Raw genomic sequence first — 54,001 nt, 5'->3', positions numbered from 1 at the left:
TGACGAAGCGCACGTTCAATCCGGGCTTCCGTATCGAACTGCATCAAAAGGACCTGAACCTCGCGCTCGATGGCGCGCGCAAGATGGGCCTTGCCCTGCCTCATACCGCGAGCGCGCAACAGTTGTTCAGCGTGTGCGCGGCGAACGGCGGCAAAGCGTGGGATCACTCGGCGCTCGTGCGTGCGCTCGAGATCATGTCGAACTGGCAGGTGGCGGAAGAGCCGCAGCAAGCGAAGGCTGCGTGATGTCTCCCGCCTGAACCGTGGGGCGTCCCGCGTATGGGCACGCGGGACAAATGCCGCTCTGGGCTGAGGGCGGCAAGTGGGGTCCGAGAGCGGCATCCGGCGGTTGCCGGGTAAGCCTTGGTCGGTCAGACGGTTTGCCGTCGGGTGTCCGCGTCGGATTGCTGTATGAGACGTTTCATCGATGCCGCGTGCAACGTGCGGCGTAATCCCCTGTTGAACTTCAGAACTATTCGATGCCGGGCGCGACTAACGTGCCTCTACTTCGCAAGCGGCGCCAACTTGGTTCTTTAAGGAGTTGAACAATGGGAATCCTCAGTTTCATCAAGGAAGCAGGCGAAAAGCTGTTCGGTGCAACGACGCCGTCCGCGCAGGCTGCGCCGGCGAGTGCGCCCGTCGATGTTGCCACGCTCAATCAGAAGGCCGGCGAAGCCATTGCGACGTATATCCGCTCGCAAGGACTGAATGCAGACAACCTGCAGGTCAAGTATGACGGCGCGTCCCATACGGTCACGGTCTCGGGCCAGGCGGCCGATCAGGCCACGAAGGAAAAGATTGTGGTCGCGGCGGGGAACGTGCAGCACGTCGACAAGGTGGATGATCAGTTGACCGTGACTAACGCTGCGCCTGAGTCGCAGTATCACACGGTCGCATCGGGTGACAACCTGTGGAAGATCGCGGAGAAGTACTACGGCAGCGGTGCGAAGAACGACATCATCTTCGAAGCCAACAAGCCGATGCTCAAGAGCCCGGACAAGATCTATCCCGGTCAGGTGCTGCGCATTCCGCCGGCTAACTGATTGCTTTTGCCGCTTGTGAATGAAAGAGAAACGCGAACTCCGGTTCGCGTTTTTTGCTTATTGGCGAGGGGCGGTCGCACGCAAGTGGAATGATGTGCCGTTGAACGCGTAGTAGTAAGTACCGTGTTCGTTGCTCTCGTTGCGGCTTCCCTTGACAATCACCACGCAGCTATTCGCACGGTATTCGATCGGTTCGCTCACATCGAGCGGCCAGTCCGAAACGGTGAAAGGCAGCGGCACAATGCGCCCCGACTTTTTGTCGATCGCCGCCGCCATGACACACCCTGCGCCGCAGCCCCACCCCGCCAGTACGTAATGGCCGGCGAAGTCGACGGGGCCGTTCGCCGCATCGCGCAGAACGCTGCGATATTTGCGGGTTTGCGCATCAGGGAATCTAAGGCGGGGTGCTTGCTCGATAGACTGTACGGCGCGAGGGCAGTCCTCGAAGACAGGAAGCCGTTGTGCGAGCGCAGTACTCGAAATGGCGATGATGCCGCAGAGGAGGCGTAAGGTTGGCTTCAGGCGCATGCTTGATACCAGTGTCGATCAGTACCGCTCGAACACCCTCTGCAACGCCCCCGCCTCCTCCACTCCCGCCGCGAGCGCTAGCATCAGCAACACGCGCGCCTTATACGGATTGAGCGTGCCCGCGCTGACGCTGCCGAGCGCATCATCCGATGCAGCGCCGTTTCGCATGACATGTCCCGAGCCCACGCGCGAGGCCCGCACGACCGCGACGCCTGCCTTCACTGCATCGACGAGCCCTTGCGTCATGCTTGCGTGGATCGAGCCATTCCCCGTCCCCGCCACGACGATGCCCTTCACGCCGGCCGCAACGAGCGCATCCACCGCCATTCGCGATACGCCCGCATAGCTCGTCACGATCTCGACCATCGGCCATTGCGCGCCGACCGCGAATTCGCTCGCGAGCGTATGCGCCTTCGTCACCGCGCGCTGAAACTCCACGCGTCCGTCCTGTACGAAGCCGAGCACGCCGACTTCCGGCGAGCGAAACGCATCGACGGCGTAGGTGCTCGTCTTGGTGACATCGCGTGCGCTGTGAATCTGGTTATTGAACGCGACGAGCACGCCTTGCCCCTTCGCCTGCGCGCAAGCCGCGACCGTCACCGCATTGAGCAGGTTCAACGGACCATCGGCGGAAAGCGCGCTCGACGGACGCATCGCGGCGGTCAGCACGACAGGCTTCGCGGTCTTCACCGTCAGATGCAGCAGATACGCGGTTTCTTCGAGCGTATCGGTGCCGTGCGTGACGACGATGCCCGCGATATCGTCCTGCGCGGCGAGTGCGTCGATGCGCTGCGCAAGCGTCGTCCAGAGCGCATGGCTCATGTCCTTGCTGTCGACGCTCGCGATCTGCTCCGCGTGAATGCGGGCGACGTTGCCGAGCGCAGGCACGGCGTCGAGCAGGTCGTTCACGCCGACGACGCCCGCCTTATAGCCCGCTGTCATGGAAGCGTCGCCGGCGCGTCCGGCGATCGTGCCGCCCGTTGCGAGGACGGCGATACGAGGAAGAATGTCGGTTGTCATGCCGGCGATTGTAAATCAGCCGGCAGGCTTTACGCGGTCTCGCGCAGTTGGGCTGCGATCTGCGTTTCGTCGAGTTGCGGCGCGAACATCTCGATCAGCCGATACGCATAAGCGCGCAAAAACGCGCCACGGCGCAAGCCGACGCGCGTCGTGCTCGCTTCGAACAGATGTTGCGTGTCGAGCGCGACGAGTTCCGTATCGCGCTTCGCGTCGTAAGCCATCGCCGCCACGATGCCGATACCCATGCCCAGTTCGACATACGTCTTGATGACGTCGGCATCGATTGCAGTCAGCACGATATCGGGCATCGCGCCGGCGCTTGCGAAAGCCTGATCGACGTGAGAGCGGCCCGTGAAATCGTTGTCGTAGGTAACGATCGGATACTCCGCGATCTGCTCGAGCGTGATGTTCTCCCGCCCGACCAGCGGATGATCCTTCGGCACCACCACCGTGTGATGCCATGAATAGCACGGGAACGTGACGATGTCCGGATAGCGGTCAAGCGCCTCGGTCGAGATGCCGATGTCCGCCTCGCCGTTGATGATCATCTGCGCGATCTGCTGCGGGCTGCCCTGCCGCAGCGCGAGATGCACCTTCGGAAATACTTCGGTGAACTGTCTAATGACTTTGGGCAACGCATAACGAGCCTGCGTGTGCGTCGTCGCGACGACGAGATGGCCGTTGTCCTGATCGGCGAACTGGCGGGCGACGCGCCGCAGGTTCTCCGCATCGAGCAGCATGCGCTCGATCAGCTGATGCACCTGCTTGCCCGGCTCGGTCAGGCCCGTTAGACGCTTGCCCCGGCGAATGAAGATATCGACGCCGAGCTCGTCTTCGAGGTCCTTGATCTGTTTTGACACGCCCGATTGCGACGTATAGAGCACGTTGGCGACTTCCGTCAGATTCATGTTCTGGCGCACCGCCTCGCGCACGAAGCGCAGTTGCTGGAAGTTCATTCTCTGCCTCTCTTGTCTGCTGTCTTTGTTCTATCTAACGCGTCATTGCGCCGGAAACACGCGCAGCGCACGAGGCACCGCGCGCACGCCATCGCCGATGTCGAGCCGCAGCGCGCGCCATGCTTCGCGGTCCAGTTCGGCTTCGAGCACGCCGCCCGTATCGCCCGCAAGCTCCACGCGCACCGAGCCGCCCAGTGTCACCACGCGCCGCACGCCGACCACGATGCCATCGGGGTGCGCCACGCCTTCCGCATCGTCGGCGCGATACAGCGCGAGATCGTGCGGACGCACATAAGCGAGCGCGCGGCCGCTGAAATGCGCCTGCGTGGTGATCGCTTTCGCGGCGCCATCGGCGATGAAGCCGCTTGCATCGACGTTGCCTTGCAGACGGTTGGCCGCGCCGAGAAACTCATACACGAACGACGTCTGCGGATGATCGTACACATCCTGCGGGCTGCCGACCTGCTCCACGCGTCCATGATTCATCACGACGATGCGATCCGCCACTTCGAGCGCTTCTTCCTGATCGTGCGTAACGAAGAGCGTCGAAATGTGCAGGTCGTCGTGCAGCCGGCGCAACCAGCTGCGCAGTTCCTTGCGAACCTTGGCGTCGAGCGCGCCGAACGGCTCGTCGAGCAGCAGCACTTTCGGTTCGACGGCGAGCGCACGCGCCAGCGCAATACGCTGCCGCTGACCGCCCGACAGTTCCGACGGAAAACGCTGCGCAAGCCAGTCGAGCTGCACGAGCTTCAGCAGTTCATGCACTTTCTCGCGGATGGCCGCCTCGGTCGGCCGCTCGCGGCGCGGCTTCACGCGCAAGCCGAACGCGACGTTCTCGAACACCGTCATGTGTCTGAAGAGCGCGTAGTGCTGGAACACGAAGCCCACCTGGCGATCGCGCGCGCCGACATGCGCGACGTCCTCGCCGTTCAGCAAGACCTGGCCCGCGTCGGCTTGTTCGAGGCCGGCGATCACGCGCAAAAGCGTGGTCTTGCCGCATCCCGACGGCCCCAGCAGCGCGACGAGTTCGCCCGCTGGAAAATCGAGCGTGACGTTGTCGAGCGCGGTGAAATCGCCGAAACGCTTCTGCAGATTACGAACGATGATACTCATGATGATCCTTAGTTCTGTGCGCTTTTTCTGGCTTCGACGAGCGACTGCGACATGCGCCGCTCCGCGATGAGCTTCAGCCCGAGCGTGACGAGCGCGAGCAAGGCCAGCAGCGACGCCACCGCGAACGCGGCCGAGAAGTTGTATTCGTTGTAGAGAATCTCGACGTGCAGCGGCATCGTGTCCGTCTGTCCGCGAATATGCCCCGACACCACCGACACCGCGCCGAACTCGCCCATCGCACGCGCGTTGCAGAGAATCACGCCATACAGCAGGCCCCACTTCACGTTCGGCAGCGTCACGCGCCGGAAGATCTGCCAGCCCGATGCGCCCAGCACGTGCGCGGCTTCCTCTTCGTCGTTGCCTTGCGCCTGCATCAGCGGAATGAGTTCACGGGCGACGAACGGGAACGTGACGAAGATCGTCGCGAGCACGATGCCCGGCACCGCGAAGATGATCTGCACGTCATGCGATGCGAGCCACGGCCCGAACCAGCCTTGCGCGCCGAACATCAGCACGTAGATGAGACCGGAGATGACCGGCGACACCGAAAACGGCAGGTCGATGAGCGTCGTCAGAAGCGCCTTGCCGCGAAACTCGAACTTCGCGATGGCCCACGACGCTGCCAGGCCGAACACCAGATTCAACGGCACGGCGATCGCGGCGGTCATCAGCGTGAGCTTGATCGCGGACCACGCGTCGGGGTCTTTCAGCGACTCGAAGTAATAGTCGATGCCCTTCGCGAACGCCTGCGCGAACACCGCGACGAGCGGCACGACGAGAAACAGCGCGAGAAACACGAGCGCGATGGCGATGAGCAGCCAGCGTATCGCGCGTGGCTCCGTCACCGGATTGAGCGTATGGACTTCGCGTTGCGGCGCGGTGTTCATCGCGATGGCCTTGCTGTCGGGCGTGCTCATGCGCGGCCTCCCTCTACGTGCAGCGTCGGGGCCGGCGGCGCGACCGTCCTGCTCGTGCGCCTTTGCAGGAACCATTGCAGCGTATTGATGAACAGCAGCATCAGGAACGATACGCACAGCATCACGACTGCGAGCGCCGTCGCGCCGGCATAGTCGTACTGTTCGAGCTTCGTGATGATGAGCAGCGACGTGATCTCCGACTTCATCGGCACGTTGCCGGCGATGAAAATAACCGAACCGTATTCGCCGAGCGCACGCGCGAACGCCAGCGCAAAGCCCGTCAGCAACGCGGGGAAAACCGATGGCAGCACGACGCGGCGAAACGTCAGCCAGCGCGTCGCGCCGAGACACGCGGCTGCCTCTTCCTGCTCGCGCTCGAACTCTTCGAGCACCGGCTGCACCGTGCGCACGACGAACGGCAAGCCGATGAACGTCAGCGCGACCAGCACGCCGAGCGGCGTGAACGCGACCTTGATGCCGAGCGGCGCGAGAAATTGCCCGATCCAGCCGTTGCCCGCATACACGGCCGCGAGCGAGATGCCCGCGACGGAAGTCGGCAGCGCGAACGGCAGATCGACGATGGCATCGACGATACGCTTGAACGGGAACGTATAGCGCACCAGCACCCACGCGACGAGAAAGCCGAACACCGCATTGATCAGTGCTCCGCCGAGCGCGGCGAAGAACGTCAGCCGGTACGACGCCAGCACGCGCGGCGACGTCACCGCGCGCACGAATTGCGCCCAGTCGAGCGTCGCCGTCTTGGCAAAGGTGGCTGCAAGCGGTATGAGCACGACAAGGCTCAGATACGCGAGCGTAATGCCGAGCGTCAGGCCGAAGCCCGGCAGCGCGCTTGGCTTGCGCAGGTTGAAAGTGGTCATGCGTGAATCATCCTGTTCCAGTGCGCCGGGGCGGGCGCTCGTTGCTGCATGTGCGTACAGCGGCGTCATGGCGCGCCGCTTGTCGTCGCTTCAATCGGCTCGATGCTCCATCATCGGGCCGCCCTGCTCGTTGCCGTTACTGCGGCTGATAGATCGAATCGAACACGCCGCCATCCGCGAAGTGCGTCTTTTGCGCCTTCGTCCAGCCGCCGAAGGTATCGTCGATGGTGTAGAGCTTCAGCTTCGGAAACTGCTTGATGAGATCGGCCGGGACCGTTTTCGAGCGCGGACGATAAAAGTTGCGCGCCGCGATCTGCTGGCCTTCGTCGCTATACAGATACTTCAGATACGCCTCGGCGAGCTTGCGCGTGCCGTGCTTGTCGACGACCTTGTCGACCACCGCGACCGGCGGCTCCGCCAGAATGCTCACCGACGGCACGACGATCTCGAACTTGTCCGGGCCGAACTCCTTGAGCGACAGGAACGCCTCGTTCTCCCACGCGATCAGCACGTCGCCCTGCCCGCGCTGCACGAAGCTCGTCGTCGCGCCGCGTGCGCCCGAATCGAGCACGCCTGCGTTCTTGTAGAGCTTGGAGACGAAGTCCTTGGCGCTCTGCTCGTTGCCGCCCGGCTTGTGCTGCGCATACGCCCACGCGGCCAGATAGTTCCAGCGTGCGCCGCCCGAGGTTTTGGGGTTCGGCGTGACGATGGAGACGCCCGGCTTCGCCAGATCGTCCCAGTCCTTGATGTGCTTCGGATTACCCTTGCGCACGAGAAACACGATCGTCGATGTGTACGGCGACGCATTGTCCGGCAGGCGCTTTTGCCAGTCGCCGTTGACGAGTCCCTTGCCGGCGAGCGCGTCGATGTCGTAGGCCAGTGCGAGCGTGACGACATCGGCCTGAAGGCCATCGAGGACCGCGCGTGCCTGGCCGCCGGAGCCGCCATGCGACTGCTTGAACGTGACGGTCTCGCCCGTCTCCGCCTTCCACTTCTTCGCAAACGCCTGATTGAAATCCTGATACAGCTCGCGCGTCGGATCGTACGACACGTTCAGAAACGCGGTTTGAGCATGCGCGTGGACGCTGATGGCCGCCGTCGCCGCTGTCACCGCGAACGCCGCGAAGAGCTTTCTTGCCTTGGTCCCCAATCCCGCTTTCGTGCTTTGCATTCCCCGTTCTCCGTCTTATCCATTGACGGAATCAGTCTATCGGCGCGGCTATATGATTAGAAATAATCGTTTTTCATCTTTTTATATGGAATCGTGCTAACGGCGCCGCCTTGGCTGCGTTCCGGCTGCGAAGGCCAATTCCGGGCTCTTCCACGACGAAGTTAAAGTAATGCTTGAAAAGCGCGAAATACTGTATAAAAATACAGTCATCTGTTCATCCATACAGCGCAGCAGGGGCCAGCCAGTGACTAGAACTTCAAAACTTACCGCTCGCCAGCAGGAAGTCTTCGAACTCTTGCAGCGCGCCATCGAGCGCACCGGCTTCCCGCCCACCCGCGCGGAGATTGCCGCGGAGCTTGGCTTCAGTTCGGCCAATTCCGCCGAGGAGCATCTTCGGGCGCTGGCGCGCAAGGGCGTGATCGAACTGGCGGCGGGCTCGTCGCGCGGCATCCGGCTGATCGGCGAAGCCGTGCAGCCGGACGAGCTGCCGCATCAGCTCACGTTGCCGCATCCGAGCATCATGCAGTTGTCGCTGCCGCTCGTCGGCCGGGTCGCAGCCGGCAGTCCGATCCTCGCGCAAGAGCACATCTCGCAGCATTACGCGTGCGACCCGGCGCTCTTTTCCAGCAAGCCGGACTATCTGTTGAAGGTGCGCGGGCTGTCCATGCGCGACGCCGGCATTCTCGATGGCGACCTGCTCGCGGTGCAGAAGCGCACGGAAGCGAAGGACGGGCAGATCGTGGTTGCGCGTCTGGGCGACGACGTCACCGTCAAGCGCTGGAAGCGTCATACGGACGGCGTCGAACTCATCGCGGAGAACCCGGACTACGAGAACATCTTCGTGCGCTCCGGCAGCGGTGAATTCGCGCTCGAAGGCATTGCGGTCGGTCTGATCCGCTCGGGCGAGTTCTAGCGCGCCCGCTTCATCCCACGCCACGCACGACGCGGCGCGTTTCGAGTACATCAAAGCATGACGGCAGCCGTTCTCGGCTCGCCGCGGTGCGTCCTATCGCCTGGAGAGTCATCATGGAACGTTTTGCCCGTTTGTTGCCCTTCCGCCAGTTTGGCCGCCTGCGTCATCTGCGTGCATTGATTCCCTGCGGCGTCGCAGCGCGTCCGCATACCGAAGCCACGCCCGATCTGTTCGATGAAATGCCGGTGCTGCCGTCTCGCCAGCCGGCGTTCGCCCGCGTGTCGCTCGTGAAGACGGTTCATGCGGAACCGGCGCAGCGCGCGCCAGTGCGGGTGTATCGCAGCGAATCGCGCGTCATCATGGTCGGCAAGATCAGCGAGGTGTCGCGCATGCTCGACCGCTGCATCGACGAGGAACGCGCGGGCGTCGCGGGCGGTTTTCTGGCGTGAGCGTCGCGGGTTGACCGGACGGCGGCTTCGGGATGGTTCTCGCGCCGGCGTGGTCAATCCGAGTTTGAACGACGCTCGTCGCCTAGAGGGTTATGCGAAAACTGTCACTTATCTTCGGTCGTAGGGCAGTCAATGACGGCCTACGCCGCCGGTGGTAGGAAACATCCATGGCCTCATACCGCTGCAACTCATTTGCTGGAGTCACCCAAAGATCTCCGAACCATCCAGTCGTTACTGGGCTATTCAGGCCTGGCGACTGCTTAAGTCTCAGCCCGGCGCAAAGCCGGAATCGGCTCACCGCGTCCTAACGCTCTGACGCATCAGTTGCACGAACTTGCCGGTGATCGACGGCAACGTTCTGCCTCGTTTCTTCACGATCGCAATCGACCGCACGAACGCTGGATCGTTGATCTCTTTGCTGACGAGCCCAGGTTCGGCGCGCACTTCTCGCGCGGTCTCGGGCAGGATCGTCACGCCCAGGCCCGCGCGCACCATCGCGACGGCGGTCATCATATACGTGGGTTCGCAGGCAATATCGAGCGGCCCGCTCCACTGGCTAAGCGCGGCATCGACAACCGCGCGCACGCTTGTCCCCGGTGCGGTGAGCACGAGCGGAACCTGCGCGAGATCGCTCACGCCGATTCGACGCATGCTCGCGAACGGATGCTCGCCCGGACAAACGACGACGAGCCGGTCCACACCGGCATGCAGGACTTCAAGCATCGGGTCGGGCACGTCACCCCCGGTGAGCCCGATATCAACTTCCTCCTCGCGCACGAGCGCGTTGACGGTGCTTGCTACGACATCGCGAATCTGGAACGTGACGCGCGGCACGTCGTGTTTCATGCCGATGATCAATTCCGGCAGTGCGCTCGCCGCAAACGTGGGCAGGCACGCGATGCGGATGGTGCCGCTCTCGCCTTCGCCCAGTGCGCGGGCGTCGCGCAGCACGTTTTCCATGTCGCGCAGAGATTTGCGCAGGAGCGGCAGCAACTCGCGGCCCGTCGTCGTCAGCGCGACATTGCGGCTGTTGCGATCGAGCAGGCGCGCGCCGACCGCTTCTTCCAGCCGGCGTATCTGCACAGTAAGGGCGGGTTGCGAAAGATGCAGTCGCTCGGCCGCCCGCGTGAAGCTTCCCGCCTCGGCCACGGCGACGAGTGCGCGAATATCGCGAAGATTGAGATCCATTATGGTTCGTGATAGCTGGGATCAAATCATTTCAATTGTGTGATCGCTGCTTCGAACTTACTCTGGGCGTCATCAAAAAACAAGATTCGGAGACAGACACATGCTGCCGTTGCTCGGCCTCGCCACCATCGTCGTCCTGCTCGGGGCGATTCTTTCCAAACGCATGTCGCCGCTCGTGGCGCTGATCATCGTGCCGATCGCGGCGTCGCTGATCGGCGGATTCGGATTGCAGACGAGCAAGTTCGTCATCGACGGATTGAAGAACCTCGCGCCTGTCGTCGGCATGTTCGTGTTTGCGATCCTCTATTTCGGCACGATTACGGATGCGGGCACGCTCGATCCGATCATCGACCGCATTTTGCGCGCGGTGGGCACCAAACCGACGCGCATCGTGATGGGCACGACGCTGCTCGCACTCCTCATCCACCTCGACGGCTCCGGCGCGGTGTGTTTTCTCGTGACGATCCCCGCGATGCTGCCGCTCTACGAACGCCTGAACATGGACAAGCGCGTGCTGGCCGCTGCGGTGTCGATGGCGGCGGGCATCAATTTTCTGCCATGGACGGGGCCGATGATTCGCGCATCGGCGTCGCTGCATCTGCCGATCTCATCGCTCTTCAACCCGCTCATTCCCGTGCAGGCTATCGGCCTCGTGTTCGTGTTCGGCATGGCGTGGTGGCTCGGCCGGCGCGAGGAAAAGCGCCTCGGCTATTCGAGCGCGACCGGTTCGATTCCGATGCCCGAACGTAAGCTCACGCCCGAGGAAGAAGCGCTGCGCCGCCCGAAGAACTTCTGGTTCAACATCGTGCTGACGATCGTCGTGCTCGGCACGATGGTCGTCATGGGCGAGAAGATTCCGCCCGCGATCATGTTCATGGTCGGACTGTGCATCGCGCTGATGGTGAATTACCCGAACGTCGACATGCAGAGAAAGCGCATCGATGCGCACGCGCGCGCCGCGCTGATGATGGCCGGCATTCTGCTCGCGGCCGGCGTGTTCACCGGCATCATGCAAGGCACCGGCATGCTGAAGGCGATGGCGCAGGCAGCCGTCGGCTTCGTGCCGCCCGCGCTTGCCGGGCACATTCCCGTCGCCCTCGGTCTGGTGTCGATGCCGCTGTCGATGCTCTTCGATCCCGATTCGTTCTATTTCGGCGTGCTGCCCGTGGTCGCCGAAGTTGCGTCGCAGCTCGGCGTGGCGCCGGTGCATGTCGGCCAGGCCGCGCTGCTCGGCCAGATGACGACCGGCTTTCCCGTGAGCCCGCTCACGCCCGCGACGTTTCTCGTCGTCGGACTGTGCGGCATCGATCTCGCGGATCATCAGAAGTTCACGTTCCCGCTGCTGTTTGGCGCGTCGATCGTCATGACGATCGCGTGCGTCGTGCTGGGCGTGTTTCCGCTGTAAGGACGAACCATGAAAGACATCATCAGAATCGGCGCGGGCGCGGGCTATTCGGGCGATCGCATCGAGCCTGCGGTCGAACTGGCCGAACACGGCGCGCTCGACTATCTCGTGTTCGAATGCCTTGCCGAACGCACGATTGCTATCGCCCAGCAGGCGCGCCGCAACAATCCCGATCTCGGTTACGACCCGCTGCTCGAAGCGCGCATGCGCGCAGTGCTGCCCGTCGCGGTGAGAAACGGCGTACGCATCATCTCGAACATGGGCGCGGCCAATCCTCGTGCGGCTGCGCGCAAAACCGCGCAGATCGCCCGCGAACTCGGGCTCGATGGCCTCAAGATCGCCGCGGTCACCGGCGACGATGTGCTCGACGTCGTCCTGCGCGCGAACCTGCGCTTCGAGGAATCGGGCGACAAGCTTGGCGCGTATGCACAACGCATCGTATCGGCCAATGCGTATCTCGGCGCCGCGCCTATCGTCGGCGCGCTTGCAGCGGGCGCGGATATCGTGTTGACGGGGCGCGTCGCGGACCCGTCGTTGTTCACGGCGCCGCTCATCCACGAATTCGGCTGGAACATGGACGACTGGAACACGCTCGGGCAGGCGACCGTGGTCGGGCATCTGCTCGAATGCGCGGGACAGGTGACGGGCGGCTACTTCGCCGATCCCGGTTACAAGGGTGTCGGCAATCTCGCGCGGCTCGGATTTCCGCTCGGCGAGGTGAGCGCGGACGGTTCGATCATCGTGACGAAGGTGCCACATGCGGGCGGCGCCGTGACTGAGGCGACGTGCAAGGAACAACTGCTCTACGAGATTCACGATCCGGCGCGTTACTACCAGCCCGACGTCGTCGCGGACTTCACGCAGGTGCGCGTGAGGCAGGAGGCGCAGGACCGCGTGCGCGTCTCGGGCGGGCGCGGCAATGCGCGCACGGATACGCTCAAAGTATCCGTCGCCTATGCTGACGGCTTCATCGGCGAAGGCCAGATTTCCTATGGCGGACCGGGCGCGGTGGCGCGCGCGAGGCTCGCGCTCGATATCGTGCGTGAACGTCTCGCGATCACGGGCGTCGACACCAGCGAACTGCGTTTCGACCTGATCGGCGTGAACGCGCTCTATGGCGATGCGCTAGCGTCCGGCAATGACGATCCTTTCGAAGTCCGCGTGCGCGTCGCTGGGCGGACGTCGAACGCAAAGGAGGCGGCGCGCATCGGCAACGAAGTCGAAACGCTCTATACCAACGGTCCGGCGGGCGGCGGCGGCGTGACAAAGAACACGCGTGAAGTCATCGCGGTGCAATCCGTGCTGCTCTCGCGCGAGCATGTGAATCCCGTTTTCGAATTTGTGGAGGCCAAGGATGAAACTGCGTGAACTGGCGCATGGCCGCACCGGCGACAAGGGCAACACGCTGAATGTCTCGGTGATCTGTTTCGATCAAAGACACTACGCGCATCTGCGCAAACAACTGACGCCCGAGCGCGTGAAGGCGCATCTCGCCGAGGTCGTCAAAGGCGATGTCGCGCGCTACGAACTGCCGCTTTTGAATGCCTTCAATTTTGTGCTGGGACGTGCGCTGGGCGGCGGCGTCACGCGTTCGCTCGCGCTCGACGCACACGGCAAGTCGGTGAGCGCGGCGCTACTCGATATCGACATCGAGGAGCCTGTCGCGGATTGAGTCGCGTCGGCGGTCGCAAAACGGGATTTTGGTCGTTTCTTTGCGTATGCTTTTGATGCGTTTCATTCTTGAGTGATGGGGAGCCGCTCGTGCTTTGCATCGCTCGCGATTGCGCGTGCATTGTGCGCCGCGCAATGAGTTTTCCGTTTATTCGGGTGCGATCCCGGATTCACCCGGACGATGGCGAGCGCGCCAAATATCCGACCTACGATCGGCGATCACCAGCCCGTCATAGACACGTCCCGTGCCTAAGCGACTGCTCCGCGCTTGCCGCCGTTCTAATGAATGGATCAAAAGCGGTACAGCCCGTCGATCCAATCGCTTTGGGTACATGCCTTGATTGCGCCACGGTCGCAACCAGAGCACCGCCGATCTTCGTTATCGCCGCGTGCTTGTGGCCGAAGCTTTGCCTTCGCCGCTTTGAATTGGCTATTCCAGATAAGCACACGCAGGGCCATGATGTCATCGAGTGTGCGTGAATCGCACGAACCTGCTGACGCATAAGCCGCTATCGAAATGAGTAATCTTGATCTGAACTTGCTCCGCGTCTTCGATGCGGTCCTCCGCGAGCGGAACGTGCTTCGTGCCAGCGAGGCAATCAACTTAAGCCCTTCCGCAGTCAGTCATGCGCTATCGCGGCTGCGAGGGTTCTTCAACGATGACTTGTTCGTACGAACGGTCGCCGGAATGGAACCGACCACTCGGGCGCTCGAAATGGCTCCCCTAGTACGAGATGCCCTCGTTATCATCGACCGTGCAGTGGGACCGAAGCATTTCGACCCGGCCAGCACCGACAGACAGTTCTGCATAGCGGCGACGGACTACCTGACCGCCGTGGTATTGCCGCCGTTCTTCCGTGCGACGTCGATTGCAGCACCGCGGGCGAGTGCCACGGTCTTGCCTGCGAGCAGGATCGATCTGACCACGCAGATCGATATCGGCCGTGTTGAAATTGCACTGGGATCGTTTTCCAACGTGCCGCCTCGTATTTACGAACAGAAGTTGTTTGAAGAAAGGGAGGTGTTGGTTATCGCGTCGGACCACCCTCTCGCGGGACGAAAAATTCGTTTGAAGGATCTCGCTAACTTGCCTTTGCTCGTTGTATCGACGGGAGGGACGGACGATGGCTTCCTGTCCGAGCGAGGACTGACTCGCAGGACTGAGATGTTCGACCGGGCTGAGGTGGAGGCCGCATATGAATCGATTGGCAAAAGGCCTCAGTTCAGAATCGTTCAGCCTCACTTTCTGGCTATTCCCTCGCTCTTAGCCGGGACCCCGGCCGCAGCAATAGTTCCTGCGTCGCTTGCAAGGCTTTTTAGTCAGGCGGGGACGGTGTACGCAGCGGAACTGCCATGGAAGGCCACCACGCGATCCTTGCAGATGATTTGGCACGAGCGTCACACTCACGACCAAGGTCATACATGGCTGCGAACGATGTTGGCAGACGCGGCGCGGCATATCGCGAACACCGACGCACAGCGCGTCAGGGGCAAGTCACGCCGGTGAACTGCACGTCATGCATTCTGGTTTGGCAAAAAATGCACTTCCTCGACGGAAACTGTCGCTGTAGCCTTTATCCAAGCATCCGACAAAGGCTATTCAATGTTCACCGACGACATTGAAGCGACCTATGAACTGACCGACGTGGAAAGCGTCATTGTGAGTCAATTCGCTAATCGTTTTTTTTCGAACCGCGAAGTTGTATCGCAGTCGTTGAGGGCATTCTCAACCCTGTACGCTACTCAACAACGGGGGCAAATGTGGAACCGTCGCGCGCCCAAGTTGCTGCAGGCGACGCTAAGGATCGGCTAATCGACGTCATCACTTCAGCGCACGAAGCGTTTCCCAGAGGTGAAAGTCGGTGCTGTCATTACATTGCTCTACTTACCCGCCGGACGCATTGCATACGACATAGAACCGTCCGCTCTCTGATTACCCTAACCGATGAAACAACACAGACTTCTGCCGACGAACGAAAACCTCGGCATCGTGATTCCCGACAGCCAGCTAGCGCGTGAGGCGACTGAACTCATTCGCGATACCGAAAGCGAATTTCTATTCCACCACTCAACGCGCGTGTACCTTTGGGGCGCTCTACTCGGCAAGCGAAAGAACCTCGCCTTCGACGAAGAGTTGCTTTACGTCGCGGCCATGTTCCACGATGTCGGCCTGACGTCCGTCTATCGCGAAAGCCAGCTTCGCTTCGAAGTCGATGGCGCGAACGCCGCCCGTGATTTCTTACGAAGCCATCACATCGGCGAGGCGGAAGTACAGAAGGTATGGACGGCTATTGCGCTGCACACGACGCCGGGTATCCCCGAGCACACGCACCCGGAAGTTGCGCTCGTCCAGGCCGGTGCCGGGATGGACGTGGCGGGACGAGGCTTCGAAGGATACACAGAAGAACAACGAGCGGCGGTCCTCGCATCCTATCCGCGCGGCACCGCTTTCGCGAGCAAGATGATCGATGCCTTCTACGAGGGCATGAAGCATCGCCCGGGCACCACGTTCGGCACCTTCAACGATGACTTCATTGCGTACAAGGATCCTGGCTTCGTTAGAGCCGACCTGTGCAGCATCATCTTGAACTCGAGCTGGGGCTGAGAACCTCGCGTCCGGCTTATCAGCACGAGATGGTGATTGGGTTGTCGCGATAAGGCGACGTGTGTCGGGCGGCTCCAACCCAGTGTCTGTTTCATCCGTAGCAACGGCCATCACCCAGTCGGCACGCCATGCAGAAAGCCGTTAGGTTCTCGGCTCTGAAACGGTCGACGAGCGAGTGGCGAGCGGGAACTGAGGGACAACGCCCTCAGTTCCCTGCCCTTGTCGCGCGAGATGTAAAGCAAGGCGATGGCACGTCCACTAACCGTTCCGCGTACCAGTGAAGATACGCCGCCCAGCGTTAGCTAAACGTGCGCGACGACTACGCGATGAACGGGCCGTCAGTCAGTGAGTTGATTCCGGCTGCGCAAGACCTGTCGTGCCGACCGCCGGAGCCTGTTTTATGAAGAGCGTAACAACAGCGCCAACGAGTGCACAGCCTCCAAGCACCAGTAGTCCGGTAGTGAAGTTACCAGTCAGATCCTTCAGATAGCCCATCACGTATGGACCGACGAAGCCCGAGAGATTTCCGACCGAATTTATTGCCGCAATCCCGCCGGCCGCTGACGCACCGGTAAGAAACGCTGTGGGGATGGGCCAAAGTAGCGGCGGCATCGCCGAGCAGCCGATCTGACCCACGCACAGCAGGGCAAGCACCAGAACCGGTGCACTGACCAGTCCGGCCCCGCCTACGCCTAGTCCAGCCAGCAACAATGCGAAGGCAACATGCTCGCGGCGCTTGAGCGTGCGGTCGGAATTTCGGCAGAGAAGCACCATGCCGATTGCGCCAAAGACGAACGGTACGGCAGCCAGCACTCCGGTTTCGAAGTTACTGGCGCCGAAGCCCTTGACGATCGTCGGCAGAAAGAACGCCACGCCGTAGTTGGCCGCGTTCAGGCAGAAGTAGACAAACGAACAAATGAGCATCCGCGGATCACTGACGAACTCCTTGATCCCGATATGTCCGTGTCCCGCGGAAAGCTTGCTTTGCTGCTCCTGCTCGATAGATTTTTCGAGCCAGTTAATCTCATCCTTTTGGAGCCATGCGGCTTGAGATGGGCGGTCCGTCAAATAGAACACCACGACCAGCGCCAGCACCACCGAGGGCAGCGCCTCCAGAATGAACAGCCACTGCCATCCATGCAAGCCCGCGGCAGAAATGTTCAGCAAGGCGCCTGAGATGGGCGCTCCGACCACCGACGAAAACGGAATCGCCAGCATGAAGAACGCCACGACTCGCGCTCGATACACCGCTGGGAACCACAGCGTCAGATAGAAGATAACGCCCGGATAGAAGCCCGCTTCGCAGACCCCGAGGAGGAAACGAAGCGTATAGAAGGTCGTTTGATTCGAGACGCCGATGGTGTCTGAGATCGGCTGGATGAACGCGAATAGCAACGAGATAAACCCCCACGACAGCATGATTCGGGCGATCCACAGCCGGGCGCCGAATCTGTGCAGCGCGAGGTTCGACGGAACTTCCAGGAAGAAATACGCGATGAAGAATAGCCCTGCGCCAAATGCGTACACAGTGTCGCTCAAACCTAGCGCAGCATTCATCTGAAGCTTCGCGAACCCGACATTGACGCGGTCCAGATACGCGACGAAGTAGCAAAGCATGAGAAACGGCACTAGCCGCACCATGACCTTCTTGATCGTTCGGGCTTCAATATCATTCACAGCTATCTGTCTCCCAATCCATGCAGCGCGCTAGTGAGCAAGAACCTGCTCTCCGAGTCTCTCCGATCGCTTCCGCGTCTTTCTGTAGACGTATTCAGCGCCGCCGTGATATTTGATGTGTGATCACAACGCGAAGTTAGAGCAGCGCCATGACGCCGTCAACTCATAGCGACCCTAGGAAAACCTGCATATATAAAGAAATTGCTTTCGGTAATGGGCGTGCTTGCATGTGGGTTGCGAATCGATGCAGGCGGGCGGCGCTTCTCCGCAGGGCTGTTGGACGCAGAGACACAGCGAAGTACGGCCCGCGATCCGCGTGCACTGCATCTTTACAGCCAAGCTGCACGATCAAATCGTGGACGAGTCGCCGGCGCGGTCCGGCCCGGCGTCCACACAGATCTGCGCATCGGCGTGGCAGCCTAAGGCGGCCTCTCACCAGCTTCCGTCACAGAGTCGCTTACAATTTTTTGGGCACGCTTCGGGGCCAATCATGCGCTCATGGCGGCTTGATCGCCCCAATCTCTCAGGCCATCTGGATTTGTCACGGGCAACGAGTCTGGTTTCGGCCATCGGGTCTACTGATGCGAACGCCTTCGCGGCGGAAGTTTTGAAGCTCCTAGGAGATGCAGCGGGCATATCGCAGTGCACCGTCTTCGCTTACGAGTTTAACAATCGCCCACGGAACGGTTTCAGTCGCAGACCACCGCGGTGGTCGATTCCCTGAGCAACGTCGCGGATACCTAAGCGAAGACTTTCTATGCGCTGGACGGAAATCAGACGATCATCTCGGCTGCGCGTCCTCCGAAGCCGGAATCGGCCGTCTTGCTGCATCAGCAGGCCATCGAAGACATCGCGCATGAAGGGTATCGGGCCGCCTGCTACACCAGCCAGTTGTTTCAGGCCGACTGTCTCTCTTGCTCCAGCCGTCGCAGGATATCTGGCTCTCCGTCACTTCCCTTTTTCTCGCGCGGTTCCCCATGCTCGCGATCGACCAGATCGACGACCCGGCCGTCGCACTGAATTTGATCGACGACGCAAGCGAAGGAATGACTGAATCAGCGCCGCAGTAGGTTTTAATTCACACGCCCGCCTCGTCATGTTTTTTGGATTCGACTATCTGCCGCAATCTGACGATGTCCTCGATCATCGAACGAGCATCGCGTTGTCATTCGAAACACTCCACGTTGAGTCGACTGACTCGTCGAACCATATCCAGTGCACTGCTTTCTGCCGTCGATCGCCGGAGGCTGGGTAGCACCGCTTGGCCGAAAAGGTCAAAATCTGCGCTATCGACACTCGAATGGAAGAGCATATGACATCGTTATTCGATCTGAGCGGCCGCACTGCGCTCATCACCGGCTCCACAAGAGGCATCGGCTTCGCGCTCGCGCAGGGGCTCGCGGCCGCGGGCGCTGGGGTGATCGTGAACGGAACGCGCGCCGATACCGTTGCCGAAGCGGTAGACCGACTCGAAGGCGCAGGCTTCAAGGCAAAAGGTCGCGCGTTCGACGTCACGGATGAAACAGCCGTTGCCAACGCATTCGCGCAATGGGACCGTGACGGCGTCCAGATCGACATCGTCATCAATAACGCGGGCATCCAGTTTCGCAAGCCGCTCGTCGAACTCGAACTCGCCGACTGGCAGCGTGTGATCGACACTAATTTGACGAGCGCGTTCATCGTCGCGAAAGAAGCGGCACGTCGCATGATCGCGCGCCGCACGGGTGGCAAGATCGTCAACATCGGCTCGCTGACCAGCGAAAGCGCACGCGCGACCATCGGCGCATACACAGCGGCAAAGGGTGGCATCAAGATGTTGACCCGGGCGATGAGTGCCGAATGGGCGTCGTCGAACATTCAGGCGAACGCCATCGGCCCCGGCTACATCCTCACCGACATGAACCAGGCGCTGGTCGACAACGCCGCCTTCGATGCGTGGGTCCGCAGCAGCAATCCCTCACAGCGCTGGGGCAAGCCCGATGAGCTCGTCGGCACCGCAGTGTATCTGTCGTCGCAGGCATCGAGCTATGTGAACGGCCAGATCATCTATGTAGACGGCGGCTGGCTCGCCGTGCTCTGAACCGAACTTTTCGCGGGCATACAAACGCACTCGCTGAAAGCTGTTCTCCGTACAAGCTAAAGGCAGGCGTTGCGGAGCATTGCGCCTCGCAGCGCCTCGGTGGCGAACTTATTAGCGAAGCCGCTTCAGTGAAAGGCGGCCATTGCTTCCAATTTCGGTCCGAGACAACGGAAAGCCGGAAAGGACATGAGTGTGAGCTTGTGACCATGCCACCGTGCTTGGCAACGACGAGGATGCGGGTGAATCCAGGGTCGCAGTTGGGCGCGCGAATGTTCGGTCTGCAAAGGTTCGACGAACCTTCGACAGCTCATGTAATCGTTTGCTCTTGCTTGAAATCGCTGGCTTTCAAGAGATAATAAACTGCGCACTCTCAGTGCGTTCTCTCGTTCGGCCCGTCGGAAAGGCGGGCATTTTTTTTCGCCAGGTTCTGCGAGCCTTGAAGACTTTGGATGTCCTGCCGCTGGCAAGTGACGTGCACCGGAAGGTGCAGCGATCCGAAGATCGAATGGCAGAAGCATCGGAAGACACTCATTGCGGTAACTGCTCTACCTGCTCGCTTCTTGCATTAGCGAACGAAGTACGCCGATTCCAGGATTTCGTACTCGCGTCTCTGCGCCCCCGATGCTTGACCTGCTGCGCCATCCTTCCGTCGATGCTCTTTCGTCCCCAACCCTCGCCGTGCCGAAGTTGCCTGTGCATCCGGTTCCGCAAAAGGCGAAACCGGCTTAAGCAAAAGAGCGACGGCGCTAGAAAGATTGCCGCATGCCGATACGAACATCGGCCTGCGTGTTCGAGGTGGACGGCGTGAAGCTATAGCCGATGACTGCATCGACCGGACCCGAGGCGCGCAGATAGTCGCCGGAAATATAGATGTCGGTCCGCTTGGACAACAAATAATGCAGACCGAGCGATCCCTGATTCCAGTGATTGCCTTCGAAGCGCGTGTGCTGATAGCCGCCGTATAGCGCGATATCGGGCCTGAAGTTGTAGGACGCGCCGGCCTCGTACACCTTCATGTAAGAGGTGACGCCCAGCCCCTTGACGTTCGTCCAGGTGAAGTTGCCTGACACCATCAGGTTGCCGATCGTCCACGCGCCGCCAACGGCCAGCGCGCCTTGCCTGTCGACGGGGAACGCGTTGGTGCTGTATAGGTCGGTGCGCGCACCTGTGGCCGGATCGATGCTGACCGCGGGCTGCCCGAGGAAAGTGCGCGCGCCGATCATCGCGTACGGATCGAACGCGTAGATTCCGTTCGGATTGTTCAGTTGCGTATAGGCGATTCCCAGGTTGAAGGTGTTCGCGGCATAGTGTCCGCCCACGCTCCATGCGCTGTTCTGATGGAAGTTGCCCGATACGTTGCCAAACGAATACATGCCGCCGAACGTGAAGCCGCCATAGTCGTTCGACAGGAACTTCACTGAATTCGGCAGCCGGTCCCCGTTCATGCGGTCGAAATCGCCCTGGTGGATGGCGTAGCCGCTCGCCCACGCCGAGATGTTGTAGAGATAAACGAACTCTTCGGTCATATCGAGCTGATTACCGAACGACAACTGACCCCACTGATTGCTTTTCAGGCCCACGTACGCCTGACGCCCGAACTCCGCACCGCCGAACGCATAGCGTCCCGTGCCGACACGGAAGCCCGATTCGAGCACGAATACCGCTTGCAGCCCGCCGCCCAGATCTTCAGCCCCGCGAAAGCCGATACGATTGCCGTAGGAAATGCCGTCATCGAACTTGAACAGGTGCGAGCCGCCGCTGTTACTCACATAGGTAACGCCCGCATCCAGAATGCCGTAGAGCGTCACGCTGCTTTGTGCCTGCGCAACTCCCGGTGCAACGGCTGCGCTCGCGGCGAGCGCAAAAGCTGTCATGAAAGACGAACGTCGTGCGGCGTATGGTTTTTCTTGCATCAGCGTGTCCTCTTGTTGTGGGGCGACACGTAAAAATAAGGTGCCATATAGCCGGTGGCTCGACTGATTGCGACATAAATCTGCCCGGGAGCGACCGTCGAATTGCAGCTCGACGTTCAGCAAGCGCGCGCCACAATCATTACCATAGGAATGCGAACCATCCGGTGCAGTGGCAAGACTCAGACTTGCCACTATCGCCTATTTCACGCCCAAGGCGCTTTGAACGGCTTCCAGCCCGTTGCCGCCGCTCACGGTCATTACGTTGTCGAGCCACGCCTTCAACAGCTCGGGGTGACGTTTGAGCGCGTCGGCGGCGGCCGTTTCGAGTCTTGTCTTTTTATCCAGCACATCGGCAATGACGCCGTTCTCCAGATCCACGCTGAACGCCATCTGCCTGAAAAGGCGTCCGACGTTCGGGCATTGCTGCTCATACCCGCTGCGCGATACGGTGTTCACCGTGGCGCCGCCGAAGTTGGGGCCTAGATATTGATCTCCGCCATCGAGATAAACGGGCTTGAATTTCGTATTCATCAGATGCGGCTCCCACGCGAGAAAAACGATGAACTTCTTGTCGCGTATCGCGCGCTCCACTTGCGTCAGCATGCCCGTTTCACTGGATTCGACGACCTTCCAGTCGCCGAGACCGAAGGCCTTGTCGCCAACCATCTTCTTGAGGTTCTGATTGGCGGGCGCGCCCGGCTCGATGCCGTATATGCGCTTGTCGAACTTGTCCGCATTCTTCTGCAAGTCCGCGAACGAATGCACGCCCGCTGCGGCGACGTACTCCGGCACAGCAAGCGTGAACTTGGCATTCGACAGATTCGGCCGCACCACATCGATGGATTTCTCATCGACGAACGGCTTGACCAGCGGAGCCTGCGCAGGCATCCAGTTGCCGAGGAACACGTCGATCTGCCCTTTCTTCAATCCCTGATACGTGATCGGCACCGACAGGTTCGCGACGTCCTGCTTGTAACCGAGTGCCTTCAGCACGATGCCGCTCATCGCATTGGTCGCGTCGATGTCGGTCCAGCCCGGATCGGCCATGCGCACTTGCGTGCAAGACGGCGGATCGGCGGCGAGCACGTGCGACGCCGCGCAGCCGAGCACGGCGGTGAAAAGCGCATGTATGAGGGCTTTTTTCATCTGCGTTCCTGTTGTATGTGCGGGTTGATCGTCTGCGGTTTCAATGTTGGACAGCGGGAAAGCGGGCCATTGCCTCGAGATCGTCGAGGTCGATATGGTTGCGCATATAGCGCTGACTCGCATCGACGCGAGGCTGCCAGTCCCATGACTGGATCGTGCCGAGTGTCGTCGATGCAAAGTGGAAGTGACGGCGGCGCTGACTCATCAGCACGTCGCGATGCAGCGCATCCAGATCCCAGCGACGCGCAACTTCCTCGCGAAACGCGGCCACCGTCGCTCGATGCCGCTCATCGTTAGCGAGATTCGTCCGTTCGAAGGGATCCGCTCTCAGGTCGTATAACTGGTCCGGATCGGCGGGCGAGTGAATGAATTTGTACGCTCCTCGCCGAATCATGACGATGGGCGCAATCGCGCCTTCCGCAAGATATTCGCCGATGGCTTCGTCGTGTCCCCCCGTTTCTGCAAGATGCGGCACGAGGCTTTGCCCGTCGATAGCATCTGGCCAGCTTTCCGGCAATTCTCCGCGCGCGATCTCGACCAGCGTCGGCAACACATCGAGATGGGAGACCGATTCCTTCACGCGATGCGGCTCGAACCGCCCCGGCCGATGCACGATCAAAGGCACGCGGCAGCCACCTTCGAAGAACGTCATCTTGTACCAGAGGTTGCGCTCGCCGAGCATCTCGCCGTGGTCCGACGTGATGATGATCGTCGTCTCGTTCGCGAGTCCGGCCTGTTCGAGTGCCTCCAGGATGGCTCCGAACTGATCGTCCACATACGATACCGCCCCGTAGTACGCGCGGCGCGCGTTGCGAATCTGCCTGTCCGTTGGCGGCGTGCGATCGGCTTCGTAGACATGGCGCAGACGCTTCGAGTGCGGATCGCTCGCCTCGAGCGAGTCGCGATAAGAAGGCATGTCTACGTCATCGTCGGGGTACATGTCCCAGTATTTGCGCGGTATCGCGTAGGGATCGTGCGGATGCGTCAGCGACGCGACCATCATGAACGGCCGCGTGTCCTTGCCCGCGTGCCGCTCGCGTGCGATGTCGAAGAGCTTCTGGCGGACGGTGAAGGTCACCTCGTCATCGAAATCGAGTTGGTTGGTCCGCACGCACGGGCCTGCATCGATGACGGAACTCATGTTGTGATACCACGACGGGCGCGCTTCGAAGTTCTGCCAGTCGGGCGTCCAGCCGAAATCCGCAGGATAGATGTCGGTTGTGAGCCGCTCCTCGAAGCCGTGCAATTGGTCCGCGCCGCAGAAATGCATCTTGCCCGACAAAACCGTGCGATAGCCTTCGGCGCGCAGATAGTGCGCGGAGGTCAGCGTCTCAGAAGGAAATTCGGCAGCGTTGTCGTAGGCGCCGATGTTCGAGGGCAGTTTGCCCGCAAGCAAAGAGAAGCGCGACGGCGCGCACAGAGGACTCGCGCAATACGCCGAATCGAAGACGACGCCCTCACGCGCGAGTGCATCGATATGCGGGGTCTTCGTCACGCGATTGCCGTACGCGGCGAGCGCAAGCGGCGTGAGTTGATCGGCCATCAGAACAAGGATATTTTGTTTCGTCTCAAGCATGGAGCAAGCCTCGAATAGAATCCACTGCAGCGAACCGCGCGGACCGGGACGTCCGCGCAACGCCACTATTGCCGTTCGATTTGCGTCTGTGAAGACGGCATTTCGTTATGCGCCTATAAGGAGCGGTTATGCCACGACAAGACCGCCTGCCGCCCATGCAGGCGCTGCTGATATTCGAATCCGCCGCGCGGCTCGCGAGCTTCACGGCCGCCGCGCGCGAACTCGGCTCGACGCAACCGGCCGTGAGCCAGCGCGTCGTGCAACTGGAGGAAGCGCTCGGCACTCCGCTCTTCGAACGCGGACATCGCGGAGTCTCGCTGACGGAAGACGGGGCGCGTCTGTTCCAGGCAGTGCGCCAGAGTTTCGATCTCATCCGCCAGGCTGCGTCCGATATCCGCTCGCGCCATACGCAGCGCACGCTGACCCTGTCGACGGACTTCGGCTTCGCCGCCTACTGGCTCATGCCGCGCCTGCCCCAGTTCAAGGCGCTCATGCCCGATGTCGACGTAACGATCATCACGTCGCAGCAGTTCCCGAGCGCATCCGGTGAGCTTGCGGATGTGTTCATCGTTTTCGGCGACATGCACGGTGACTGGGGATCGCGCCGCGCCGTCAAGCTGTTTCCCGAACGAGTGACGCCCGTGTGCAGCCCGACGTTCGCCGCGACGCACGACACGTCGGACCTTTCGAAGCTGCCGCTTCTGCATGTCGAGCGCACGCAGCCCGAGCGATGGCTCTCATGGAGCGCCTGGTTCGAAGCCCACGGACACCCCGCCCCGCCGCCGCAAGGCGGATTCACCTTTAACAGTTACGCCCTCGTGACGCATGCCGCGGTCATGGGACAAGGCGTCGCGCTCGGCTGGTCGCCGCTCATCGACGAGCTCGTCGCGACCGGCCAGCTGGTCGCGCTCCGCGACACCCCGCTTGTCACCGAGCGCGGGTACGTGCTGCTCACGCTGCGCGAACCGTCGGCCGCCGTGCGCGCGTTTCAGGACTGGCTGCTCGACGAGTGCGACACCATCATCTGACGTTGTTTGCCTGATTTCAACCACGGAGACGTTCCGTGTTTTTATTGATTGACCGTTCAATATAAAAAAAGTAGCATGGTTTTCACGCTCGAACCATCAGGCAGCCGGGTGTCTCCGGCGGCTGCGTCCTTTATCGAAGTCGAACGTCATGCCAAAACTTGGAATGCGGGAAGTGCGCCGCGCGCAGCTTATCGATGCCACCTTGCTGACCATCGACGAGTTCGGATTGACGGGAGCGACGCTCGCGTCGGTTGCGCAACGCGCCGAAATATCGACGGGCATCGTGAGCCATTACTTCGGCGACAAGGACGGTCTGCTCGAAGCCACCATGCGGCATGTGCTGCGTTCGCTGTGGCAAGGCACATCGCGCCGGCGAAGGGCCGCCAAGGCCGATCCGCGCTCGAAGTTGCGCGCGGTCGTCGCCGCGAACTTCGACGTCGAGCAGGTCAACGGGCCGGTTATGAAAACGTGGCTCGCGTTCTGGTCGGAAAGCATGCACAAGGACCGGTTGCGGCGCTTGCAATACGTGAACACGCGGCGTCTCTTCTCGAATCTATGCGCGGAATTCTCGCGCGTGTTGAGCCGCGGCGCTGCCCGCCGCGCCGCGACTGGACTCGCGGCCCTGATCGACGGCCTCTGGTTGCGCGGCGCGCTCGCGGGAGAACCTTTCGACACGAAGACCGCCCTGCGCGTCTCGTATGACTACATCGACATGGTGATCAAGCCACGCGACTGATTTCATAGCTACGCACTCAGGAGACGTACGCGATGTCCGCATTCGAAGAGCAACGGCTTTACATCGGCGGCGAATATGTCGATGCGACCAGCGGCGAAACCTTCGACACCCTCAACCCCGCTTCGGGCGAAACGCTCGCACGCGTGCAGCAGGCGTCGCAGGAAGATGTCGATCGCGCGGTTCGTTCAGCGCGAACGGGACAGCGGGAATGGGCCGCGATGACCGCGATGCAGCGTTCGCGCATACTGCGCCGCGCGGTGGACCTCCTGCGCGCGCGTAACGACGAGCTTGCCGCGCTGGAAACGCTCGATACGGGCAAGCCCATCTCGGAGACGCGCGCCGTCGATATGGTCACGGGCGCGGACGTCATCGAGTATTACGCGGGCCTCGCGACCGCCATCGAAGGCGAGCAGATACCGCTGCGCGAATCGTCGTTCGTCTATACCCGGCGAGAGCCGATCGGCGTGTGCGCGGGCATCGGGGCGTGGAACTATCCCATCCAGATCGCATGCTGGAAGTCCGCGCCGGCCCTTGCGGCCGGCAACGCAATGATCTTCAAGCCAAGCGAAGTCACGCCTTTGAGCGCGCTGAAGCTCGCCGAGATCTACATCGAGGCAGGCGTACCGGCCGGCGTGTTCAACGTCGTGCAGGGCGACGCCCGCGTCGGCGCGATGCTCGCGGAACATCCCGGCATCGACAAGATATCGTTCACGGGCGGCGTCGAGACGGGCAAGAAGGTGATGGCGCGCGCGGGTGGATCGACGCTCAAGGAAGTGACCATGGAACTCGGAGGCAAGTCGCCGCTGATCGTGTTCGACGATGCAAACCTCGAGCGCGCCGCCGATATCGCGATGAGCGCGAACTTCTTCAGCTCGGGCCAGGTGTGCACGAACGGCACGCGTGTGTTCGTTCAACGCAATGTCGTCGAGAAATTCGAAGCCCTGATTCGGGAGCGCATGAAGCGCATTCGTATCGGCGCGCCGGACGATCCGAATACGAACTTCGGCCCGCTGGCCAGTGCGATGCAGTTGCAGAAGGTGCTGACCTACATCGAGAGTGGCAAGCGCGAAGGCGCACGGCTCGTCGCGGGAGGCGCACGTCTCGCGGATGGTGCATTCGCGCGTGGTCACTATGTCGAGCCGACCGTGTTCGCGGATTGCCGCGACGAGATGCGCATCGTGAAGGAGGAAATCTTCGGCCCGGTCATGTGCATCCTCGCTTTCGACGACGAAGACGAAGCGATCGCGCGCGCCAACGATAGCGTGTACGGCCTCGCAGCGGGGGTCGTGACGGAGAGTCTGTCGCGTGCGCATCGCGTGATTCATCGCCTCGACGCCGGCATCTGCTGGATCAATACATGGGGCGAGTCACCGGCCGAAATGCCCGTGGGCGGATACAAGCAGTCGGGCATCGGCCGCGAAAACGGCATCGTGGCGCTCAACGCTTACACCCGCATCAAATCGATCCAGGTTGAACTGGGACCGTATCAACCCGTGTTTTGAGGGCTTTTTCGATGAGCGCGAAGGAATACGACTACATCATCGTCGGAGCGGGATCGGCGGGCAACGTGCTCGCGTCGCGTCTTACCGAGGAAGAGGACGTCACCGTGCTGCTGCTCGAAGCGGGCGGGCCCGATTACCGGTTCGACTTCCGAACGCAGATGCCGGCGGCGCTCGCGTATCCGCTGCAGGGACGCCGCTATAACTGGGCCTATGAAACGGAGCCCGAGCCGCACATGAACAATCGCCGCATGGAGTGCGGACGCGGCAAGGGGCTGGGTGGATCGTCGCTGATCAACGGCATGTGCTACATACGCGGCAATGCGCTCGACTACGACAACTGGGCCTCGATGCCCGGCCTCGAAAACTGGAGCTATCTCGATTGCCTGCCGTATTTCCGCAAGGCGGAGACACGCGACATCGGCCCGAATGAATATCACGGCGGCGATGGCCCCGTGCATGTGACGACGAGCAAACCCGGCAATAACCCCCTTTTTGCCGCGATGGTCGAGGCCGGAGTGCAGGCAGGCTACCCGCGCACGGACGATCTCAACGGCTATCAGCAAGAAGGCTTCGGCCCGATGGATCGCACCGTCACTGCGAACGGACGACGCGCGAGCACGGCGCGCGGTTATCTCGACCGCGCGAAGCATCGTTCGAACCTGACGATCGTCACGCACGCAACCACCGACCGCGTGCTGTTCTCGGGCAAGCGTGCGATCGGCGTTGCGTACTTGCATGGCGGCCAGCGTGCGACCGCCCATGTGCGGCGCGAAGTGCTCGTTTGCGGCGGGGCGATCGCTTCGCCTCAGTTGTTGCAGCGTTCGGGGGTCGGCCGGGCTGAATGGCTGAAGGAACTGGATATACCGGTCGTGCACGATCTGCCGGGCGTCGGCGAGAACTTGCAGGACCACCTCGAAATGTATATGCAGTACGCGTGCAAAGAACCGGTCTCGCTGTACCCTGCCCTGCAGTGGTGGAATCAGCCGGCGATCGGACTCGAATGGCTGGTCAACGGGACTGGAATCGGCGCAACCAATCATTTCGAGGCGGGTGGTTTCATTCGCACGCGCGATGACGATCCGTGGCCCAACATTCAGTATCACTTCCTTCCGGTCGCAATAAACTACAACGGCTCGAATGCGATCAAGATGCATGGGTTTCAGGCCCATGTCGGATCAATGCGATCGCCGAGCCGCGGGCGCGTGAAGCTCAAGTCGCGCGACCCGAATGCGCATCCGAGCATTCTCTTTAACTACATGGCCGATCCGCTCGACTGGCGAGAGTTTCGCGACGCGATCCGCATCACCAGGGAGATCATGCGGCAGCCCGCACTGTCGCGCTATCGCGGAGAAGAGCTCCATCCCGGCGACGACGCTGCAAGCGATGCCGAACTCGATGCATTCGTGCGCGCCAAGGCCGAAACTGCTTATCACCCGTCCTGCTCCTGCAAGATGGGCTATGACGACATGGCTGTCGTCGATGGCGAAGGCCGCGTTCACGGGATGCAAGGCCTGCGCGTAGTCGATGCCTCCATCATGCCGCAGATCACGACGGGCAACCTCAACGCGCCTACCATCATGCTGGCCGAGAAGATCGCGGATCGCATCCGCGGAATCAGGGCGCTAGAGAAACGCGAAACGCCCTACTACATTGCTGGCCGACGCGACGAGCCTGTTCGAACGGACGATGCTTTCCACAACGCCCGGGAACTCTATCCAAAAGTAACGTAGCCGCAGCTTCCACGCAGACCGTCACGACGCTCGATAATTCAACGATTCGGAGTACAGATGAGAAAGTACATAGCCCCGATGGCAGTGGCAATCACGATCGCAAGCAACTTCGTCGTCAGTGCCCATGCAGCAGATCCCGCAGCGTGTCGCGCGATTCGCATGGCCGATATCGGCTGGTCCGATATCGCCGCGACAACGGGCCTCGCCACTAACGTGCTGCTGGGGCTCGGCTACGCTCCGTCGAAGATAATCGCATCGGAGCCGATCACGTTCGCCGGCGTAAAAGCCAAGCAGATCGACGCCTTTCTCGGCTACTGGTCGCCCTCGATGGATTCGGTCATCGAGCCGTTCGTCAAATCCGGGTCTCTTAAGGTGGTGAACCCTCCCAATCTGACCGGCGCGAAATACACCCTGGCTGTCCCCGACTACGTCTATGACGCGGGGATCAGGAGCTTTGCGGACATTGCCAAGAACGCGGACAAGCTGCAGTACAAGATCTATGGCATCGAACCGGGCAACGATGCGAACGGGCTGATCGACAAAATGATCAAGACGAATCAGTTCGGCCTCGGCAAGTTCAAGCTCGTCGAGTCTAGCGAGGCCGGGATGCTGGTACAGGTGAATCGAGCGGTGCAGAACAAGCAGTGGATTGTTTTTCTCGGATGGGAACCGCACCCGATGAACGTCCGGATGAAGATCAAGTACTTGTCCGGCGGAGATGACGTCTTCGGACCGAACTATGGCGAAGCCAAGGTGTACACCGTGCAGCCGAGCGACTACGCGGCGCGATGCCCGAACGCGGCCAGGTTACTCGCGAACCTTCGATTCACCACGTCCATGGAAAATCAGATCATGACGCGCATCATGGACAAGGAAGACCCCAACAAGGCGACGCTGGCCTGGTTGAAGGCAAATCCGTCGGTGCTCGACAGCTGGCTTTCCGGCGTGACGACTCTTGATGGAAAGCCGGGGCTGCCCGCCGTTAAAGCCTATCTCGCAGACCACTGAGCGCGAAAGCCGGAATCCGGAGGCCGCGGCCAATACCCGCAATCATGATCAACGAGAAGATGTCGGCCTATGGGGCACTCTTTGTAGCGATCCTGCTCGAGATTGTCGGCACGACCTGCCTGCAAAAGTCGGATCAGTTCACGAAGCTCGTGCCTACCCTGGCCATGGCCGGTTGTTATTTGGGCGCGTTCTATTTTCTCTCGATCGTTCTGAAGACGATCCCGGTCGGCCTGGCTTACGCAATCTGGAGCGGACTGGGTATCGTGCTGATTTCGACCGTGGGCTTCTTCGTCTTTCGTCAGCGGCTGGACGCGCCTGCCGTTGTGGGTCTCGGCTTCATCGTATTGGGCGTGGTGATCATTAATGTCTTCTCGAACTCCAGAGTTCATTGAACAAGCGTAGTGGTGCCGCATGAATTGTCTCTTCGTGGCGCTGCGCGGGAGCATACGCCGGGATGCAGAGGCATCGTCGTCGACGGGAGAATGCAGTAACTTTCGATGGGGGGGCGACTTAGTACGTTATGCGAAGCATGTGCAACGACTATCACTGAGCCGCCCCTTACGACACCTGACGCGATGCGCTACCGCGTCAGCACTCCTTAGCCGTCCGTCGAAACCGTGACGGCCTCCCACGCACGAATCTCGTCGTCGAGCGCCGACAGCTTGCCTCTTACCAGCCCTAGTGCGTCGCTGCCAAGCAAGAGATGCACGGGCGGCCTGTCTGCGGCGATCGCCGTGAGCATCGCACGTGCTGCCTTTCGCGGATCGCCCAACTGCTGGCCGCTCTTCTCCTCGCGAGATCTGCGAACGGGGTCAAAGACGTCGTCATAGTCCGGGATGGACCGGGGCGTGCGCTTCATCGAGCGGCCCGCCCAGTCGGTGCGGAAGGAGCCTGGCGCCACGGCCGTCACTGCGATTCCAAATGGGCTGACCTCTTTGGAAAGCGCTTCTGAGACGCCTTCGAGCGCGAACTTGCTCCCGCAGTAATAAGCAATTCCGGGCATCGTAATGAAGCCGCCCATCGACGTCATGTTCATGATGTGCCCGCGTCGGCGCGCACGCATGAAAGGCAGTACCGCCTTCATCATGGCAACTGCGCCGAACACATTCACATCGAACTGTCGACGCATCTCCGACAACGGCGACTCTTCCATGATGCCTTCATGCCCGTAGCCAGCGTTATTGACCAATACATCGATCGGCCCCACGCTGTTCTCGATCTCCGACACTACGGCGTCGATCGCATCGAAATCGGTTACGTCGAGGACCCTTCCGAACGCGACGCCCGGGGCTAGCGCCTCAAAATCATCCTTGGCCTGTTCCGTTCTGACCGTACCGACAACCTTGAGGCCCGTCGCGAGTGCCTCTTGTGCGAGTGCCCGGCCAAAGCCGCTACTCACGCCAGTGATAAGTAGAGTCTTGCTGGATTTCATGGAAGCACGCTCCGTCACGTTGACTGAAGAGTGCATGCTAATCTTGCAACGAAGGCCCGATAAGCCAAATTCCGCTAATTTCCTTGCACAAAGCTATGAGCTCGAAACCGAAGCGGTCGAACGGTCCAATCGGAGTCGGAACCGGATTGTGGCGCTCTTGCGCGCGCTGGCGCCCTGCGAGGGCTACAACCTGACGCCACTGGCGAGCGTCCGCATCCTTCGTTCGGACCGAGCGTTGTCGCGCACGCCGGTCCTGTATGACCCGGGCATTGTGATCGTGTGTCAGGGCCGCAAACGTGGCTACTTCGGTGATCGGCTCTACCTCTACGACGAACATCACTATCTCGCTGTGTCGGTGCCAGTGCCCTTCACTATGGAGACCGATGCCACGCCGCAGCGTCCGTTGCTTGCCCTGTACTTGCATCTGGATTTCACCATGGCGGCGGACCTCGCGGCCCAGATCGATCGCGAAGGCGTGACGGACCTCGTAGACGCGCCCCAAAGCATGATGTCGACGCCGATGGACGACGCCATGCAGTCGTCCGTGTTGCGCTTTCTCGAAGCGATGCACCGGCCGCTGGAGGCCGCTGTATTAGGCGAAGGGCTACTGCGCGAACTCTATTTCCGTGTGCTGACCGGAGCGCAGGGGCGTTCGATGAAAGAGGCCCTTGCGATGCGCGGGCAGTTCGGCCGTATCGCTCGATCTCTGCGCCTCATCCACTCCGGCTATGCGCAGCCGCTCGACGTGACGCAACTCGCCGGGGAAGCCGGCATGAGTGTTCCGAGCTTCCATAGCCACTTCAAGGCGATCACGCATGTATCGCCGATGCAGTACGTCAAGTCGACGCGTCTGCATCAGGCCCGGCTGTTGATGGTGCGCGAGGGCCTGAGCGCGGACGCCGCCAGTCACGCGGTGGGATACACGAGTCCGTCCCAGTTCAGCCGGGAATTCAAGCGCCTCTTCGGTTCAACGCCCGCAGCGGAGACGCGACGCATGCGCGATAACTTCGCCGTCCCGCCGTTTGCCGACGCGACCTATGTCTCGTCGCACTGAGGGTTGCATGCGCGTTCTCGTCTGAAGGCTATCTACCGATGAACGCTCGATGAACGAGGGTAGAAGGCGCGAACGAGAACACGGCGACGAATCGCGCTGGACTGGCGTCTCATGCAGGGGGCACAACGTGGCGAGTCGGACTTCGCGATCGCGAACCTGCGTCGCCGACTCGTTGCCGACGGCCGGATCGTTGCGGTCCCAGAGACCGAAACCGAAGTCCAGCCGACACGCCTGCGTCTTCCGAGCCGCTTGGAGACCAGTACGAGCGCGTCGGCTGCAGGCGAAGCCCAGTGTGGTTATGCTCGTAAACCGTTCGACATCAACGAACTTATATCGTTGGTGAAGGATTGCACTTGAAGTCGATGGCGAACCAGAAGCGGTCGCTCAGAGCCTTCATCAACTGTGGCCGGGCGCGAGCGTGATGGTCAAGATCGTTAGAAAAGTCGAGCCATTCGACACAGCATTGGCAACAACGCGGCAGGCGCTTCATCTCGCATAGGAATTGCGAGCAAAGACGCACTTCACCGTAGTGCATTTTCCGAACGGAGTTGCAGACGACTGGCCTGCTTACATCATCTGAGGAGCTTCAAATGAAAGTACTGATAGTTCTGACTTCGCACGATCAACTGGGCAATACCGGGCGCAAGACGGGGTTTTGGCTCGAAGAACTGGCCGCGCCCTACTACACGTTCAAGGACGCGGGAGCGGAAATCGTTCTCGCCTCGCCTCGCGGTGGGCAACCGCCGCTGGATCCGAAAAGCAATGAGCCTGAGAATCAGACGGACATGACGCGCCGCTTCGAACGCGATGCGGACGCTCGCGCACAGCTTACCGCGACCGTGCGACTGGACAGCGTCTCGCAGGCCGACTTCGATACGGTTTTCTATCCAGGCGGTCATGGCCCGTTGTGGGATCTTGCCGAAGACAAGAACTCGATCGCGTTGATCGAATCCTTCGTCGCCGCCGGCAAGCCGGTCGCCCTCGTCTGTCACGCGCCCGGTGCTCTGCGCCACGTCCGCACCGCTGACGGCACGCCGCTGGTCCAGGGCAAGAAGGTCACGGGCTTCGCCAATTCCGAGGAAGCGGCAGTGGGTCTCACCGACATCGTGCCGTTCCTCGTGGAAGACGAACTGAAGGCCAAGGGTGGGATTTACTCGAAAGCCGACGACTGGGCGCCCTATGTCGTGACTGACGGCTTACTGATCACGGGGCAAAACCCGGCGTCTTCATCGCCTGCTGCGGCTTCGCTGCTCAAGCATCCGGCACTTGCCTCGCGCTAGAACGGACCGCGCCATCCATTTGGCGCAGGCATTTCGATTCACATCCATCGAACCGGGCGTGGTGAAGAGTGATAGGAGGTTCACCACGTCCGGATCGCCGCGCCGACCGTGCTCGACTTTTGTCGCCAGGCGATTCCCGCGGCTTCCGGTTGTACGCGGTATCGCGTTTGCGATTCACCAACCTGCAGACGCCGGCATCAACGGGATCATGCCGCGCCCAACGCGCCAACGCCTCTGCAGCGACTCCTCGCCGGCCTCGCGGCGGCCGCGTCCCATGCGTAGTCTGCGAGCGTGAGACGGTCACGATCCCTGCCCGGTCCAGTCTACAGTCTGAACTTCTGTCGGAGCGCCTTTGCAAGCACTTCCGCCGCCTCTGTCGTGCGCCCCCGAGTGCCCCGCATCAGTGTCACGCCGTGATCAGCGATAACCGGAAGTTCATCGAGTACCCGCATGTTTGCGGTGACTCGAGCACGGTCGAGCAGCGTCACCGCCAGACCCGACTCGACACATGCCTTGATGACCTGCGTCGATCCGCTGTCGAGGATCACACGCCATCTGCGGCCCTCCGACTCGAGCGCGCTCATCATTGCTGCGCGGTACGGACATGGCTCGGCATAGAGCGCTAGTGGAAGCGGTGCGCTCTCATCGCGCGCAAAGGTCGTGCTGCCGACCCAGACTGGCGTCGTGACCGTCAGAAGGTCCGCAGCCGCAACTTCATGCGACGGTTGTACAACGATCGCGAGATCGAGCTTGCCGCGATTGATCTGGTCGCGAAGCTTGTAGCTCGGCGCAGTCTTTACTTCCAGCACGACGTTGGGCCAGCTGGCAGCGAATTCGGGCAAGATGTCCTGGACCACATGCGCGGCATACTCATCGGGTATGCCGACCAGAACGCGGCCGGCCAAGCTCTTCCCGTGCATTGCCTCTATGGCGCGATCGTGGGCCGCCAATATCTCCCCTGTCGTCGATAAAAGCCGCTTGCCCAACGCCGTCAGCGTGACCGACTGGTTGTCTCGATCGAGCAACCGTCCACCTGCGATCGCTTCAAGTCGCTGGATATGGATGCTCACCGCTGCGGGGCTTCTGTTGACGAACTCCGCGGCGGTCCGAAATCGTCCGAACCGGGCAATTGCGTGAAAGGTGCGTAACAGGTCGATATCGAGAACGGAACTCATGATTTAGCGTTGTTGAACGACCGGGTCAGTATATTTTGATTTCCGAATCGACGCTGCGGCGGTAACGTGCATTGCATGACGCACACACCGACGGAAAGCCAGAACTTGCACACCGCTTCGATCGGCATCGATCGCGTGCCGCTTCCCCTGCTCGAGGCGCTGATGGTCGCAACCTGGAGTTCCGGCTTCGTGGGCATGCGGTTCTCAGCCGATTACGCACCGGTGTATCTCGTCATCTCGTGGCGGTTCATCATATTGTCGCTGGGTCTTTTTCCGTTCGTCGCAAGGGAGATCCGGCGCACGCCCTTGAGAGCTTTACTTCGCCAGTTAGTCATCGGAGCGTTGGCGATGGCGGGCTATCTCGCCGGCGTTGCGGGAGGCATCCAGCAGGGCGTGCCGGCCGGACTCGCGGCGCTCGTCGCAGATTTGCTGCCGCTTGGCGTACTGCTCATTTCGACGTTCGCCTTCCGGGAACGCAATCCGGCCGCAGTATGGGCAGGATTGACGCTAGGCGTTGCAGGAACGCTCATAGTTGGCCGCGACGCCGTTTTGCTCGGGAAAGCACCTGCGTGGGCATACGGACTACCCGTGGCCGGAATGCTTTCGCTCGCGGTAGCCACTGTGTGGCAGCAGCGAACCACGACTCATAACGACGGGCTAAGTCCACTCGGTATGCTGTGGCTACAGAGCTTCGTATCGGCACCGATTTTTTTCGGGCTGCAGGCCTTGCAGGGACAGGTGATGCCGCTTATGAGTGTCGGATTTGCCGCGAGCGTCGCCTGGACGGCCATCTTCGCGACAGTCGGCGGATGCGGCCTATATTGGCTCTGCCTGCGGCGGTCGTCGCCCGCTCGCGTCACGAGCGTGCTCTTTCTCAGCCCGCCCGTCACCATGATCTGGGCATGGGCGATGTTCGGAGAGCCGCTGTCCGGCTCGATGGCCATCGGAACAGCAATCTCTGCGCTCGGGATGATGCTGGTGATAAGGGATGGTCGCAAACAGACGGCGTGATGCCCTCGTTCTTTAAAGCCAGGCTCGCGCGAATCGCGCAATTGCGGGTACGTCAGCAAGCGACGCAGTTCCAGTTTCACTGACAGATCTTTTGCGCCGGGTCCGAGGCGCCGCTGCGTTCAGTCGATAACGCACTCACGCGTTGTTTAAGGCAGCGCAACGCCCGCCCAGCGGATGCCCGGCGACATTTGAAAGGCATTCCACCGCGTGATCCGACGAACGGCCGCCCACGCCGCCACGCGCCAGGGCGCTCGGCCCAACCGCCGATGCTGCCACAGACAACCGCCGGATATCGCGACATCAACACCTTCGTCGTGACCTACAAGCACGGCCCCGGCGATGCGCGCTATTCGGCCATCTTCCGCCGCAGCAGGCTCGTGTCATTGAAGCTCGCCGCCGTCGATCTCAACGGCTGACGAGCTCGCAGCACGATCATGCGCCCTCTTCAGCTTTAACCGGCTTCGCGGCATACGCGGCTTCGTCTTCCGCTTCGGCGGATTCGCCCGCCTGACAGACCGCCACCAGAATGCTGCACTTCACGCGATCGAGCAGCGGCGTATTGCCCGCGCCCATCCACCATCGCGCGAGTCCGCTGCGGCAACGATGCCCGACGACCACGAGGTCCACCTTGAGGTTGTCGGCGAGCGCGGCGATCTCGTCGATAGGATGCCCGAACGCGAAATGCCCCTGCGCCTGCAGTCCGCGTTCACGCAGCCAGTCGACGCCCTCTTGCAGGATGTCGCGCGCCGCATCTTCGAAACGCCCGCACGCGACGTCCGTCAGCAGACCGGCGCTCTGGGCGATGCTCGATCGCATGTCGACCACGGCGAGCACGTGCGTTTCCGCGTTGAGGTCGAGCGCCAGGTTCGCGCCCTGGCGCAGCGCCTTGCGGCCTTCCCGGGAGCCGTCGTAGCACAGCAGAATTTTTCGGTAACTTGTCATCATGCCTCCCTGCCGCATCGCATGAGCGCGGCGTAACTCGATGATCGTGTGCCGCGACCCGCGTCGCAACGATGGAAAACGCTAATCTTCCGCAACGCGACACCGCACTAGCTTGCACCGTGCCAGTTTGCGCCGCGTCCCTTCCGGCAAGGCTCCGGCGCGTTCGGCGCAAGCCGCGCCGGACGCAGCCGGCACTCGTTTGACTCGCGCACGCAGCATGCAGTTGCGCGCAAGCGTCGCAGTGGTGCATTGGATTACACTAGCCCGCTGCTTTCCCTCAAACAGGTCACGCATGGCAACGCAGGCTCCGCGCGCCGCGTCCGGGCATCACGCTCAGGCCGCGCCCGCCATCGAATTCAGCGAAGTCAGAAAACAGTACGGCGGGAAGAACGTCGTCGACGGACTGTGGTTCGACGTGCGTCCGGGCGAATGCTTCGGACTACTCGGTCCGAACGGCGCCGGCAAGACGACGACGCTCAAGATGCTGCTCGGCATCACGTCGCCGGATAGCGGGACGATCCGCCTCGTCGGCGAACCGGTTCCGTCGCGTGCGCGCTTCGCCCGGCAACGCGTCGGCGTCGTGCCGCAGTTCGACAATCTCGATCCCGACTTCACCGTGCGCGAGAACCTGCTCGTCTTCGGCCGCTACTTCGGGCTGACGGGCGCGCGGATGACCGCGCTGGTGCCGTCGCTGCTGGAATTCGCGAGGCTGGAAAGCAAGGCCGATGCGCGCGTCGGCGAGCTGTCGGGCGGCATGAAGCGGCGGCTGACGCTGGCCCGCGCGCTCGTCAACGATCCCGATGTCCTCGTGATGGACGAGCCGACCACCGGCCTCGATCCCCAGGCGCGGCATCTGATCTGGGAGCGGCTGCGCTCGCTCCTCACACGCGGCAAGACCATTCTGCTGACCACGCATTTCATGGAGGAAGCCGAGCGCCTTTGCGACCGCCTGTGCGTGATCGAAGAGGGGCGCAAGCTCGTGGAAGGCCGGCCGCACGATCTGATCGCGTCGGTGATCGGCTCGGACGTCATCGAAATTTACGGACCGGACCCGCATGCGCTCGCAGCGGAACTGGAACCGCTCGTGGAGCGAATCGAAGTGAGCGGAGAAACCATTTTCTGTTACGCCGACGATCCGCAGCCCGTGCACGCGCGCGTGAAGGGACGCGCGGACGTTCGCTATCTGCATCGTCCGGCGAATCTCGAGGACGTGTTCCTGCGCCTGACCGGGCGCGAAATGGTGGACTGAACGAACGATGGAAACCTTCGAACAACCGGGCGTTCAAGCCGACAAGACCCGCAAGCAGCCGGGCAGTCTCGCGCCGCTTTCGAGCGCCCTGCCCGCCAACGCGACGCACTGGATGTCGGTGTGGCGGCGCAACTACCTCGTCTGGAAGAAGCTTGCGGTGGCGTCGATGATCGGCAATCTCGCCGATCCGATGATCTACCTGTTCGGCCTCGGGCTCGGTCTCGGGCTGATGGTCGGGCACGTCGACGGGGTGTCGTATATCGCGTTTCTGGCGGCGGGCACGGTGGCGTCGAGCGTGATGATGTCCGCGAGTTTCGAAGCGATGTACTCGGGCTTCTCGCGCATGCAGGTGCAGCGCACGTGGGAAGCGATCATGCACACGCCGCTCACGCTCGGCGATATCGTGCTGGGCGAAATCGTGTGGGCCGCGAGCAAGTCGGTGCTGTCGGGCGTCGCGATCATGGTCGTCGCGGGCGCGCTCGGTTACGCGAGTTTTCCGTCGATGCTGCTCGCGCTGCCCGTCATCGTGCTGACCGGACTGGCGTTCGCGAGCACGGCGATGATCGTCACCGCCATCGCGCCGAGCTACGACTTCTTCATGTTCTATCAGACGCTCGCGCTCACGCCGATGCTCCTGCTCTCCGGCGTGTTCTTCCCGGTGACGCAACTGCCCGCGCTCGCGCAGCACGCGACCCAGGCGCTGCCGCTCTATCACGCTGTCGAGCTGATTCGTCCCGCGATGCTCGGACGCCCCGCCGATGGCGTCGCGCTGCATCTGGCCGTGCTGATCGCCTATACCGTGCTGCCGTTCTTCGCGTGCGCGTGGCTCTTCAGGCGGCGCATCATGAAATAAAAACGGCGACGGACGTTCACCGTCCATCGCCGTTCTGCCGGCAAAGGCGCTTACTTCACCGGAAACTCCTTGTGCCCGCCGAAGCCGAAGCGCATCGCGGAGAGCATGCGCTCGGGGAAGAGATCGGCATCGCGCGAGCGGAACCGCGTATAGAGCGCAGCCGACAGCACCTGCGCCGGAACCGCTTCTTCGATCGCCGCTTCGATCGTCCAGCGTCCTTCGCCGCTGTCGGCCACTTCCGTCGAGAAGCGCTCGAGTCCTTCGTCGCTCGCGAGCGCGCCCGCCGTCAGATCGAGCAGCCACGACGACACGACACTGCCGCGCCGCCACACTTCCGCGATATCAGCGAGGTCGAGCGAGTAGCGTTCGTTCTCCGGCAAGTCCGGCGACTCCTTGTGCCTGAGGATGTGGAAGCCTTCCGCATACGCCTGCATCAGTCCGTACTCGATGCCGTTATGCACCATCTTCACGAAGTGCCCCGACCCGACCGCGCCGCAATGCATGTAGCCGTTCACGACGCGCGGATCGCGTCCTTCGCGGCCCGGCGTTTCCGGAATGTCGCCGCGGCCTGGCGCGAGCGTCGCGAAGATCGGATCGAGCCGGCGGACCACCGCTTCTTCGCCGCCGATCATCATGCAATAGCCGCGCGTCAGGCCCCAAACGCCGCCCGACGTGCCGACATCGACGTAATGCACGCCCTGCTCGCGAAACTGCGCGGCGCGGCGGATATCGTCCTTGTAGAAGCTGTTGCCGCCGTCGATCACCACGTCGTCCGCCGCAAGAATCTTGTGGAGATCCGTGAGCGTGTCCTCGGTGATCTTGCCCGCAGGCAGCATCAGCCAGATGACGCGCGGCGCGGCAAGCTTCGAGACGAGATCGCCCAGGTCTTTCGCACCGGTCGCGCCTTCGCTCGCGAGCGCTTCGGTCGCCTGCGGGTTGTGATCGTAGACGACGCATTCGTGCCCGCCCTGCATCAGACGCCTGCCGATGTTGCCGCCCATGCGTCCCAGCCCAACGATGCCGATCTGCATGATGTGCTCACTCCTTGCCATTGGCGTCGGCCTTCACGCGCTCGATCTGCTTTTTCGCGGCTTCGTAGACGCCTTCGAGCGTGAAGCCGAACTTCGTCTTGAGCGCCTTGAGCGGCGCCGATGCGCCGAAGGTATGCATCACGATCTGCGCGCCGAGACGCCCGGTATAGCGGTCCCAGCCGAGCGTCGCGGCCTGCTCGACCGCCACGCGCGCATTCACGCCCGACGGCAGCACCGATTCCTTGTACGCCTCGTCCTGCTTCTCGAAGATGTCCCACGACGGCATCGACACGACGCGCGCCGCAATGCCTTCGCTCTTGAGCTTCTCATACGCCTCGACGCACAGCGACACTTCGCTGCCTGTTGCCAGCAGCAGCACTTCGGGCTGCTTGCCATCGGGGGCATCGGCGAGCACGTAAGCGCCGCGCCGCACGCCTTCGGCCGACGCGTACTTCGTGCGGTCGAAGGTCGGCAGCGGCTGGCGCGTCACGACGATGCACGACGGCTCCTTCGAATGCGACAGCGCCACGCGCCAGGCTTCGCTCACCTCGTTGGCATCGGCGGGGCGCAGCGTCGTCAGACCGGGCACGCCACGCAGCGACGCGAGTTGCTCGATCGGCTGATGCGTCGGACCGTCTTCGCCGACGCCAATCGAATCGTGCGTGAACACGTAGATGACCGGCACTTCCATGATCGCCGAGAGACGGATCGGCGGCTTCATGTAGTCGCTGAAAATCAGAAATGTCGATGCGAACGGCCGCAGCCCCGACAGCGCGAGCCCGTTGGCGACCGCGCCCATGCCGTGCTCGCGAATGCCGAAGTGCAGATTGCGCCCGCCGTAGTTGTCGTGCTCGAAGCTGCCCGCGCCTTCGAACTTGAGATTCGTTTTCGTCGATGGCGCGAGGTCCGCCGCGCCGCCGAGCATCCAAGGAATGCGTTGCGCGATCGCGTTCAGCACCTTGCCCGACGATTCGCGCGTCGCGATGCCCTTTTCGTCCGGCTCGAACGTGGGAATGTCGGCGTCCCAGCCCTCGGGCAGCTTGTTCTCGAGCATCAGCCACGCTTCTTTCGCCAGCTCGGGGTTGGCCTTCTCGTAGGCGTCGAAGCGCTGCTTCCACTCGGCATGCGCCGCCTTTCCGCGCGCGCCCATGCCATCGGCGAAATGCTGCATCACGCCATCGGGGACGAGGAACTGCGCGTCTTCCGGCCAGCCGTAGAACTTCTTCGCGAGCTTGATTTCCGCGTCGCCGAGCGGCTCGCCGTGCGCGCTCGCCGTGTCCTGCTTGTTCGGCGCGCCCCAGCCGATGATGCTCTTCACCACGATCAGCGTCGGCTTGTCCGTCGACGCCTTCGCTTCGTTGAGCGCGGCTTCGAGCGCGGCTGCGTCGTTGGCGTCGTCGACATGCAGCGTGTTCCAGTTGTAGCCGTGAAAGCGCGCTTCGACGTCGTCGCTGTAGGCGAGGTCCGTGTGGCCTTCGATCGTCACGCGGTTGCTGTCGTAAATCCAGATGAGGTTCGACAGCTTCAGATGCCCCGCCAGCGACGCCGCCTCGTGCGAGACGCCTTCCATCATGTCGCCGTCGCCGCAGAGCGCATAGACGCGGTAATCGAAGAGCGTCGCGTCCGCCTTGTTGAAGTGCGTTTCCTTCCAGCGCGCAGCCATCGCCATGCCCACGCTGTTGCCGAGACCTTGCCCGAGCGGGCCGGTCGTGGTTTCGACGCCGGTCGTCATGCGGAACTCCGGGTGGCCCGGCGTCTTGCTGCCGAGCTGGCGGAACTGCTGGATATCGTCGATGGAAACGGCGGGCTTGCCGGTCGGCTTGCCGCTTTCATCGACCTCCTTCACGCCCGCGAGATGCAGGAGCGAATACAGCAGCATCGACGCATGTCCGACCGACAGCACGAAGCGGTCGCGGTTCGGCCACAGCGGCGCGTCCGGATCGTAGCGGAGATGGTTTTGCCACAGATGGAACGCGACCGGCGCGAGCGCCATCGGCGTGCCGGGGTGGCCGGAATTGGCTTTCTGCACGGCGTCCATCGACAGCGTGCGGATCGTATCGATGGCCAGGCGATCCAGATCTTGGGATTGCGGCGTGACTTGCGACATGAGCGACGACTCCTTTCTTGAAGAGCGCGCTGTGGCGAGAGGCGCCGCAGCGGGCAACCAGGACCATCGAGCAAGTGCGGTGCCTTACGGCGGCATCGCACGCGAGTAAGACGGAAAGCGCGCCGTCAGGCGCGGCTCTCGTATTCGGCAGGACTGGGACGCGCGACGCGCACAACCTGTGCGTCCGGTGATTCGGGTGTTTCGTCCGGGCGGCGTCTCGGTGATGAAACGACGCATCGCCCGGTTCATGCATCCATGCTGACACATCCGCGGTCCGGTGACCGGAACCGCGTTACGGCATTACGGCGCGGGATTCGGCTGACGCTCGTGCAAGGCCTCGATTTCCGCGAGGATCTCGTCGGACAGTTCGATGTCCACGCTCGCCACATTCTCCTGCAACTGCGCCATCGACGTCGCGCCGATCAGCGTGCTCGTCGTGAACGGACGCGTGTTGACGAAGGCAAGCGCGAGCTGCGTCGGCGTGAGGCCGTGGCGCTTCGCGAGTTCGACGTAGGACGTGGTCGCGGCGATCGCCTGCGGCTTGCTGTAGCGCTGGAACCGCTCGAACAGCGTGATGCGCGCGCCCGCCGGACGTGCCCCGCCCTCGTACTTGCCCGACAGCCAGCCGAACGCGAGCGGCGAATACGCGAGCAGGCCGATGCCTTCCTTGTGCGTGAATTCGGACAGCCCGAGCTCGTAGGTGCGATTCACGAGACTGTAGGGGTTCTGAATGCTGACGATACGCGGCAGCCCCGCCTTCTCCGCCGCGCGCAGAAACTGCGCGACGCCCCACGGCGTTTCGTTCGACACGCCCACGTAGCGAATCTTGCCGGCCTTCACGAGATCGCCGAGCGCGGCGAGCGTTTCCTCGATAGGCACGGTGTATTCATCGTCGATATACGGATACGCCCCGCGGCCGAAAGTCATCGTGCTGCGGTCGGGCCAGTGCAGCTGATAAAGATCGACGTAGTCGGTTTGCAGGCGCTTGAGGCTGCTGTCGATCGCCTCGTTGATGTTCTTGCGGTCGAACTGATTGCCCGCGCCGCGAATGTGACGCGGATTGTGCGGCTGGCGCGCCGGCCCGGCGATCTTGGTCGCGAGCACGATATCGCCGCGCTTGCCGGCGTTTTTCGCGAGCCACGTGCCGATGTACTCCTCGGTGCGGCCCTGCGTTTCGGGGCGCGGCGGCACCGGATACATTTCGGCGGCGTCGATCAGGTTCACGCCTTGCGCGAGCGCGTAGTCGATCTGCTCGTGCGCTTCGCTTTCGGTGTTCTGCTCGCCCCAGGTCATGGTGCCGAGCCCGATCAGACTCACGTCGACGCCCGAATCGCCCAGTTTCCGATACTTCATCGCTTGGTTCCTTTTTTATTGAAGCCTGCTTGGTGACACCCGCTGGCGAACTGTCCACGGCAGACATAGCCGACCAACCGCAGAAACTACCATAGGCGCGCGAGGTCTGCTCCCACGGCTAGAATTCACGCACTGCGCCTTCCACACGATCAAACGACCCGGCCGATGTCCTCTTCCACTGCCTCCAGCGAACCCGACCGCACGAAGCCGGGCTCCTCGATCATCGTCATGCTCGTCGCCGCGACGTTCTTCATGGAGAACCTCGACGGCACCATCATCGCGACCGCGTTGCCGCAGATGGCGCGTTCGTTCGGCGTGCATCCCGCCGACATGAGCCTCGGCATCACCGCGTATCTGCTCACGCTGGCGGTGTTCATTCCGATCAGCGGATGGGCCGCCGACCGCTTCGGCCTTCGCACCGTGTTCGGCAGCGCAATCGCCGTGTTCACGGCGGCGTCCGTGCTCTGCGCGACGACATCGACACTGCCCGCGTTCGCTGCGGCGCGCGTGCTGCAGGGCATCGGCGGAGCGATGATGGTGCCGGTCGGACGCCTCGCCGTCCTGCGCGCGACGCCCAAAGACGGGCTGATGCGCGCCATCGCCATCATTACGTGGCCGGGACTCGTCGCACCGGTCATCGGGCCGCCGCTCGGCGGTTTCATCACGACGTATTCTTCCTGGCGATGGATTTTCTATCTGAACGTGCCGCTCGGTCTGATCGGCCTGTTGCTGACCTGGCGCTTCGTCGACAACGTGCGTGAGGATGCGCAGCGCCGCTTCGACTTCGCGGGCTTCGTGCTGTGCGGCATCGCCTGCGTGACGCTGCTCTACGCGATGGAACTCGTCGGCCGCAACGACGCCTCGTGGCCGCTCGTCGGCGCGCTCGTCGCGATGGGCGGCGTGGCGGGCGTCCTGTCGTGGCGGCATCTGCGGCGCGCGGCGCAGCCGGTCGTCGATCTCGCGCCGCTCAAGATCCAGACCTTCGCCGTGGCGATGGGCGGAGGCTCGCTGTTTCGCATCGCCATCAGCGCCGCGCCGTTTCTGCTGCCGCTGATGTTCCAGGTCGGCTTCGGCATGAACGCATTCGATTCGGGCCTGCTCACGCTCGCCGTCTTCGCCGGCAACCTGTCGATGAAAATCGTCACCACGCCCGTCATGCGGCGATTCGGCTTTCGCCGCGTGCTGATCGTCAACGGCGTGATTGCGGCGCTCTCGCTCGCCGCGATGGCCCTGCTCGCCCCGTCGACGCCGAAGCTCGCCATTGCCGTCGTGCTGTTCGCGAGCGGCCTGTCGCGCTCGCTCCAGTTCACGGCGCTCAACACGCTCAGCTTCGCCGACGTGCCGAAGGCGCAGATGAGCGGCGCGTCGGCACTATCGAGCACGCTTTTTCAGATGACGATGGGCGTTGGCGTCGCGGCCGGCGCGATTGCGCTGCGCATCGGCGAGTGGCTGCACGGCCACGATGCGCATTCGATCGCACCGGAGGATTTCAGCGTCGCGTTCCTGATCGTCGGTTTCATCGGGCTTGCGGCCGTGATCGATCTGCTCAGGCTGCCGAAAGACGCCGGTGCGCTGGTGTCGGGGCATGGCAAGGCGGACAGATCGCGGCGCTAAATGTCGGGCGTTGCGTGCCGTAAACCACGGTATGAACATGCAAAGTCTGGAATCGATCGCCGCCGTGAGCGAAGCGGTCGCCGTCATCCGCCATGCGCGCGGCCTGAAGAACCCGAACGATCTGCCGGCCGGCACGCCGGAATGGAAAGCCGCAAGCGATGCCTTCGCCGACGACTTCCTGCGCGCGCTCGACGGCGAACCGGGCGTGCGCTCCTGGTGGACGTTCTAACGCGCTTTACCGTTTCGCCGCTTCACGGCCTCACCGCTTCAGCCAGTCGAGCCATCCGAGCGCGATCGCCGCGTTGACGATGACGCCGGCCGTCGCCGCGAGCGCCGCGATCATCGTCCAGAAGGCGGAGCGGCGCGACGCCTGCGCGGATTCGCGGGCAAGCTGCGCCGCATCGTTCGCCGATGAGACCGAGGCGAACATCGCCCGGAACTGCTCGTTCTGACGCGCGGCGTCCTTGTCCCGCAGCCAGGCGCGTTTGCTGGCGATTTCCGGATCGGCGTGCGCGGCCTCTTCGAGATCGGCGCGGACCGATGCTTCACCGGCGGCTTCGTAGCGTCGATAGCGGGCTTGGCGGGCGGCTTCCTGATTATCGTTGTCGCTCATCGTTCTTGTAGATTTGTCTGACGGACGCCGCGCAAAAGCCGCTCCACGCACGGCGCGACGCCGCGCGTGGACCATCACTCGGGCATCGCCGGTTCGGCGTCAGCGGTCGTTCGACATCGCTTTCAGACGATCGTTGCCGGCGTCGCGGGCGGCATCGGCGGTGGCGAAGTTTTCTTCCGACACCATCGCGCGCTTGATCTCCTGCGCCTGGAAATCGACGAGGACGAGCACCCACACGAAGCCGCCCGCCTGTTCCGCCGTCTGCACGAATGCGCGCAGCCTGCCTTCATTCGACGATGCCATCTCGATCTCCCATTTCGTGACTGCGTTCGATCCGAAGCGAGCGGCGGGGTCCGTCAGGGTTCGAAGTCGAGCCCGCCGAGCAATATCGACGGCTCCGCTTGCGAGCGCGTGTTGAAATCGACTTCTCGCGCGCCTTGCCAGGCGATGAATTTCGCGCCGAGCGAATCCAGATATCGCTGAAAACGCGCTTCTCCGCCGGGGCGCAGCAGGCGCTCGATTTCGTCGTCGTCCCAGGTGAGGAACACGCTCAGATCGTACGGATATTGACCCGCCCGCTCGCCATTGTCATGCGGCGGCGCACTGATGTGCAGCCGCGTCGGCGCATTACGATGTTCGTACGGAAGGACGTCGATACGCAGCCCGCGACCGATCTGCCGCGCGACGCGTTCGACGATGCGCGGCATGAATTCGGCTTCGAACCTCAGCGCCTGTTCCCGATTCAATGCATGTTCTCCGCTGCGCCCGCGTTTGCTCGTCGTCAGACGGGCGGCAGGTCTTCGAGCGATTTCTCGATTTGCCCGTCCTGCACGCGCGCCTCGATGCCGACGTGGCCGTTGGCGTAAGGCAAGGCGCTGACTTTGGGTCCGAGAAAGGTTCGTCCGCCGAGCGTGAAGAGCGTGCGGACTTCCTTGCCGCTCTTGATGGCGTCCACGACTTCGTGGACATCCACGATGCTGGTCGGAGCCGCCCACGCATTCCTGGCGGAGTCGAAACTGCCCCAGCGCACGTTGGTCACACGATCGTTGACCCAGCGCACGCCGTCGATCGCCAAAGTAGCCATAGCTGCCTCCATGGTCGTCGGTTGGGGGATGGTCTGAAGATGCTAGCACGGTGCATCGCGCCGTGGCGTCCTTGCGGTTCGCCTTACTTCGCGATGGCGTCGCTCGCGGGACTGTTGTGCAGCATGCGGTCGCTGTTCGGCGGCGGATTGGGACGCTTGACGGGCATGTTGTCGGGATTGTGCGGGCGCGCGGCGCTGGCCGCAGGCGATCCGGGCGCGCCGGGCGGCCTGACCATCGACGCGTTGTCGTCCGGGCGCGCGGCCGGCGGATTTTGCGCCTGTGCGGCGAGCGCGGCACAGAGGAACGCGCTTGCCGCGATCAGTTGGTTTCTCATGATGGACTCCGTTCGAACGACGTCATGCCTGATCTGACAGGCGTTCACCCGAAAGATTCGCCTGTGCCGCCGCGAAGCGCCCGCAAAACGCGCTCGCATCGCTGCGTTAAAATCGCAGATTCGCCGCCATCCGACACCGTTCGACTTATCGCCATGTCCGCCGTTCCGAAGATCAGCCCCCGCCGCGTGTCCGTCGCACCCATGATGGACTGGACGGATCGCCACTGCCGTTCGCTGCATCGGCTCGTGTCGCGCCATGCATGGCTCTACACCGAGATGGTGACGACCGGCGCGCTGCTTTACGGCGATGTCGCGCGGCATCTCGCCTTCACGCCCGGTGAAGCGCCTGTCGCGCTGCAACTCGGCGGCAGCGAGCCCGGCGATCTGGCCCGAAGCGCGAAGCTCGGCGAGCAATGGGGCTACGACGAGATCAACCTGAATTGCGGATGTCCGTCCGAGCGCGTGCAGCGCGGCGCGTTTGGGGCGTGCCTCATGAAGGAACCACAGCTCGTCGCCGACTGCGTGAAGGCGATGCGCGATGCCGTATCCATTCCGGTGACGGTGAAGCATCGCATCGGCGTCGACGCGGTCGAGGACTATGCGTTCGTCCGCGACTTCGTCGGCACGGTGGCGGACGCGGGCTGCGAGGTGTTCATCGTCCATGCGCGCAACGCGATTCTCAAGGGCCTCAGCCCGAAGGAAAACCGCGAGATTCCGCCGCTCAAGTACGACTATGCGTATCGGCTGAAGCGCGACTTTCCGCATCTGGAAATCTCGATCAACGGCGGCATCAAGACGCTGGATGAGGTGGAAGAGCACCTGAAGCATGTCGATGGCGTGATGCTCGGACGGGAGGCGTATCACAATCCGTATGTGCTGGCGGAAGTCGACACGCGCTTCTACGGTGCGACGACGCCGGTTCCGGCGCGCGAGGATATCGAGGCGGGGCTGATCGAGTATGCGCGTACGGAACTTGCGCGCGGCACGTACCTTGGCGCGGTGACGCGGCATGCGCTGGGCTTGTACCGGGGCGAAGCGGGCGCGCGCGGATGGCGGCGCGTGTTGTCGGATAGCAAGCGGCTCGCGAAGGGCGATCTCGGCATCTTCGATGAAGCGCGCAGCCATTTGCGCGACGGCGTCGAGGCGATCGAGGCTTGACGCGATCCGGCAGCGCGGACCGCAAAAAAATGCTCGAAAGGGCTAGGCAAGCGGAATCTCAGTTCGTATAATCTCGCTTCTCGATCGGCAGGCAATCTTGCTGAAGCGAGAAAGCAGTAGATCTGTTGTCAGTGGTGGCTGTAGCTCAGTTGGTAGAGTCCAGGATTGTGATTCCTGTCGTCGTGGGTTCGAGTCCCATCAGCCACCCCAGAGAATTCAAGCAAAAAGCCCAGTCGAAGACTGGGCTTTTTGCTTTGTGGCGCTTCTCGTGCCGCCATGCACCGGCTGCCCCACGCCCGCCCCTATAATGGCGCTCGTCACGATAACCGAGCGAGCCGCCGTCTCGCCCGCCTGCGGTCCAGCCAATGCAAAAACTCATTCTGCCGTTCGTCTCAGGTTTTCTCGCCGCCCTGTTCTTTCGTGAATCGACTTACGCGCTTTTACACGCAGCCGGACTCATCGATGCGACCGGCTTCTCCACCACGCCTTTCCTGCCGCTCGGCATCCCCGAGTTCATCGCCAATGCATTGTGGAGCGCGGTCTTCGCCGTACTGATGGCGTGGCTGCTGCGCGTCGCGCCCGATAACCGCGCCCCGTGGATCGGCGCGCTCGTGTTCGGCGGCATCGTGCTGACGGCGGTGAGCGCCTTCGTGATCGATCCGGCGCGCGGCATCTGGCCGGCCGGCAACATGCTGCCGCGCCTCGCGCCGAGCTTCATCGCGAACGCCATCTGGGGCTGGGGCGCGCTCGTCTTCATGCGCGCATTCATGGCGCGCGGCGAGGCGCGTTAAGCACTAAGCGGCCGGCCTCCCGGCCGCCGCAAGCCTCAATCCTTCAGCAGCCTCAGCGGGTGTGTCGCCGGTGACCACGCGCTGTCGAACATGTGCTCGACGTCCTTCGGCTCGACATCCTCGGCGCGGGTAACTTTCCATGCCGGCTGATCGTCCTTGTCGACGATGCGCGCCCGTATACCCTCCACCACGTCGCCCCGCTCGAAAACGGAGCGCGTGAGATCGAGATCGCGGCGCAGCGTCTCGGCCATCGTCGAAAAGCGCGCGCGATCCACCTGCTGAAGCGCTACATCGACGGACAGCGGCGAACGTTCGCGCAATTGCGCCGCCGTGCCGCGCGCCCACGCGCTGCCCGACGCGTCGGCTTCCCGTTCCAGCGACGCCAGAATCGCCGCGCCATTGCCCGCCGCGAAACACTTGTCGATCAGCGTGCGCGCTTCCGCGAGCGGGCTGGCATCGGGGATCGGCGAGACCTTGTATTTCGTGGTCTCGTTCTGCACGAAACGCATGATGTCGACGCCATCCAGAAAACGCTGATGCCGCAGCGATTCGATCAGCCCCGGCAGCGCGCCGTCGTCGAGATAGGCGTCGGCCATGCGTGCATAAAGCGCATCGGCGGCGCCCATGCTCGCACCCGTCGCCGCGAGATAGCGGCCGATCGCGCCCGGCGCGCGCGCCAGAAACCAGCTCACGCCGACATCGGGAAACAGTCCGATGCGCGTCTCGGGCATCGCCATCTTCGTGGACTGCGTGACGATGCGTAGCCCGCCGGTGTGATGCGCGCCCTGCGAAATGCCCATGCCGCCGCCCATCACGACGCCGCTCATGACCGCGATATACGGCTTCGGGAACGTGAAGATCGCGTGATTGAGCTTGTACTCGTCGATGAAGAATGCGTCGACGGTGTCGCTGTCGCCCGCCTTTGCCGCGTCGTATAGAAAGCGAATGTCGCCGCCCGCGCAAAACGCGCGCACGTGCGGGCTGTAGATCATGACGGCGCGGATCGCCTGGTCGTGACGCCAGGCCCGCAACGCCTCGCTGATCGCGCGCAGCATCGGCGGCGTCAGCGCGTTGAGCGCCTTCGGACGATCGAGCGCAATGAAGCCGATGCCGTTGGCGGTGTCGATACGGATGTCTTCAGTGGTCATCGTGTTGAGAGTCGGAACGTTCTTTCGGTCAATCACCAGAGCTAGCGGCGAACCCGGAACCAGCGGCGAGCCACGCATCGAGCGACAGCTCGACGAGCGCCGCCACCGGCGCCGCAGGCAGCGCCGCACCGCTCAGTTCGAGCGCGACGATGCCGTGCAGGTTCGCCCACAACGCCTGTGCGCAGGCAGCCGGCGCGTTCGCGTTCAGCGCGGCGAACGCCTCCTCGAAAAGCGAAAGCATCGTGGCGCTGTCGCGGCTGCTCGCGACGCCGGCGGAACCGGCTGCATCGCCGGTCTCCATGAACATCAGCCGATACATCTCCGGCTCCGCCAGGCCGAACTCGACGTACGCGCGGCCGATCGCTTTCAGGCGCGCGGCGGGATCGGGAATCGCCGCGTGCGGAACGAAGGCCGCGCGCAATTGCGCATACCCTTCTTCGCGCAACGCTCGCGCAATCTCGCCCCGGCTCCTGAAGTGAAGATAGAGCGCCGCGGGCGAGTAGTCGATCGCATCGGCGAGCTTGCGCATCGAGAGCGACCCGATGCCCTCGCTCCTCACGATGCCGCGCGAGGCTTCGAGTATGCGCTCGCGCAGCGCGTCGCGCTGCTGCTGCTTGTGCTCCTGCAATCGGCGTGTCCGCTCTTCATCCAGACTCATGCGAGGCATTGTCGGCACCGCTACGTTGCAAGTGAGTTTAGGTTACCGCGGGCGATGCCGCGCACGACGCCGCCGTTCAGACGATCATCGAGCCGTCGTCGTCCCTGCGTGTTGCCGAAGCCGCGTTATAAAGCGGCTCGTCCGAGTCGCCCAGCACGACCGAAGCAAACAGAATGCAGAAGCCAAGAATCAGGACACCGACGGCCGCCCAGATGAGCCAAAGTGCATTGGACTCGACGAGCGAGTGAAGAAAGGATTGAAGCATGACGACCCCGCGCGATTTTTATAATGGATGCTCTTCGAAGCTAACGCCCCGGAGCAAGTAATATGCCGAGCGAATCGCATCGCATGCGGCAGATTGTCGTCATGTTACTCCGAGGCGTGAGCGTGCGAAAGGACACCGTTCATGGACGTCCTTTTCGCCGCAGCGTCGAAGGCTGGCAGCTCTTACACCCCATGCTTGTAAGAGGCGCTCCTCTCACTCGACAGTGACGCGCCCCGGCGGAAAGTGCCCGCTTTTCAGCAGCACGGGCATGCCGTTCGTCACACGCAAGTGTTCCCGCGCGACAGCTTCGATGCGCTCGCGGCCGGCATCGAAAGCGCCGATCCAGCCGGCGCTGTCGTAAGTCTGTGCGCCGAAGTGGTCTTCGAGCGCTTCCACTGAAATCGCGCACGGCACGCGCCGGCCATCGACTAGCGCGGCGAATTCGATCGTGAGATTGGAATCGCGATAATCCGGCGCGTCAGAAAGAAAATGAATGTCCATGATTGTCTCGTTGCAGAGGCGTCTCTCCGTTCGATCCCGCTGCGACGAGCGGGCCGCGCTGCGAAGTCCGGTCAGGGCAAACATGGTACTCGCCGATGCACCGCACGGTCCAGCAGGCGCGCGATGCGCCGCCGCCGACGATCAGCCGTCGAGCACGTCCTCGCCGACATCCACGACGAGCAGCGAGCTTGCGCGAGGATCGGCGTAATTGAAATCGAGGTGACGGCTCATTTCACGCACGCGCTGGCATACGCGCTCGCGAGCATCGTGCGGAAGATGCGGATACGCGAGCAACACGCGTGCGTCGAAACGGTAATGCACGCCCCACGCGATATTGCCCGCATGGTTCGCCACCCCGCCCGTGCGCCAGCTGACGAACAGCGCGGGACTCGAATCGGCGCCGACCTCGGCGATGTCCGCGCCGCTCGGAAACAGATCGACAAGGCAATGCGCGATATCGTAAAGCACGGCGTGGCGCAGATGAATGGCTCGCATCATGTCGATTGCAGTAACCGGTCGATGTAATCGCGCGCCGCTTGCTCGACGTGCGTGAGTGCTTCCTCCTCCGTGGCGAAGCGTCGCTCAGGGCCAAGATCGACGAGCGCCTCGAAGTGGCGGGCGTTGTCGGGGCCGCCCTGACCGAGGCTCACCGAACCGACGTAAATACCCGCGCCGGGCTGACCGTCCTTGCTCTCGTGCGTCTGCACGAGCCGCGCCGATGCGCTGATGTAATAGCTTCGATACGGTCCCGTGACTCTTTCCGCCATTGCTTTTGTCCTCCGTTGCTCGTTGTCGTGCCGTGCGCCATTGCGCGGCTCGACCGCAATTCAAACCGATAGCCCATTCATAGGGCGCACGATCCGGCAAATAGTTCGCAGCGTATGAAATGCTGCATGTGTTGAGTGCCGTCTCGCAAGCGTCGCGCCCGCGTCATGTCACGCCGGGTCATCGGCGTATGGGACAATGCCCATCTCAGAAAGTATGCGCGCGCGGGCCTCGCGTCGCACGGACCAGAACTCACGAGGTACAGATGAAGGGATTCAATCGGCGAAGCAGCCGACTTTCCACGCTTGGAGATGCGTTTCCTTCGGCGCATGGGGCGCAAGGGATACGCAAGGTTTCATGGCTGCGCGCGTCGATGCTCGGCGCGACTGCGCTCTTGATGGCGGGGCTGGGTGCTTGCGCATCGTCGAATGACGCTTCGCTTATCAATCTGCCCGATGGACAGACGGGCTACGCCGTCAATTGCAGCGGCGCGGATGCCGGATCGAGCTGGGCGAGTTGCTATGTGCTCGCCGGGAAGGCGTGCGGCGCGACGGGGTATGACATCGTGTCGAAGGACAACGAAGAAGGCGGGCCGACGGGCGGCGGCATCAGCAATGTGATATCCGCGAACGTGAAGAATCGTTCGATGATCATTCGCTGCAAATAGGCACGCGGTTCTCGCCTTGTGCCCCACCGTGTTTTGTTAAAGCGCGGAGATAGCGCTCAGTGATGATCGAGCGCGAGCGCGGCGTAGCTCTGACCGAGGACGGCGCACAAAGCTTCGACCACCATCTCGTGATCCTTGCGCTGCGGCAGTCCCGACACCACGACCGAACCAATCACGCCAGCATTCGCGACGCGGATCGGAAACGCTCCGCCATGCGCGGAGTATTGAGCGGGATCGAGGCCGTATTTATCGGCGAGCGTCGCGCCGCTTTGCTGCAGCGTAAGCCCGATGGCATACGAGCTGCGGCGGAAGTGCTCGACCGTCTTCGATTTCCGCTCGGCCCAGCGCGCGTTGTCGGGCGTCGCGCCATCGAGTGCGGCGAAGAAAAGGCGGTGGCCGAAGGTGCGCACGTCGATCGCGACGGCTGCACTCCGCGCAAGCGCCATCTCGCGCAATTGCGAGCCCACTTGCCAGGCGTGTTCCGTGTTGAACTGCGGGAACACGAGCGTGTTCTCCTGATGCGCGATGGCTTGAAGATCGTGTGGAAGGTCCATCGTTTCTCCTTTGCGTGTGGGCCGGCTGATGCGCGGATCGAAAGCGTTTCGAGCAGATAACAAAAAACCCGCTCAGTGGCGGGTTTGATGTTGCGACGGTCTTCAG

At 62.3% G+C, this 54,001-nt stretch carries 58 protein-coding genes, 1 tRNA gene and 1 pseudogene; 30 read left to right on the top strand and 30 right to left on the bottom strand.

Annotated features, from left to right (window positions below):
• Positions 1 to 245 (top strand): NAD-binding protein (locus tag BG57_RS26080; RefSeq protein ID WP_035969624.1); only part of this gene is annotated, 245 nt, incomplete at its 5' end.
• 302 nt (positions 246 to 547) lie between these two features.
• Entirely contained in the window at positions 548 to 1,042 is a 495-nt protein-coding gene (lysM, locus tag BG57_RS26075) for a peptidoglycan-binding protein LysM (protein WP_035969621.1), read from the top strand.
• Positions 1,043 to 1,099: 57 nt separating this feature from the next.
• On the opposite strand, the gene BG57_RS32735 is transcribed toward lysM, so the two are convergent.
• From BG57_RS32735 to BG57_RS26040, 7 genes are all read right to left on the bottom strand, one after another.
• On the bottom strand, positions 1,100 to 1,570 hold the full coding sequence (locus tag BG57_RS32735; protein ID WP_152562703.1) for a hypothetical protein: 471 nt from the start codon (positions 1,568 to 1,570) through the stop codon (positions 1,100 to 1,102).
• A gap of 18 nt (positions 1,571 to 1,588) precedes the next feature.
• On the bottom strand, positions 1,589 to 2,590 hold the full coding sequence (locus BG57_RS26065) for an asparaginase (protein WP_035969619.1): 1,002 nt from the start codon (positions 2,588 to 2,590) through the stop codon (positions 1,589 to 1,591).
• A 29-nt stretch (positions 2,591 to 2,619) separates the two neighbouring features.
• Complete coding sequence (locus BG57_RS26060; protein WP_035969617.1) at positions 2,620 to 3,546, bottom strand: CysB family HTH-type transcriptional regulator; 927 nt, start codon at positions 3,544 to 3,546, stop codon at positions 2,620 to 2,622.
• A 42-nt stretch (positions 3,547 to 3,588) separates the two neighbouring features.
• A complete protein-coding gene (locus BG57_RS26055; protein ID WP_035969615.1) occupies positions 3,589 to 4,659 on the bottom strand; it encodes a sulfate/molybdate ABC transporter ATP-binding protein in 1,071 nt (356 codons plus the stop codon).
• Between the two features lie 8 nt (positions 4,660 to 4,667).
• Positions 4,668 to 5,651: a sulfate ABC transporter permease subunit CysW gene (cysW, locus tag BG57_RS26050; RefSeq protein ID WP_371875830.1), complete on the bottom strand. Its 984-nt coding sequence runs from the start codon at positions 5,649 to 5,651 to the stop codon at positions 4,668 to 4,670.
• Positions 5,573 to 6,457, bottom strand: coding sequence for a sulfate ABC transporter permease subunit CysT (cysT, locus tag BG57_RS26045; RefSeq protein ID WP_035969651.1), 885 nt, complete (start codon positions 6,455 to 6,457; stop codon positions 5,573 to 5,575). The genes cysW and cysT overlap by 79 nt, the downstream gene beginning before the upstream one ends.
• A 136-nt stretch (positions 6,458 to 6,593) precedes the next feature.
• Positions 6,594 to 7,628: a sulfate ABC transporter substrate-binding protein gene (locus BG57_RS26040; RefSeq protein ID WP_035969611.1), complete on the bottom strand. Its 1,035-nt coding sequence runs from the start codon at positions 7,626 to 7,628 to the stop codon at positions 6,594 to 6,596.
• Between the two features lie 244 nt (positions 7,629 to 7,872).
• Between BG57_RS26040 and lexA the strand changes: the two genes are divergently transcribed.
• Positions 7,873 to 8,541, top strand: a complete 669-nt coding sequence (lexA, locus tag BG57_RS26035) for a transcriptional repressor LexA (RefSeq protein WP_035969609.1) — start codon at positions 7,873 to 7,875, stop codon at positions 8,539 to 8,541.
• Positions 8,542 to 8,654: 113 nt separating this feature from the next.
• On the top strand, positions 8,655 to 8,990 hold the full coding sequence (locus tag BG57_RS26030) for a hypothetical protein (RefSeq protein WP_035969607.1): 336 nt from the start codon (positions 8,655 to 8,657) through the stop codon (positions 8,988 to 8,990).
• Positions 8,991 to 9,284: 294 nt separating this feature from the next.
• On the opposite strand, the gene BG57_RS26025 is transcribed toward BG57_RS26030, so the two are convergent.
• Positions 9,285 to 10,178 (bottom strand): LysR family transcriptional regulator, encoded by an 894-nt coding sequence (locus tag BG57_RS26025; protein ID WP_035969605.1) that lies wholly within the window; start codon positions 10,176 to 10,178, stop codon positions 9,285 to 9,287.
• Between the two features lie 100 nt (positions 10,179 to 10,278).
• Here BG57_RS26025 and BG57_RS26020 point away from each other — a divergent pair, with 100 nt between their 5' ends.
• The 6 genes from BG57_RS26020 (at position 10,279) to BG57_RS25995 (ending at position 15,859) form a co-directional block, all read left to right on the top strand.
• Positions 10,279 to 11,583, top strand: a complete 1,305-nt coding sequence (locus tag BG57_RS26020; RefSeq protein WP_035969604.1) for a CitMHS family transporter — start codon at positions 10,279 to 10,281, stop codon at positions 11,581 to 11,583.
• Positions 11,584 to 11,592: 9 nt separating this feature from the next.
• Positions 11,593 to 12,951, top strand: coding sequence for an acyclic terpene utilization AtuA family protein (locus tag BG57_RS26015; protein WP_035969602.1), 1,359 nt, complete (start codon positions 11,593 to 11,595; stop codon positions 12,949 to 12,951).
• Complete coding sequence (locus BG57_RS26010; RefSeq protein ID WP_035969599.1) at positions 12,938 to 13,255, top strand: AtuA-related protein; 318 nt, start codon at positions 12,938 to 12,940, stop codon at positions 13,253 to 13,255. Before BG57_RS26015 ends, BG57_RS26010 begins: the two co-directional genes overlap by 14 nt.
• Before the next feature lie 516 nt (positions 13,256 to 13,771).
• Complete coding sequence (locus BG57_RS26005) at positions 13,772 to 14,761, top strand: LysR family transcriptional regulator (protein ID WP_052006000.1); 990 nt, start codon at positions 13,772 to 13,774, stop codon at positions 14,759 to 14,761.
• 96 nt (positions 14,762 to 14,857) lie between these two features.
• Positions 14,858 to 15,067 (top strand): hypothetical protein, encoded by a 210-nt coding sequence (locus BG57_RS26000; RefSeq protein WP_052005999.1) that lies wholly within the window; start codon positions 14,858 to 14,860, stop codon positions 15,065 to 15,067.
• A 132-nt stretch (positions 15,068 to 15,199) separates the two neighbouring features.
• Entirely contained in the window at positions 15,200 to 15,859 is a 660-nt protein-coding gene (locus BG57_RS25995; protein WP_052005998.1) for an HD domain-containing protein, read from the top strand.
• A gap of 342 nt (positions 15,860 to 16,201) precedes the next feature.
• Here BG57_RS25995 and BG57_RS25990 read toward each other — a convergent pair whose 3' ends face one another.
• Entirely contained in the window at positions 16,202 to 17,500 is a 1,299-nt protein-coding gene (locus BG57_RS25990) for an MFS transporter (protein WP_035969596.1), read from the bottom strand.
• A 526-nt stretch (positions 17,501 to 18,026) separates the two neighbouring features.
• Here BG57_RS25990 and BG57_RS33920 point away from each other — a divergent pair.
• A pseudogene (locus BG57_RS33920) lies at positions 18,027 to 18,486 on the top strand (LuxR family transcriptional regulator); the annotation flags it as partial.
• 362 nt (positions 18,487 to 18,848) lie between these two features.
• Positions 18,849 to 19,616, top strand: coding sequence for an SDR family oxidoreductase (locus tag BG57_RS25985; protein WP_035969644.1), 768 nt, complete (start codon positions 18,849 to 18,851; stop codon positions 19,614 to 19,616).
• 746 nt (positions 19,617 to 20,362) lie between these two features.
• On the opposite strand, the gene BG57_RS25980 is transcribed toward BG57_RS25985, so the two are convergent.
• The 3 genes from BG57_RS25980 to betC all read right to left on the bottom strand — a co-directional run bounded on the left by BG57_RS25980 (position 20,363) and on the right by betC (position 24,251).
• Positions 20,363 to 21,490 carry a porin gene (locus tag BG57_RS25980; protein WP_052005996.1) on the bottom strand — a complete coding sequence of 376 codons (1,128 nt, stop codon included), beginning with the start codon at positions 21,488 to 21,490 and terminating at the stop codon, positions 20,363 to 20,365.
• A 237-nt stretch (positions 21,491 to 21,727) separates the two neighbouring features.
• On the bottom strand, positions 21,728 to 22,675 hold the full coding sequence (choX, locus tag BG57_RS25975; protein ID WP_035969591.1) for a choline ABC transporter substrate-binding protein: 948 nt from the start codon (positions 22,673 to 22,675) through the stop codon (positions 21,728 to 21,730).
• Positions 22,676 to 22,715: 40 nt separating this feature from the next.
• Positions 22,716 to 24,251: a choline-sulfatase gene (betC, locus tag BG57_RS25970; protein WP_035969590.1), complete on the bottom strand. Its 1,536-nt coding sequence runs from the start codon at positions 24,249 to 24,251 to the stop codon at positions 22,716 to 22,718.
• Between the two features lie 128 nt (positions 24,252 to 24,379).
• On the opposite strand from betC, the gene BG57_RS25965 reads away from it, so the two are divergent.
• From BG57_RS25965 to BG57_RS25940, 6 genes are all read left to right on the top strand, one after another.
• Positions 24,380 to 25,279: a choline sulfate utilization transcriptional regulator gene (locus tag BG57_RS25965; RefSeq protein WP_035969588.1), complete on the top strand. Its 900-nt coding sequence runs from the start codon at positions 24,380 to 24,382 to the stop codon at positions 25,277 to 25,279.
• A gap of 148 nt (positions 25,280 to 25,427) precedes the next feature.
• Complete coding sequence (gene betI, locus BG57_RS25960; protein WP_035969586.1) at positions 25,428 to 26,015, top strand: transcriptional regulator BetI; 588 nt, start codon at positions 25,428 to 25,430, stop codon at positions 26,013 to 26,015.
• A gap of 32 nt (positions 26,016 to 26,047) precedes the next feature.
• Positions 26,048 to 27,517 (top strand): betaine-aldehyde dehydrogenase, encoded by a 1,470-nt coding sequence (betB, locus tag BG57_RS25955; RefSeq protein WP_035969583.1) that lies wholly within the window; start codon positions 26,048 to 26,050, stop codon positions 27,515 to 27,517.
• Positions 27,518 to 27,528: 11 nt separating this feature from the next.
• Positions 27,529 to 29,247, top strand: coding sequence for a choline dehydrogenase (betA, locus tag BG57_RS25950; protein WP_052005995.1), 1,719 nt, complete (start codon positions 27,529 to 27,531; stop codon positions 29,245 to 29,247).
• Positions 29,248 to 29,325: 78 nt separating this feature from the next.
• Positions 29,326 to 30,255 (top strand): choline ABC transporter substrate-binding protein, encoded by a 930-nt coding sequence (locus BG57_RS25945; RefSeq protein ID WP_371875836.1) that lies wholly within the window; start codon positions 29,326 to 29,328, stop codon positions 30,253 to 30,255.
• A gap of 44 nt (positions 30,256 to 30,299) precedes the next feature.
• Positions 30,300 to 30,647: a DMT family transporter gene (locus BG57_RS25940; RefSeq protein WP_035969579.1), complete on the top strand. Its 348-nt coding sequence runs from the start codon at positions 30,300 to 30,302 to the stop codon at positions 30,645 to 30,647.
• A 206-nt stretch (positions 30,648 to 30,853) separates the two neighbouring features.
• Here BG57_RS25940 and BG57_RS25935 read toward each other — a convergent pair whose 3' ends face one another.
• A complete protein-coding gene (locus BG57_RS25935; RefSeq protein ID WP_035969641.1) occupies positions 30,854 to 31,687 on the bottom strand; it encodes an oxidoreductase in 834 nt (277 codons plus the stop codon).
• A 145-nt stretch (positions 31,688 to 31,832) separates the two neighbouring features.
• Between BG57_RS25935 and BG57_RS25930 the strand changes: the two genes are divergently transcribed.
• Together BG57_RS25930 and BG57_RS25920 are read left to right on the top strand one after the other, a co-directional pair.
• Positions 31,833 to 32,741 carry an AraC family transcriptional regulator gene (locus BG57_RS25930; RefSeq protein WP_035969639.1) on the top strand — a complete coding sequence of 303 codons (909 nt, stop codon included), beginning with the start codon at positions 31,833 to 31,835 and terminating at the stop codon, positions 32,739 to 32,741.
• A 590-nt stretch (positions 32,742 to 33,331) separates the two neighbouring features.
• Positions 33,332 to 34,021, top strand: a complete 690-nt coding sequence (locus BG57_RS25920) for a type 1 glutamine amidotransferase domain-containing protein (RefSeq protein ID WP_035969575.1) — start codon at positions 33,332 to 33,334, stop codon at positions 34,019 to 34,021.
• A gap of 323 nt (positions 34,022 to 34,344) precedes the next feature.
• Here BG57_RS25920 and BG57_RS25915 read toward each other — a convergent pair whose 3' ends face one another.
• The gene (locus BG57_RS25915; protein WP_035969573.1) at positions 34,345 to 35,196 is read right to left on the bottom strand and encodes a LysR substrate-binding domain-containing protein; all 852 of its coding nucleotides are present in this window, start codon (positions 35,194 to 35,196) and stop codon (positions 34,345 to 34,347) included.
• A 75-nt stretch (positions 35,197 to 35,271) separates the two neighbouring features.
• Between BG57_RS25915 and BG57_RS25910 the strand changes: the two genes are divergently transcribed.
• Both BG57_RS25910 and BG57_RS31820 read left to right on the top strand, forming a co-directional pair.
• Positions 35,272 to 36,207: a DMT family transporter gene (locus BG57_RS25910; RefSeq protein ID WP_052005994.1), complete on the top strand. Its 936-nt coding sequence runs from the start codon at positions 35,272 to 35,274 to the stop codon at positions 36,205 to 36,207.
• Positions 36,208 to 36,473: 266 nt separating this feature from the next.
• On the top strand, positions 36,474 to 36,623 hold the full coding sequence (locus tag BG57_RS31820; RefSeq protein WP_167569276.1) for a hypothetical protein: 150 nt from the start codon (positions 36,474 to 36,476) through the stop codon (positions 36,621 to 36,623).
• A 16-nt stretch (positions 36,624 to 36,639) separates the two neighbouring features.
• Here the strand turns inward: BG57_RS31820 and BG57_RS25905 are convergent, their stop codons facing one another.
• The gene (locus BG57_RS25905) at positions 36,640 to 37,149 is read right to left on the bottom strand and encodes a universal stress protein (RefSeq protein ID WP_035969635.1); all 510 of its coding nucleotides are present in this window, start codon (positions 37,147 to 37,149) and stop codon (positions 36,640 to 36,642) included.
• 292 nt (positions 37,150 to 37,441) lie between these two features.
• Here BG57_RS25905 and nodI point away from each other — a divergent pair, with 292 nt between their 5' ends.
• Positions 37,442 to 38,398, top strand: coding sequence for a nodulation factor ABC transporter ATP-binding protein NodI (gene nodI, locus BG57_RS25900; RefSeq protein WP_052005993.1), 957 nt, complete (start codon positions 37,442 to 37,444; stop codon positions 38,396 to 38,398).
• Between the two features lie 7 nt (positions 38,399 to 38,405).
• Positions 38,406 to 39,251, top strand: a complete 846-nt coding sequence (locus BG57_RS25895; RefSeq protein WP_035969572.1) for an ABC transporter permease — start codon at positions 38,406 to 38,408, stop codon at positions 39,249 to 39,251.
• Positions 39,252 to 39,301: 50 nt separating this feature from the next.
• On the opposite strand, the gene gnd is transcribed toward BG57_RS25895, so the two are convergent.
• From gnd to BG57_RS25880, 3 genes are all read right to left on the bottom strand, one after another.
• On the bottom strand, positions 39,302 to 40,282 hold the full coding sequence (gene gnd / locus BG57_RS25890; RefSeq protein WP_035969629.1) for a phosphogluconate dehydrogenase (NAD(+)-dependent, decarboxylating): 981 nt from the start codon (positions 40,280 to 40,282) through the stop codon (positions 39,302 to 39,304).
• 7 nt (positions 40,283 to 40,289) lie between these two features.
• The gene (tkt, locus tag BG57_RS25885) at positions 40,290 to 42,389 is read right to left on the bottom strand and encodes a transketolase (RefSeq protein WP_035969569.1); all 2,100 of its coding nucleotides are present in this window, start codon (positions 42,387 to 42,389) and stop codon (positions 40,290 to 40,292) included.
• 300 nt (positions 42,390 to 42,689) lie between these two features.
• Positions 42,690 to 43,742 (bottom strand): NADP(H)-dependent aldo-keto reductase, encoded by a 1,053-nt coding sequence (locus BG57_RS25880; protein WP_035969566.1) that lies wholly within the window; start codon positions 43,740 to 43,742, stop codon positions 42,690 to 42,692.
• A 165-nt stretch (positions 43,743 to 43,907) separates the two neighbouring features.
• Here BG57_RS25880 and BG57_RS25875 point away from each other — a divergent pair, with 165 nt between their 5' ends.
• Positions 43,908 to 45,356, top strand: a complete 1,449-nt coding sequence (locus tag BG57_RS25875; RefSeq protein ID WP_035969564.1) for an MFS transporter — start codon at positions 43,908 to 43,910, stop codon at positions 45,354 to 45,356.
• Positions 45,357 to 45,393: 37 nt separating this feature from the next.
• Complete coding sequence (locus tag BG57_RS25870) at positions 45,394 to 45,585, top strand: hypothetical protein (protein ID WP_229753809.1); 192 nt, start codon at positions 45,394 to 45,396, stop codon at positions 45,583 to 45,585.
• Positions 45,586 to 45,615: 30 nt separating this feature from the next.
• Here the strand turns inward: BG57_RS25870 and BG57_RS25865 are convergent, their stop codons facing one another.
• The 5 genes from BG57_RS25865 to BG57_RS25845 all read right to left on the bottom strand — a co-directional run bounded on the left by BG57_RS25865 (position 45,616) and on the right by BG57_RS25845 (position 47,388).
• A complete protein-coding gene (locus BG57_RS25865; RefSeq protein ID WP_035969561.1) occupies positions 45,616 to 45,969 on the bottom strand; it encodes a hypothetical protein in 354 nt (117 codons plus the stop codon).
• Positions 45,970 to 46,068: 99 nt separating this feature from the next.
• Positions 46,069 to 46,272, bottom strand: a complete 204-nt coding sequence (locus BG57_RS25860) for a hypothetical protein (RefSeq protein ID WP_035969559.1) — start codon at positions 46,270 to 46,272, stop codon at positions 46,069 to 46,071.
• 53 nt (positions 46,273 to 46,325) lie between these two features.
• Positions 46,326 to 46,715: a DUF5594 family protein gene (locus BG57_RS25855; RefSeq protein WP_035969557.1), complete on the bottom strand. Its 390-nt coding sequence runs from the start codon at positions 46,713 to 46,715 to the stop codon at positions 46,326 to 46,328.
• A gap of 35 nt (positions 46,716 to 46,750) precedes the next feature.
• Positions 46,751 to 47,053 (bottom strand): hypothetical protein, encoded by a 303-nt coding sequence (locus tag BG57_RS25850; RefSeq protein ID WP_035969555.1) that lies wholly within the window; start codon positions 47,051 to 47,053, stop codon positions 46,751 to 46,753.
• 83 nt (positions 47,054 to 47,136) lie between these two features.
• Positions 47,137 to 47,388: a hypothetical protein gene (locus BG57_RS25845; protein ID WP_035969553.1), complete on the bottom strand. Its 252-nt coding sequence runs from the start codon at positions 47,386 to 47,388 to the stop codon at positions 47,137 to 47,139.
• A 153-nt stretch (positions 47,389 to 47,541) separates the two neighbouring features.
• Here BG57_RS25845 and dusA point away from each other — a divergent pair, with 153 nt between their 5' ends.
• The 3 genes from dusA (at position 47,542) to BG57_RS25830 (ending at position 49,337) form a co-directional block, all read left to right on the top strand.
• Positions 47,542 to 48,546, top strand: a complete 1,005-nt coding sequence (gene dusA / locus BG57_RS25840; RefSeq protein ID WP_035969550.1) for a tRNA dihydrouridine(20/20a) synthase DusA — start codon at positions 47,542 to 47,544, stop codon at positions 48,544 to 48,546.
• A gap of 134 nt (positions 48,547 to 48,680) precedes the next feature.
• Positions 48,681 to 48,756, top strand: a tRNA-His gene (locus BG57_RS25835).
• 155 nt (positions 48,757 to 48,911) lie between these two features.
• The gene (locus tag BG57_RS25830) at positions 48,912 to 49,337 is read left to right on the top strand and encodes a hypothetical protein (RefSeq protein WP_035969547.1); all 426 of its coding nucleotides are present in this window, start codon (positions 48,912 to 48,914) and stop codon (positions 49,335 to 49,337) included.
• Positions 49,338 to 49,372: 35 nt separating this feature from the next.
• Here the strand turns inward: BG57_RS25830 and BG57_RS25825 are convergent, their stop codons facing one another.
• The 6 genes from BG57_RS25825 to BG57_RS25800 form a co-directional block, all read right to left on the bottom strand.
• Complete coding sequence (locus BG57_RS25825; RefSeq protein WP_035969544.1) at positions 49,373 to 50,485, bottom strand: enoyl-CoA hydratase/isomerase family protein; 1,113 nt, start codon at positions 50,483 to 50,485, stop codon at positions 49,373 to 49,375.
• 28 nt (positions 50,486 to 50,513) lie between these two features.
• The gene (locus BG57_RS25820) at positions 50,514 to 51,143 is read right to left on the bottom strand and encodes a TetR/AcrR family transcriptional regulator (protein ID WP_035969627.1); all 630 of its coding nucleotides are present in this window, start codon (positions 51,141 to 51,143) and stop codon (positions 50,514 to 50,516) included.
• A gap of 76 nt (positions 51,144 to 51,219) precedes the next feature.
• Positions 51,220 to 51,408, bottom strand: a complete 189-nt coding sequence (locus tag BG57_RS25815) for a hypothetical protein (RefSeq protein WP_035969542.1) — start codon at positions 51,406 to 51,408, stop codon at positions 51,220 to 51,222.
• A gap of 213 nt (positions 51,409 to 51,621) precedes the next feature.
• Positions 51,622 to 51,909, bottom strand: coding sequence for a DUF1488 family protein (locus BG57_RS25810; RefSeq protein ID WP_035969540.1), 288 nt, complete (start codon positions 51,907 to 51,909; stop codon positions 51,622 to 51,624).
• A gap of 141 nt (positions 51,910 to 52,050) precedes the next feature.
• Positions 52,051 to 52,407 (bottom strand): hypothetical protein, encoded by a 357-nt coding sequence (locus tag BG57_RS25805; RefSeq protein ID WP_035969539.1) that lies wholly within the window; start codon positions 52,405 to 52,407, stop codon positions 52,051 to 52,053.
• Positions 52,404 to 52,676 carry a hypothetical protein gene (locus tag BG57_RS25800; protein ID WP_035969537.1) on the bottom strand — a complete coding sequence of 91 codons (273 nt, stop codon included), beginning with the start codon at positions 52,674 to 52,676 and terminating at the stop codon, positions 52,404 to 52,406. The genes BG57_RS25805 and BG57_RS25800 overlap by 4 nt, the downstream gene beginning before the upstream one ends.
• Before the next feature lie 371 nt (positions 52,677 to 53,047).
• Between BG57_RS25800 and BG57_RS25795 the strand changes: the two genes are divergently transcribed.
• The gene (locus BG57_RS25795) at positions 53,048 to 53,341 is read left to right on the top strand and encodes a hypothetical protein (RefSeq protein ID WP_229753832.1); all 294 of its coding nucleotides are present in this window, start codon (positions 53,048 to 53,050) and stop codon (positions 53,339 to 53,341) included.
• 56 nt (positions 53,342 to 53,397) lie between these two features.
• Here the strand turns inward: BG57_RS25795 and BG57_RS25790 are convergent, their stop codons facing one another.
• Positions 53,398 to 53,895 (bottom strand): heme-degrading domain-containing protein, encoded by a 498-nt coding sequence (locus BG57_RS25790; RefSeq protein ID WP_035969535.1) that lies wholly within the window; start codon positions 53,893 to 53,895, stop codon positions 53,398 to 53,400.
• Between the last annotated feature and the right edge of the window lie 106 nt (positions 53,896 to 54,001).

Source organism: Caballeronia grimmiae, assembly GCF_000698555.1.
Lineage (GTDB): Bacteria > Pseudomonadota > Gammaproteobacteria > Burkholderiales > Burkholderiaceae > Caballeronia > Caballeronia grimmiae.
This window is presented reverse-complemented; position numbering and strand designations above follow the sequence as displayed.

Excerpts from the sequence above, each read along its gene's own strand:
- lysM (WP_035969621.1), top strand. The coding sequence starts at position 548 with ATGGGAATCCTCAGTTTCATCAAGGAAGCAGGCGAAAAGCTGTTCGGT.
- BG57_RS32735 (WP_152562703.1), bottom strand. The coding sequence starts at position 1,570 with ATGCGCCTGAAGCCAACCTTACGCCTCCTCTGCGGCATCATCGCCATT.
- BG57_RS26065 (WP_035969619.1), bottom strand. The coding sequence starts at position 2,590 with ATGACAACCGACATTCTTCCTCGTATCGCCGTCCTCGCAACGGGCGGC.
- BG57_RS26060 (WP_035969617.1), bottom strand. The coding sequence starts at position 3,546 with ATGAACTTCCAGCAACTGCGCTTCGTGCGCGAGGCGGTGCGCCAGAAC.
- BG57_RS26055 (WP_035969615.1), bottom strand. The coding sequence starts at position 4,659 with ATGAGTATCATCGTTCGTAATCTGCAGAAGCGTTTCGGCGATTTCACC.
- cysW (WP_371875830.1), bottom strand. The coding sequence starts at position 5,651 with ATGGTTCCTGCAAAGGCGCACGAGCAGGACGGTCGCGCCGCCGGCCCC.
- cysT (WP_035969651.1), bottom strand. The coding sequence starts at position 6,457 with ATGACCACTTTCAACCTGCGCAAGCCAAGCGCGCTGCCGGGCTTCGGC.
- BG57_RS26040 (WP_035969611.1), bottom strand. The coding sequence starts at position 7,628 with ATGCAAAGCACGAAAGCGGGATTGGGGACCAAGGCAAGAAAGCTCTTC.
- BG57_RS26030 (WP_035969607.1), top strand. The coding sequence starts at position 8,655 with ATGGAACGTTTTGCCCGTTTGTTGCCCTTCCGCCAGTTTGGCCGCCTG.
- BG57_RS26025 (WP_035969605.1), bottom strand. The coding sequence starts at position 10,178 with ATGGATCTCAATCTTCGCGATATTCGCGCACTCGTCGCCGTGGCCGAG.
- BG57_RS26020 (WP_035969604.1), top strand. The coding sequence starts at position 10,279 with ATGCTGCCGTTGCTCGGCCTCGCCACCATCGTCGTCCTGCTCGGGGCG.
- BG57_RS26015 (WP_035969602.1), top strand. The coding sequence starts at position 11,593 with ATGAAAGACATCATCAGAATCGGCGCGGGCGCGGGCTATTCGGGCGAT.
- BG57_RS26010 (WP_035969599.1), top strand. The coding sequence starts at position 12,938 with ATGAAACTGCGTGAACTGGCGCATGGCCGCACCGGCGACAAGGGCAAC.
- BG57_RS26005 (WP_052006000.1), top strand. The coding sequence starts at position 13,772 with ATGAGTAATCTTGATCTGAACTTGCTCCGCGTCTTCGATGCGGTCCTC.
- BG57_RS26000 (WP_052005999.1), top strand. The coding sequence starts at position 14,858 with ATGTTCACCGACGACATTGAAGCGACCTATGAACTGACCGACGTGGAA.
- BG57_RS25995 (WP_052005998.1), top strand. The coding sequence starts at position 15,200 with ATGAAACAACACAGACTTCTGCCGACGAACGAAAACCTCGGCATCGTG.
- BG57_RS25990 (WP_035969596.1), bottom strand. The coding sequence starts at position 17,500 with ATGGTGCGGCTAGTGCCGTTTCTCATGCTTTGCTACTTCGTCGCGTAT.
- BG57_RS25985 (WP_035969644.1), top strand. The coding sequence starts at position 18,849 with ATGACATCGTTATTCGATCTGAGCGGCCGCACTGCGCTCATCACCGGC.
- BG57_RS25980 (WP_052005996.1), bottom strand. The coding sequence starts at position 21,490 with ATGACAGCTTTTGCGCTCGCCGCGAGCGCAGCCGTTGCACCGGGAGTT.
- choX (WP_035969591.1), bottom strand. The coding sequence starts at position 22,675 with ATGAAAAAAGCCCTCATACATGCGCTTTTCACCGCCGTGCTCGGCTGC.
- betC (WP_035969590.1), bottom strand. The coding sequence starts at position 24,251 with ATGCTTGAGACGAAACAAAATATCCTTGTTCTGATGGCCGATCAACTC.
- BG57_RS25965 (WP_035969588.1), top strand. The coding sequence starts at position 24,380 with ATGCCACGACAAGACCGCCTGCCGCCCATGCAGGCGCTGCTGATATTC.
- betI (WP_035969586.1), top strand. The coding sequence starts at position 25,428 with ATGCCAAAACTTGGAATGCGGGAAGTGCGCCGCGCGCAGCTTATCGAT.
- betB (WP_035969583.1), top strand. The coding sequence starts at position 26,048 with ATGTCCGCATTCGAAGAGCAACGGCTTTACATCGGCGGCGAATATGTC.
- betA (WP_052005995.1), top strand. The coding sequence starts at position 27,529 with ATGAGCGCGAAGGAATACGACTACATCATCGTCGGAGCGGGATCGGCG.
- BG57_RS25945 (WP_371875836.1), top strand. The coding sequence starts at position 29,326 with ATGGCAGTGGCAATCACGATCGCAAGCAACTTCGTCGTCAGTGCCCAT.
- BG57_RS25940 (WP_035969579.1), top strand. The coding sequence starts at position 30,300 with ATGATCAACGAGAAGATGTCGGCCTATGGGGCACTCTTTGTAGCGATC.
- BG57_RS25935 (WP_035969641.1), bottom strand. The coding sequence starts at position 31,687 with ATGAAATCCAGCAAGACTCTACTTATCACTGGCGTGAGTAGCGGCTTT.
- BG57_RS25920 (WP_035969575.1), top strand. The coding sequence starts at position 33,332 with ATGAAAGTACTGATAGTTCTGACTTCGCACGATCAACTGGGCAATACC.
- BG57_RS25915 (WP_035969573.1), bottom strand. The coding sequence starts at position 35,196 with ATGAGTTCCGTTCTCGATATCGACCTGTTACGCACCTTTCACGCAATT.
- BG57_RS25910 (WP_052005994.1), top strand. The coding sequence starts at position 35,272 with ATGACGCACACACCGACGGAAAGCCAGAACTTGCACACCGCTTCGATC.
- BG57_RS31820 (WP_167569276.1), top strand. The coding sequence starts at position 36,474 with ATGCTGCCACAGACAACCGCCGGATATCGCGACATCAACACCTTCGTC.
- BG57_RS25905 (WP_035969635.1), bottom strand. The coding sequence starts at position 37,149 with ATGACAAGTTACCGAAAAATTCTGCTGTGCTACGACGGCTCCCGGGAA.
- nodI (WP_052005993.1), top strand. The coding sequence starts at position 37,442 with ATGGCAACGCAGGCTCCGCGCGCCGCGTCCGGGCATCACGCTCAGGCC.
- BG57_RS25895 (WP_035969572.1), top strand. The coding sequence starts at position 38,406 with ATGGAAACCTTCGAACAACCGGGCGTTCAAGCCGACAAGACCCGCAAG.
- gnd (WP_035969629.1), bottom strand. The coding sequence starts at position 40,282 with ATGCAGATCGGCATCGTTGGGCTGGGACGCATGGGCGGCAACATCGGC.
- tkt (WP_035969569.1), bottom strand. The coding sequence starts at position 42,389 with ATGTCGCAAGTCACGCCGCAATCCCAAGATCTGGATCGCCTGGCCATC.
- BG57_RS25880 (WP_035969566.1), bottom strand. The coding sequence starts at position 43,742 with ATGAAGTATCGGAAACTGGGCGATTCGGGCGTCGACGTGAGTCTGATC.
- BG57_RS25875 (WP_035969564.1), top strand. The coding sequence starts at position 43,908 with ATGTCCTCTTCCACTGCCTCCAGCGAACCCGACCGCACGAAGCCGGGC.
- BG57_RS25870 (WP_229753809.1), top strand. The coding sequence starts at position 45,394 with ATGCAAAGTCTGGAATCGATCGCCGCCGTGAGCGAAGCGGTCGCCGTC.
- BG57_RS25865 (WP_035969561.1), bottom strand. The coding sequence starts at position 45,969 with ATGAGCGACAACGATAATCAGGAAGCCGCCCGCCAAGCCCGCTATCGA.
- BG57_RS25860 (WP_035969559.1), bottom strand. The coding sequence starts at position 46,272 with ATGGCATCGTCGAATGAAGGCAGGCTGCGCGCATTCGTGCAGACGGCG.
- BG57_RS25850 (WP_035969555.1), bottom strand. The coding sequence starts at position 47,053 with ATGGCTACTTTGGCGATCGACGGCGTGCGCTGGGTCAACGATCGTGTG.
- BG57_RS25845 (WP_035969553.1), bottom strand. The coding sequence starts at position 47,388 with ATGAGAAACCAACTGATCGCGGCAAGCGCGTTCCTCTGTGCCGCGCTC.
- dusA (WP_035969550.1), top strand. The coding sequence starts at position 47,542 with ATGTCCGCCGTTCCGAAGATCAGCCCCCGCCGCGTGTCCGTCGCACCC.
- BG57_RS25830 (WP_035969547.1), top strand. The coding sequence starts at position 48,912 with ATGCAAAAACTCATTCTGCCGTTCGTCTCAGGTTTTCTCGCCGCCCTG.
- BG57_RS25825 (WP_035969544.1), bottom strand. The coding sequence starts at position 50,485 with ATGACCACTGAAGACATCCGTATCGACACCGCCAACGGCATCGGCTTC.
- BG57_RS25820 (WP_035969627.1), bottom strand. The coding sequence starts at position 51,143 with ATGAGTCTGGATGAAGAGCGGACACGCCGATTGCAGGAGCACAAGCAG.
- BG57_RS25815 (WP_035969542.1), bottom strand. The coding sequence starts at position 51,408 with ATGCTTCAATCCTTTCTTCACTCGCTCGTCGAGTCCAATGCACTTTGG.
- BG57_RS25810 (WP_035969540.1), bottom strand. The coding sequence starts at position 51,909 with ATGGACATTCATTTTCTTTCTGACGCGCCGGATTATCGCGATTCCAAT.
- BG57_RS25805 (WP_035969539.1), bottom strand. The coding sequence starts at position 52,407 with ATGATGCGAGCCATTCATCTGCGCCACGCCGTGCTTTACGATATCGCG.
- BG57_RS25800 (WP_035969537.1), bottom strand. The coding sequence starts at position 52,676 with ATGGCGGAAAGAGTCACGGGACCGTATCGAAGCTATTACATCAGCGCA.
- BG57_RS25795 (WP_229753832.1), top strand. The coding sequence starts at position 53,048 with ATGCTCGGCGCGACTGCGCTCTTGATGGCGGGGCTGGGTGCTTGCGCA.
- BG57_RS25790 (WP_035969535.1), bottom strand. The coding sequence starts at position 53,895 with ATGGACCTTCCACACGATCTTCAAGCCATCGCGCATCAGGAGAACACG.